We start from the raw sequence: 53,077 nt of genomic DNA, 5'->3' as shown, positions 1-53,077 counted from the left end.
CCCTCCCCCCCCCGCCCCCCCACCACCCCCCCCCCACCCCCCCCCACCCCCCCCCCCGACCCCGCCCCCCCGCCCCCCCCCCACCCCCCCCCCCGGGGGGGGGCCCCCCCCCCCCCCCCCCCCCGCTTTTCCTGGAATTGCAGTCAGATCTTCTGCTTCACGCCGTCCTTCGAAGGCATCAGGTCGACGCCGTTGAGCTTGCCGATATGGGTGGCGAGCATCGGCACATATTGCTCTGCGGGACCGGCGGCATGGGCCGTCGCGAACGAATTCTTGGTGGCGTTGCCGAGCGGGTTGGCGATGCCGGCGGCGCCCGCCATCGATTCCAGATAGGTCAGGTCCTTGAAGGCATTGGCAATGGTGAATTTATGCGCGGCGCGGTCGCCGTCCAAAGTCCAGCGCATGAAGGTCTGGTAGAAGCCGCAGTCCATGCGGCCGTTGCGGATGACGCTGTCGAAGCGCGCCGGCGAGATGCCGACCTTCTGCGCCAGCGCCAGGGCCTCCGAATAGATCGCCGCATAGCCCAGCGAGACGAAGTTGTTGAGCAGCTTCATGCGATGGCCGTCGCCGGTGTCGCCGATATGGACGATGCGGCCGGCCCAGGTCTCGATCACAGGCTTCAGCCTGGCGAACACCGCGTCCGGCGCGCCGACCATGGCGTCAAGCGTGCCTTCCCAGGCTTCCTTCGGCGTGCGGCTGAGCGGCGCGTCGACATAGTCGACGCCGAGGGCCTTGAGTTCGGCGGCCAGGGCCACGGTCGAGACAGGGTCGGAGGTCGAGCAGTCGACGACCACCGAACCCTTCCTGAGACCTTCCTTCAGTCCGCCCGGACCGCGGACGATCGCCTCCACCTCACGCGAGCCGGTGACGCAGATGAAGACGATGTCGGAAGCCGCCGCCACCTCCCGTGACGTACCCGCTTCCCTGGCGCCGCGTCCCAAGAGGTCTTCCGCTGGCTTGCGGTTCTTGCGGCCAAGAAAGGTCAGCCGATAGCCCTTGTCGACGATGTTCTTGGCGATGCCGTGCCCCATCAGGCCTAGGCCGATGAAACCGATGTTCTCGCGGGCAGCGGTGGTGCTCATGTCGTCTCTTCCCTGTTTCGTGGTGACGGGCGCCCGCGCGGCGGGCATTTGAGAAGGTTTCCGCGGATCGCGGTTGGCAAGCGATTGCGGAATACCCTATTGTCTGACAATACACATAATCCCTGAGCCTTGTGGAGAGCAAAATGACGAAGCGGATCATGTTCACCGGCGGCAGCGGCAAGGCCGGCCGGCATGTCGTTCAGTATCTGGTCGAACATGGCTGCCAGGTGCTCAACATCGACAACAGGCCGCTCGACAATCCGAAGGTACGCACGCTGATCACCGACATCACCGACAGCGGGCAGGTGTTCAACGCACTGTCGAGCTATATGGGCCTGCACGAATTCGATCCGTCGCTGAGAGCCCAACCGGTCGATGCGGTGGTGCATTTCGCGGCGATCCCGCGCATCATGATCACGCCGGACAACGAGGTGTTCCGCATCAACGCGATGGGCACCTACAATGTCATCGAAGCGGCGGTGAAGCTCGGCATCCGCAAGGTCATCATCGCCTCTTCGGAGACGACCTACGGGCTGGTCTTCGCCAACGAGCCGCGCAATCCCACGCATTTTCCGCTTGACGAGGACTACGACGTCGACCCGATGGACTCTTACGCGCTGTCCAAGATCGTCAACGAGAAGACGGCGCGCGCCTTCGCGCTGCGCAGCGGCGCCGATATCTATGCGCTGCGGATCGGCAACGTCATCGAGCCGCACGAATACACTCTGTTCCCGAAATGGTTCGCCGATCCCGGCTTCCGCAAGCGTATCGCCTGGAGCTACATCGATGCGCGCGATCTCGGCCAGATCACCTTGCGCGCCATCGAGAAGGATGGCCTGGGCTACCAGGTGTTCAACGCGGCCAACGACGATACCTCGTCGGACCTGCCGACGGCGGAACTGTTGAAGCGTTTCTATCCGGGCGTGCCGGTCAAGGCCGAACTCGGCGAATATGAGACGCTGCTTTCGAACCGCAAGGCGCGCGGCGTGCTCGGCTTCCGGCCTGAGCACAGCTGGCGCAAATACGTTAAAACCGCCTGAGGCGAGGCCAAATGCCGGCTGATCTGTGCACATCTGCGCAGGTTGCGGCAAAGCGGGCCTGCCATGCTTGACAGGCTCTGAAAACGGGATTTGGTGGACCTATGCGGTACGCGAAGCCGAATAATGAAAAAAAGCTGATGAAGACGGCGGCCGCGGAGCGTACGGCCGGCTTCCGTCGGGCCGACGCGCCACGCATCCCCGGCGCCAGCGTGCACACGTCGCTGGCCAGCGAAATCGGGCTTCGCATCGTGCGCGGCGATTATCCGCCGGGCACCATCCTGCCCAATGAAGCAAAATGGTCGGAGACCTTCGACGTCAGCCGCTCGGCGGTGCGCGAGGCGATCAAGATGCTGATGGCGAAGAGCCTCCTGGCGTCGCGGCCGAAGATCGGCAGCTGGGTCGAACCGAAGGAACGCTGGAACCTTCTCGACCGCGACGTGCTGTCCTGGTACGCGACGTCGCCGGATCGCGAGGTTTTCCTGAAGACGGTGCAGGAATTCCGCCACATCATCGAGCCGGAGGCGGCGGCCTTCGCCGCGATGCGACGCACCGACGAGCAGATGGCCGAGATCAGCCAGGCCTGCCGCGAGATGGGCGAGGCCACTAACCTGCAGGAGCGCACCCGCGCCGACACGCGCTTCCATCTCGCGATCCTCAGGGCTTCGGGGAACGACCTCTTGGTGCCGTTGGGCGTGCTGATCGAATCCGCTTTCGACCACCTCTTCACATACACGACGCGCGAGCTGGACGATCTGCAGCATGTCCAGAAGCTGCATGAGGCGATCGAAAGAAATATCCGCCTGAAAAGGCCGGATGCGGCGCGCAACGCGGTCCGCAAGTTGTTGGCCAACACCGACGAAGTCATTCAATCGCGTTAGGGTCGGTCAAGGCCTGGCAGATCTAATGCTGATTCTGCTTCTCGCGGCCGAAGGCGACGCGCAGCTCGTCCTTTGCCTTTTCCAGCACTTTTCTGCGCTCTTCGGGCAGGTTCTTGCCGGCACGATTGATGTAGAAATTCAGCATCGACATGGCGGATTGAAACGGCTCGGCCTTGCGACGATCGCTGTGCTCGGCCGAGCGTTTCAGAGAGGCGGCGATCTTCCTGGCGTCGTCGAATTCGAAGACATGCTCCTCGAGATCCAGCGCATCGCTGTGCTCGGTCACGTCAGCCGACCATTTCTTCTTTGCTGTCATGGCGAGACTCCTTTCTTGAGGCAAAACTCCAGGAAATGCGGCGGGTTCCCGGTTCTGGTGCCACGGATTCGCCGGTCGTGGCGCTGCTCGGCCCGGCAAATGCGCCGATAGTTGAGGCCGAACAGCCGACTTCGAGAACAGCGGACAGGAACGCCTTGACGACGATCGCCAGCAATGCAGCGCCCCCGGGCATAGACAGCGCTTATGCCTGGACGAGGCTGGCCATTTCGGTGTTGCTGGCGACCATAGGGGGCGTCGGCATGTGGGCGGTGGTCGTCGTTCTTCCGGCGGTCCAGGCCGAGTTCGGCGTCGATCGCGCCGCAGCCTCCATGCCTTACACCGCGACCATGGTTGGTTTTGCGGCCGGCAATGTGCTGGTCGGGCGCGCCATCGATCGTATCGGTTACTGGATCCCGGCGCTTTTTTCCTCAACGGCGCTGGCTGCCGGCTTCCTGCTGGCGTCGCTCTCCAGTTCGATCCTGCAGTTCACCTTCGCTCAAGGCTTTCTGATAGGGTTGGGGACATCGGCGATTTTCGGACCGCTGATCGCCGACATCTCGCACTGGTTCAATCGTCGGCGCGGAGTTGCGGTGGCTGCGGCTGCGTCCGGCAGCTATCTCGCCGGAACGGTCTGGCCGGCGATCATACCGCCGCTGATGAGGGCGGAGGGCTGGCGCTTCACCTATCTGGCAATCGGCATCGCGTGCCTGGTGACGATGGTGCCGCTGGTTCTGATGCTGCGCCGGCGTGCTCCGGTGGTTGTGGCAGGCTCGCCAGGCACGCGCCTGGTCCAGCCGATTGCATTGTCGCCGGCGGCACTTCAGGTGCTGCTGGTGATAGCTGGTCTGGGCTGCTGTGTGGCGATGTCGATGCCGCAGGTGCATATCGTCGCCTATTGCATGGACCTCGGCTATGGCGTCGCGCATGGCGCCGACATGCTTTCGATCATGATGGCAGCCGGCGTCGTCAGCCGCCTCGCTTCCGGTTTCGTCGCCGATCGGATCGGCGGGGTGAAGACCTTGCTGATCGGTTCGGTTCTGCAATGCCTGTCGCTGTTCTTCTACATTCCCTTCGACGGGCTCGCCTCGCTCTACGTCGTCTCGCTGGTGTTTGGCCTGTCGCAAGGCGGCATCGTGCCTTGCTATGCGATCATCGTGCGTGAATACATGCCCGCCAAGGAAGCTGGCCAACGGGTGGGCATCGTCATCATGGCGACCATTTTCGGCATGGCTATCGGTGGCTGGATGTCGGGTTGGATCTACGACCTCACCGGTTCCTATTCGGCCGCCTTTCTGAACGGGATTGCCTGGAACCTGCTCAACATCCTGGTGATGCTTCTGGTGTTCTGGAAGGCAAGACGCAGCGTCGTCGTCGTGGCCTGACGGGCTCGTGCCGGCGCTTTTCCAGGAAGACGCTTCGGCTTGACAACAAATCGCGGCTGCGCGACGCCAAGGCCGATGAACGCGGTACAGGCCTGCGAGATGACGACACCAGGGTCAATGGCATTGCAAGCGCGCAGCGGGCGGGATTTGCTGCGCGAGGCTCGCCCTTGACCAAGCCGCGCTCCCGTCGCGGCGGCGGCCGTCCGACGATTGCCGATGTGGCGCGCAAGGCAGGCGTCGGCGCGATCACCGTCTCGCGTGCGCTGCGCGAGCCCGGACGGGTGTCGGAAGACCTTCGCCGGCAGATACAGGCCGCGGTCGACGAACTCGGCTACGTGCCCGACCCGAACGCCCGCGCGCTCGCCTCGGCGCGGGCCGAAGTGTTCGGCGTGCTGGTGCCTTCGCTCACCAACAACGTCTTCGCCGAGGTGGTGCGCGGCATCTACGACAGTCTTTCCGATAGCCCGTTCCGCATCCAGATCGGCAACACGCATTATTCGGGACTGGAGGAAGAGCGGCTGCTACAGGTCTTCGGATCGCAACGCCCGGCAGCGCTGATCGTGGCCGGCATCGACCAGACGCCCGGCGCGCGACGACTGCTGGAGAATGCCGGCTGCCCGGTCGTGCAGGTGATGGAGACCGGGCCCGATCCGGTCGACATGATGGTCGGCTTCTCGCATCTCGACGGCGGCAGGACGGCCACCGAGCACCTTCTGCAGGCCGGCTACCGCAAGATCGGCTTCATCGGCGCCAGGATGGATCCGCGTTCGCAGCGGCGCCTTGCCGGCTACCGCGCCGCCATGGAGGCTGCCGGGCTGTTCGATCCGCGGCTCATCACCACGACGCCGGTGCCGTCGAGCGTGAGCCTTGGGCGCCAGCTGTTCCGTGACGCGCTGGCCAAGATGCCGGTGCTGGACGGCGTGTTCTGCAACAATGACGATATCGCGCTCGGGGTTCTGTTCGAATGCCATCGCGCTTCCCTGGACGTGCCGAAGCAGATCGGCATTGTCGGCTTCAACGACCTCGACATGATGCAGGTGTCGTTTCCCTCGATCACCAGCGTGCGCACGCACCGCTATGAGATCGGCACCCGATCCGTCGGCATGGCGCTTGCGGCGATTGCCGGTAACCCACCGGAACAGCGCATCGTCGATCTCGGTTTCGAGCTCGTGCGGCGGGAGAGCACAGCGCGTTGAAAAGTCCGGAAAAATGTCGAGGGCGGCGCTTTACACATAGTGATGGTAGCGCTACCATTTGTCTGTAAAATCAACATTCGGCAAGATCGTGAGGCTGTTTATTATACATAAGCAACAGTCTGAGCTTGTTTATTATGTATAATATGATAGTTTTCTAAATTGCCAGGAACGCTGAGGGGGGAGAGGAGGATCAGGGCGACGTGGTCGTCCCTGTGGGCGTGTTCGGAGGGCAGAGGGTGCCGACCGTGAGCGCCAGGATTCATCACAAGCAGAACTGCAACTGGGAGGAATATCGATGATCAAGTCACTCGTTGGCGGCGTCATTGCCGCCACTGCATTCGTCATGCTGGGTTCGTCGGCGATCGCCGGACCCGAAGTGGTCAAGGGACCCGCGGCAGAGCCGGACTGTTTTGCCCCCTGGGCAGCCGACACGCAGTTTTTCAAATATCCGAACAAGGAGGGTCCCTACCGCATCGCGCTTGCCAACGGCTATATCGCCAACACCTGGCGCATCCAGATGATCCAGACGGCCAAGGCCTATGCGGCACAGCCGGATGTCGCCAAGAAGCTCAAGGAATTCAAGGTCGTGTCGACCGGCGAGGATGTGCCGGCGCAGATTTCGGCGATCAACAACTTCATCGATTCCGGCTTTGACGCCATTGTCGTCAACGCACAGAATCCGACCGCCTTCGGGCCAGTCATCAAGCGTGCCAAGGAGGCCGGCGTCGTGCTCGTCGCCTTCGACAACATCCTCGACACCAAGGATGCCATCAACGTCAATGTCGACCAGAAGGGCCTTGGCGAGCTCTGGGGCAAGTGGCTGGTCTCACATGTCCCGAACGGCGGCAAGGTGCTCGAAGTGCGCGGCGTTGCCGGCACCTCGGTCGACACCGATCGACACAACGGCATCCACGAGGTGCTGGATGCTTCCGGCAAGAAGTGGAATGTCACCGAGGTCGTCGGCAAGTGGGATGACGGTGTGGCGCAAAAGGCCACGGCCGACGCGATCGCCACCAGCGGGCCGTTCGACGGCGTTACCGGGCAAGGCGGCGACACCGGCATCGTGCAGGCGATGATCGACGCCAAGCATCCCTTCGTGCCCTTCGGTGGCGAGACGGAGAACGGCTTCCGCAAGTTCTGCGCCGCGCACGCCGCTGATGGACTGAAATGCTCGTCCGCCGGCACCGGCCCCGCACAGGTGGCGGTTGCCATCAAGACCGCGATCTCCGCGCTCGAAGGCAATGTCGTGCCGCAGTCGGTCAAGCTTCCCCTGGCCATTGTCGAGGATCCGAATTTCAAGGCTGGTCAGGACTTCTTCCCGGACCAGTCCGACAATTTCTTCGTCGGCAATTCCTTCCCGACCTGCGGCATCAATTTCACCGCGCAGGAAATCATGGGCCAGACCAAGGAAAACAAATAGTCTGACCGGACAGTGCCGCGGCGAGCCCGCGGCACTGTCCTCCTGTTCTCAACTCGAAACGGCCAGGGAGGGCTGATGGACGGCGCGGCTCCGCTCTTCCGCATGGAAGGCATCTCCAAGCGCTATGGCGGCGTGCGGGCCTTGGAGAAGGCCGACCTGACGGTCACCGCCGGCGGCATCCACGCCATTCTGGGCGAGAACGGCGCTGGCAAATCGACGCTGATCAAGATCATGGCGGGCGTCGTGGCGCCCGACGAAGGCACGATGACGCTCGACGGCCACGAGGTGAGCTTCGCCTCACCGGCGGCCGCCAACCAGGCTGGCATCGTCTGCATCTTCCAGGAACTGTCGCTCATCCCGGAACTGAGCGTCGCCGACAACATCGTCATTTCCGATCCGCCGAAACGCTTTGGCATGATCGACCGCAAGGCGCAGCGGCGCATCGCGGAGGAAGCGCTGGCGCGTGCAGGGGCTTCAGATATTCATCCCCGTGCCCTGGTCAAGGATCTGCCGCTGTCGCGCCGGCAGATGGTGGAGATCGCCAAGGCATTGGCTCGCAAGCCGCGGATCCTGATCCTCGACGAGGCAACCTCGGCGCTGACGGCGGCGGATGTCGCCAAGGTCTTCGAAGTGTTGAAGCGGCTGCGCTCGGAAGGGCTGGCGTTGCTCTACATCTCGCACCGCATGAACGAGATCGCCGAGCTCGCCGACCACTGCACGGTGTTCCGCAATGGTCGCAATGTCGCCAGCTACCCCGCGGGCTCGAAGAGCGACAATGAAGTGGTCGAGCTGATGATCGGCCGCGAATACAGCCATATCTTCCCGCCGAAACCCGGTCCAACCGCTGCCGCGACGACGGTTCTCGAAGCGCGCAACCTCTCCTGGGCCGACCGGCTGGACAATATATCGTTGAGCGTCAGGGCAGGGGAAGTCGTGGGCCTCGGAGGTCTCGACGGGCAGGGGCAGCGCGAATTGCTGCTTGCCTTTTTTGGCGTGCTGCGCGGTCTTTCAGGCGAGATCCTGATCGACGGGAAGCCCGTTTCGATCGCCAGCCCGACCGAAGCCAGCCACGGCCGCATCGGGATGGCGCTGATCCCCGAGGATCGCAAGACCGAGGGGCTGATGCTGCCGATGACGGTGCGCGAGAACCTGTCCTTCGCGGCGCTCGACAGGCTGTCGAAAGCCGGCATCATCGATCGCGTCGCCGAGCAGCGGCTGATCGACGACATGGTCGGGCTCTTGGCCATCAAGACGGCGGGTCTCGACATTCCTGTCGGCGCGCTCTCCGGCGGCAACCAGCAGAAGGTGGTGATCGCCAAATGGCTGATGCGGCAGCCGCGCATCATCCTGCTCAACGATCCCACGCGCGGCATCGACGTCGGCACGAAACAGGAGATCTATCAGTTGATGCGCAAGCTGGCCGATGCGGGCGCCGCGATCCTGTTCTATTCGACCGACTATGACGAGCTGATCGGCTGCTGCGACCGCGTTCTGGTGCTCTATGACGGCGCGGTCAAGCGCGAGCTGGTCGGCGACGGGATCACCGAGCACGCGCTGATCGCCAGCGCGCTCAACATCCATGGCGATGCTTCGCGCATCGAGCTAGGAGGGAAGGCGTGAAGGACTGGCGCTACTGGCTGGCCGAGCAGCGCGGGACGCTTCTGGCCCTCGGCATCTTCATCGTCATGTTCGCCATCTACAGCGCGAACCATCCTGCCGGCTTCACCGCCAATGTCGTGCAGACGGCCGCCAACAAGGGCGTGCTGCTGGCCTTCGTCGCCATGGCGCAGACATTGGTGGTGATCACCGCCGGCATCGACCTGTCGGTCGGCATGATCTTTACGCTCACCAACTGCATGGCTTCATGGCTGGTGATCGGCACCGGCCTGGAGACGGCGTTTGGCGTGCTGGTGGTGCTCGGCACAGGGCTCCTCTGCGGTGCGGTCAACGGCGCCATAGTCATCTACGGTCGGCTGCAGCCGATCGTCGCCACCATAGCCACGGGCGCCGTCTTCTTCGGCCTGGCGCTGCTTTTGCGACCGGTTCCCGGCGGTTCGGTCAATGAGGACCTTGCGGATTTCCTGACCGGGCGTTTCTTCGGCGTGGTGCCGGCGAGCTTTGTGGCGCTGCTCGTCATCGTGCTCGTCGTGTGGGTGCCGTTCAGTCGCTCCGAATTCGGGCGCGCCGCTTATGCGGCCGGTTCATCCGAGACGGCGGCTTACATGTCGGGCGTGCCGATCCGCAGGGGTAAGTTCCTGGCATATACGCTTGCCGGCCTGCTTGCGGCCATCGGTGGCCTGTTCGTGACCTTTTTCACCTATACGGGCGAGGCGGCCTATGCGAGCGGCAACGCCTACACGTTGTTTTCGATCGCCGCCGTCGTGCTTGGCGGCGTTTCGCTGTTCGGCGGCAAGGGCAGCGCCATCGGCGCGATCTTCGGCGCGCTCGCCTTCCGCACCATCGGCGACCTGCTGTTCGTCTTCGACTTCGATCCGCTCTGGCAGCCGCTGTTCCAGGGCGTTATCCTGTTGATCGCGGTCAGCCTCGGCGCTTTCGCGCTGTTTCGGGTCCGCAACCGGCTGGAGTGGTTCCTGTGAGCGAGACGACACTTGGCGGCATCGCAGGCCGCATGCCCAAGTTTCTGCGACGCGCCGATCCGGCTGTTATCACTGCCTTTGCCTGCATCGTGATCCTGCTTCTGCTCGGCAGCCTCTATTCGCGCAGCTTCCTGTCGCCGGAATATCTGTTGCAGCAATTGAAGGTCGCGTCCTTCCTCGGCGTCATCGCCACTGGCATGATGCTGGTCATCCTGCTCGGCCAGATCGATTTGTCAGTGCCGTGGTCCGTGGCTACAGGCGCGATGATGGCCTGCGCGGCCGCGGCCTATGGATCGGTCGGCGTCGCTTTGGCCATTCCTTTCGGGGTCTTGTGCGGTGTCGCGATCGGCCTCGTCAACGGCATCGGCGTCGCCTATCTGCGCATTCCCTCGATGATCATCACTTTGGCCACCAATGCCGTGGCGCAAGGGCTGATGGTGGTCTATACGGGCGGTTTCTCGCCACAGGATTCAGCGACGTCGGCGATGCGCTATCTGGCAACCGGGTTCACCATTCCGGGCGTTCCCAACGCCGTCATCATCTGGGCGCTGATCGGCGCCGCGACGGTGTTCGTGCTCACCCGCACCAGCTTCGGCCGCGCCGTCTACGGCATCGGCAATCGTGAGCGCGCCGCCTATCTTTCCGGCATCGACACGCGCCGCATCGTGCTGATCGCCTTCGCCGTCTCCGGCGGCCTGTCGGCTTTTGGCGGCGTGCTTTTGGCTGGCTATGCGTCCAAGGCGGCGCAGTCGATGGGTGACGCCTATCTGCTGCCGTCGATCGCCGCCGTCGTGCTGGGCGGCACGTCGATCCTCGGCGGGCGCGGCTCCTATCTCGGCACGGTTGCGGGCGTGATCCTGATCACGCTCCTGCAATCCATCCTCTCGGTCATGCAGATGCCCGAGGCGGGGCGGCAGATCATCTATGGCGTCGTCATCGTCGCCATGCTTCTGCTCTACGGGCGCGCGCCGGCAAGCCGCTGACCGTGGATAGTGCAGGTGCAAGACCGCAGCTTCGCATGACCGATCTTCGGACAGCGCAGGCCATCGTCGTGATGGGCGTTGCCGGCTGCGGCAAGACGGCTGTCGGCGAGGCGGTTGCCGAGGCCCTCGGCGCCGACTTCATCGAAGGAGACCGGCTGCATCCGCCGGAGAATGTGGCGCGCATGGCGCGCGGCGAGCCGCTGACGGATGCGCTGCGCGCGGGCTGGCTCGACGCCATAGGCGAGTGTATCGCGGCCTCGGTCGCCGATGGACGAAAGGTGGTGGCGGCGTGCTCGGCGCTGAAGCGCAGCTACCGTGACCGGCTGAGCCGCTTCTGTCCCGGCACGGTCTTCCTCTATCTGAAGATCGATCGCGAGACCGCCTGGCGGCGGGTCGCCAACCGCAAAGGCCACTTCATGCCCGCAAGCCTGGTCGACAGCCAGTTCGCTACGCTGGAAGAGCCTGCCGCGGACGAACGGGCGGTGACGGTCGATGGAACGCGAAGCGTTGCCGGGACGCTGAAAGAGATCATCCGCTAGAGCGTTTCACCGTTTCACGGAACCAGAGTACACGACTCATAGGTTTTTGATGCGTTTTGGGAATTCGTCTTGCCAGGCGCGGATGGCGTTTTGGGGTGCGAAGGTGATCCATGCCCTGATCGCGTCGAGGCCGGTGCGGAACCATGACTCTCGCGTCGGCCTGGCTGGGAGGATCCTTTTGGCGAAGAATCCTCTATTCAATCACTTCAAGCCGTCCTCGCCCTTGCGTCGTGTACTATGGTCACGGAACGGCGAAACGCATCTATCTCCTTGTTTTTGGCGCAATTCCTGACGGAAACCCGCTCACACTTTTCCTGGAACTGCACTGGTAGATCAGTTGGTATTCATGCACCGTCGTTGCCGATCCCGGCCTCGGTTTGCCGCTCGGTCAGCCGCGTGGCGCTCGACCAGGCCATCATCTGCTCCGGACAGAGTATGAGCGTTTCCAGCATATGGTCGCGCTTCGACAGAATGTATCCCGCCTGGACGGCAAGGTTCTTCGCCGCTTTGTCCCCCGCCGGCAACATGGGGACTTGCGGGCCTGCGCTTAGCTGGGTGACGATAGCCCGGTACTGGCGGAAAGGGATTGTCTCGATGGTCGCCATGTGAAACAGCGCAGTACCCGCGCGCGCGGCGAAGTTTGCCGGCGCCGAGGCGAGGTGGGTCCAGCCACGTTCGCCCATGGCGGCCTCGGCGAAGGCGGAGCCGGCATAGATTGTGTTGGTCATCAGCACCACGCCATTTGCCCGCAGGGTCTTCTGGATGCGCGTTGTGACTTGATAGGCGTCGGTGCGCTCGAAGACGATCCGGCTTTTCAGGAAACGGTTCTCGATCTTGACCAGCGGCGGATTGATGACGCGGAAGCCGAATTTGCTTGGCGAAAAACCATGATGTTGCGCGCTCACCTGATGCGCTTGGACGCCTGCCTCATGCAGGGCGCGCTTGCCCATGATCGTCTGCGCCGTGAACTGGTCGCACCATATGATGACGCCGCACCCGTTGCGCATGGCTTGCTGCAGTCCTTCGAGGCCCTCCAGCCGGATCGCCGGCGACCAGCGCCACCCGGCGGCGAGATGCGCCGCAAGCGTCAGTCGTCGGCGGTGGACGGCGGCAAGCTGCGCTTCGAACATGCCGCGTGTGTCGGCGGCATCGCCGAGCACCGCTTTCACCGCGACCTCGTAACGGTCGAACTCCTTGCGAAAGTGGCGCTTGCGCCTGAGTCCGGCCACCCAGCCGCAGATGGGTTCCCACCGAGAGACCGGCAGAACCGCCGCGACGCCGAGATAGAAACAGGACAGCAGGCTCTCGCGCAGGTCCTGATTGGTGAAGCGGCGCAGTTTTCCGGGCCGGATTACCGTGCGGCTGAAGAAGCGAACCGACTCATCGCGGCTTGGCACCGGCACATCGGCAATGATTTCGGTGTGGTAGATGTCACTCGACGTTGGCTGCCGGCTGGCCTTGCGGGAATTGCCAAGCCAAGGAAGCCTCATGCGTCAGCCCCGTTTCATCTTCAGCCGCTTTACTGCGTCGAAAGCAGACAAGCAACAAGGGGCCTCCGTCGAGGGCGACCCGCTTTAGATTTGCGAAGTGAGTTCTGCCGGGAAATCGTCGTTGTCGGCGTCGCGCATGGCGGCGAGGCTGCGGTTGTCCAGCACCTCGGCGATCGCCTGGCGCACTTCCAGCATCATGTGACGGACCTGGCATGTTGCCTCGTCGCAATCCTCGCAGCGCTGGTATTGCGTGCGGCTGGCGCAAGGGATCGGCGCCAGCGGGCCGTCGAGCACGCGCACGACGTGGCCGATCTTGATCTCGGAGGCGGGCCGGGCGAGGCGGTAACCGCCTTCCTTGCCCTTGCGGCTCTGGACGAAGCCCGCATTGCGCAGTTCGCCCAGAATGGCATCCAGGAATTTCTTCGGGATGTTGTTGGCGACCGCAATGTCGTTGACGAATGCAAGCTGGCCAGCCGGCAGGCTGGCAAGATGCACGAGGGCCTTGAGGCCGTATTTGCCTTTTTTTGTCAGCATGCCCGATTCAGTTCATCAAACCCCAATGCGCCTGCATCTGGCGGTTGTTTGTGTGCAAATCATGACAGTTTGACCGTCGAACGCCCTCTGGCCAACAATTTGCCGGTGCAGCTTAGGCACAAACGCGTTGATTCTTCGTAACGTTTTTCACGTTGGGGCCGGGATCTCCCCTGCGAACTCATGCAGCCCCGCTTACAAGAAGAAAGCCGGCAAGGCCGGCCTCCTTGCGCTTCCTGATTGTGGCGCCCTTTCAGCGGGTGCCATAGGCCTGATCGAGCAGCCCGCCCGCGGCGAAATGCTCTTTTTGAACCTTGTCCCAACCACCGAATACCTCCTCCACCGTAAGCAGGCGGACGTCCGGGAAGTCGGCCTTGTGCTTGGCGACGGCCGCCGCGTCGCGAACCCGCAAGCCGTTCTCGGCGGCAATCTCCTGGCCATCCGGCGTGTAGAGGAAGTCGAGATAGGACTTGGCGAGATCGCGGCTGCCATGTTCGCCAGCAACCTTGTCGACGATCGCCACCGGGAATTCGGCCAGCAGGCTGACCGAAGGGGTGACTTGCTCGAACTTGTCGTCGCCATATTCCTTGCGGATGCCGCGCGTCTCAGACTCGAAGGTGATCAGCACGTCGCCGATCTCACGCTGGACGAAGGTGGTGGTGGCGGCGCGGCCGCCGGTGTCGAAGATCGGAACGTTGTTGAAGAGCTTGGTGATGAACTCCTTCACCTTGGCATCGTCGCCCTTGAAGGCCTCGTTGGCGTAGGCGGTGGCGGCGAGATAGGTGTAGCGCGCATTGCCCGATGTCTTCGGGTTCGGGAAGATCACCTGCACGTCGTCACGCACCAAATCGTTCCAGTCCTTGATGTGCTTGGGATTTCCCGCGCGCACCAGGAAGGACGGCAGGGAATAGAAGGGCGAGGCGTTGTCCGGAAAATCCTTTTGCCAATCGGTGGAGACGAGGCCCTTCTTGACCAGGAAGTCGACGTCCGTGACCTGGTTGAAGGTGACGACATCGGCGGCGAGACCTTCGGCGATGGCGCGCGCCTGCGCCGAGGTGCCGGCATGCGACTGATCGATCGTGACGCCGGGATGCTTGGCGATAAAGGCCTTGTTGATGTCGACGAACAACTCGCGACCGACGTCATAGGATGCGTTCAACAGCCTGTCGGCCGACCAGGCTTGGGAGGACGCGAGGACGAGACCGGCAACAGCCGCGATGCCGAGCAATAGACGCTTCATGAAAACAGGCTCCCTGGGAAAATGGATCGAAGCTATAGCGCGACCATAGTCGGGAATGCCTGAAGCGACGAGGCACGCACTCCGAGAGGCGGGCGAGGGTCGGGAAAATATCTCGCCGAAGCACCTCTTTGCTAGGATTTTCTTCCAAGCTGATTCATGAATGACGCCAAGCTGCGGCGCTGGCGGATGTGAAGGTAATTCAGGACTGGGGAAACAGCTTCCAGCGCCGCGGCCTGAAGGCCACCCGGCTTTTCTGCGCCGCAGGATGGTCGACCGGTAGCTCGATCTCGACGCGCCGGCGCTCGCCGCCGATCTCGAGCTCGACGCGCCTGGTGCCGGCGACGCGGCGGCTGGCGGCGACCGTGCCGGCGATGCAGCCGCTGCAGCCGTCGAGCAGGTCGACGTCATGAGGGCGGAAGTGGAGAACCGCTTCGCCGGGCGGCGCATGCGGCGCCTGCAGGCCGATCGGCCGGTCAGCGATCCAGACCTCGCCATTCTCGACCTTGACCGGCAGCGAGCTCGACTCGCCGATGAAGGAGTAGACGAAGGGCGAGTTCGGCGTGTCATAGATATCGTCGGCGGTGCCGACCTGCTCAATGCGGCCTTGGCTCATGACGACGACGCGGTCGGCCAGCTCCAGCGCTTCCTCCTGGTCATGCGTGACGAAGACGGTCGTGTGGCCGGTCCGGTCGTGGATCTCGCGCAGCCAGCGGCGCAATTCGCGGCGCACCTGGGCATCGAGCGCCCCGAAGGGTTCATCGAGCAGAAGCACCTTGGGCTCGATCGCCATGGCGCGGGCCAACGCCACGCGCTGGCGCTGGCCGCCGGAGAGCTGCGCGGGATAGCGCTTTTCCAGGCCTGACAGTTGGACAAGGTCGAGCAGTTCCAGCGCCCGGCGGCGGATTTCTTGGCCCGACGGCCTGGCGGCGCCGTGCCGAACCTTCAGGCCGAAGCCGATATTGTCGGCAACCGTCATGTGGCGGAACAGCGCGTAATGCTGGAAGACGAAGCCGACATTGCGCTCCTGGATCGACTTTTGCGAGGCGTCCTCGTCGCCGAAGAAGATCGCCCCCTTGGTCGGCCGCTCCAGGCCGGCGATCAGCCGCAGCAGCGTCGTCTTGCCGGAGCCCGACGGGCCGAGCAGGGCTATGAGCTCGCCCGACTTGATGTCGAGCGACACGTCATGGAGCGCCGGAAACCGCTCAAACTCCTTGCGCACGTTGACGACGCGAACTTCCATATATCGACCTCTGTCAGTGTCCGCGTGTCGCGGCGATCTCGGCGCCGTAGCGCATCTCGAGAAGTGTTTTCAAGACCAGCGTCACCAGCGCCAGACCGGCGAGCAGCGAAGCGACTGCAAAGGCGCCGACGGCATTGTACTCATTGTAGAGGATCTCGACATGCAACGGCATGGTGTTGGTGAGGCCGCGTATGTGGCCGGACACCACCGAGACCGCGCCGAACTCGCCCATGGCGCGCGCATTGCAGAGCAGAACGCCATAGAGCAGCCCCCATTTGACGTTGGGCAGCGTCACATACCAGAAGGCCTGCCAACCGCTGGCGCCGAGCGAGAGCGCTGCCTCCTCGTCGCCATTGCCCTGTTCCTGCATCAGCGGGATGAGCTCGCGCGCGACGAAGGGAAAGGTCACGAAGACGGTCGCCAGAACAATGCCTGGCACGGCGAACAGGATCTGGATGCCATGCGCCTTCAGCCATTCGCCGAGCAAACCTTGAGCGCCGAAGAGTAGCACATAGACCAGGCCGGAAATGACCGGCGACACCGAGAAGGGCAAGTCGATGAGCGTGGTCAGGAACGCCTTCCCCTTGAACTCGAACTTGGCGATGGCCCAGGCGGCCGAAAGGCCGAAGACGAGATTGAGCGGCACCGAGATCGCCGCCACCAGCAATGTCAGCCGGATGGCGGAGCGGGTGTCGGCATCGCCCAAGGATTGGAAATAGGCGCCGACGCCCTTGGCGAAAGCCTCCTTGAACACGATGATCAGCGGCAACAGCAGGAAGATGCCGAGAAAGACCAGCGTGACGGTCGTCAGCGTAATGCGGACCGGGCGGCTTTCCGTGACCGCGGCCGAGCGGCTCTCGTGGAGCGGCTCGTAGGATTTGATCTCGGGATCAGCCATAGCGCTTGCGGCTCCACGTCTGCACGAGGTTGATGACGAGCAACATCGCGAAGGACAGCGCCAGCATGATCGCGGCTATCGCGGTTGCGGCGGGATAATTGTACTCCTCCAGCCGGATGACGATCAGAAGCGGGGCGATCTCGGATTTGTAGGGCAGGTTGCCGGCGATGAAGATGACCGAGCCGTATTCGCCGACGCCACGCGCGAAGGCGAGCGAGAAGCCGGTGATGATGGCCGGCGCCAGGCTGGGCAGAAGCACACGCGTGATGATCTGGAAGCGGCTGGCGCCGAGCGTGGCGGCGGCCTCCTCGACCTCCTTGTCGAGCTCTTCCATGATCGGCTGGACGGTGCGCACGACGAAGGGAAGGCCGATGAAGACCAGCGCCACGATGATGCCGAGCGGGGTATAGGCGACCCTCAGGCCGAGCGGCATCAGCAATTTGCCGAGCCAGCCGGTCGGGGCATAGAGCGTGGTCAGCGCAATGCCGGCGACCGCGGTGGGCAGCGCGAAAGGCAGGTCGACCATCGCGTCGACGACGCGGCGGCCGGGGAAGCGATAGCGGACCAGCACCCAGGCGACGAGCGTGCCGAAGACGACGTTGACTGCCGCAGCGATGAAGGCCGTGCCGAAGCTGATTTCGAGCGCCTTGAGGGTGCGCCGGTCGGTCGCCAAGACCCAAAAATCGGTCCAGCCGAGAGCGGCCGAACGCCAGATTAGCCCCGAGAGCGGGATGAGGATTACGAGCGTGAGGTAGGCAAGCGAGAAGCCGAGCGTCAGTCCGAAACCCGGAATGACACTCGGCTGTCTGAATCGCCACCCCGCATGAGCGGGTGCTGTGGTCATGCTGTTCTGGATCGTCCCTTCTTACTCAACCAGATTGCAGTCGCCAGTTTTTGAGGCTCGGCCTCTCACTGGGCCGGCTTGTAGATCTGGTCGAATATACCACCGTCGCCGAAATGGTAAGGCTGCGCCTTCTTCCAGCCGCCGAATTGCGGGTCGTCGATGGTGACCAGCTTGATCTGCGGCAGCTTGGCGAGATCCTCGGCCGGAACCAGTTCGGGCTTGGCCGGGCGATAATGGTTCTTGGCGATAATGGTCTGGCCTTCCTTCGAATAGAGATAGGAAAGATAGGCTTCGGCCACCTTGCGCGTGCCCTTGGCGTCGACATTGGCGTCGACGACGGCGACCGGCGGCTCGGCCAGGATCGAGGTCGGCGGATATACGATATCGAAATTGTCCGCGCCAAATTCGTCGAGCGCCAGATAAGCGTCGTTCTCCCAACCGATCAGGACGTCACCCAGGCCCTTCTGCGCAAAGGTGACGGTCGAACCGCGCGCGCCACTGTCGAGCACTGGCGCGTTGGCATAGAGCTTGGCGACGAATTCCTTGGTCTTGGCTTCGTCATTGCCGTCATGCGCATTGGCATAGGCCCAGGCCGCCAGGTAGTTCCAGCGCGCGCCGCCGGAGGTCTTCGGATTCGGCGTGATCACCTGCACGCCGTCCTTCACCAGATCGCTCCAGTCATGGATGCCCTTGGGGTTGCCCTTGCGCACCAGGAAGATGATGGTCGAGGTGTAAGGCGCTGAATTGTTTTCGAATTTCTTGCGCCAGTCCGGATTGATCTTCTTCGACTTGGAGACGATGGCGTTGATGTCGCCTTCGAGCGCCAGGGTGACGACATCGGCGTCGAGACCGTCGATCACCGCACGGGCCTGGGCGCCCGATCCGCCATGAGACTGCCGGATGGTGACCGTCTCGCCGGTGTCGGCTTTCCAGTGTGCCGCGAAGGCTTCGTCATAGGCCTTGTAGAGCTCACGTGTCGGGTCATAGGAAACGTTGAGGATGGTCGTTTCGGCAAACGCGAAACCGAGCGTGCCGAACTGGACAGATGTGGCGACCAGCGCGCCGAGCAGTTTCCTGAAATGAGGTTTGGTCATTCCCGCCTCCGTTGAACTGCTACGAACTCTATCAAGTTTATAGAAATTAGATGCATTGATTGTTGCCTTTTTCTTCTCCCCGAAGCAATTTTTCGCCGTGATTGGGCTCTTTGAAGAAATATCTTCCTCTTCCGCTTTGGCTCGGCTCGGCATCAGTCGGCCGAATTAGAATTGGTCAAGGTTAGGGCAATCCCGGCGTACTAATTGGCCGTGACCGGAAAATCGAAACGCTGTTTTGGAAAAGGCTCTTTGGCGAGGGTGAAGTGCCACCATTCGCGCGCATAGTTGCGGAAGCCGGCGGCACGCATGGCGGCAAGCAGCATCTTGCGGTTCGCCGCCGCTTCGGCGGGAAGAGGGCGGTGCGCGCTCTCACTCATTGGATCGAAGCAATCAAAACCGGTGCCGAAGTCGAGTGTCCCGACGTCAGGAGCGCCGCAGGCCGGATGAATATCGCTTCGCTTGCCCAGGTCGGCGATAGCGAGGTCGACGGTCGAGCCGCGCGAATGACCGGACAACTCGCCGACATAGCCCTTGGCGATAAGATCGCCGCGTTCGACCGTCGGATACCATTGCGGATCCGACGGGCCGCCTTCTCGCGTCCATTTGCTCATGTCGGCGACGGCCCGGGCGGGTCGGTAGCAGTCGAAGACGACGAGCGTCAGGCCTTTGTCCGTCATGATTTTCTGGAGGCTGGACAATGCCTTCGCCGCCTGCGCGGTCAGGATGCAGGCCGGAGCGCCATAGCCGTCGACCTTGCGGCGCAGGAAGTTTTCGTGGCCGGCATAGCGGATGTCCTGGCGGATGGTCGGATCGACATCGGTGAGCCTGACGAAGCCGGCGGGCAGGGGGTCGGCAAGGGCTGCAAGGGTGCCGGCGATCGAAAGCAATGCGCAAAACGCAATCTTCTGAATCGCTGGCCGTGTTCTACTCAACGAAAACCTTCACGCTCGCCGCGCGGCCGGCGGCGTCGATCACGGTTAGCGTCGAATAGCCGGTGCCGTCGGGTTGCCAGGTCGCCGTGCGGCGGCGGTCGATGCCGGCGAGCGGCTTGCCGTTGGCGAGCCAGCGGAACGGCGCGCGGCCTCCCTGCAGCTTCAGCACCAGTGGGGTGGCGTCGGCGGAATTGGTGCCGAGGTCGACACGGGCGCCATTGGGCGGGAAGATGATGGTAGGCGCCGGCTCGGTGGCGGTGGCCTGCACCAGCCCGTCGGGCCCGGCGCCGAAGCGAGCAAGCGTCACCGGCAGCTCCTCGCGTTTGGGGTTGAAGACGCCCGGCGGCCGGCCGGGCAGCGGCACGCTGCCAAGGCCGGAACGGACAAAACCCTCGAACAGGATCGGAGCGGCGGAAACATAGCCGGACAGGCCGGGGACAGGGCTCGCGTCGGCGCGGCCGACCCAGACACCCAGCACATAGCGGCCGTCGAAGCCGACGGACCATGCATCGCGATAGCCGTAGGAGGTGCCGGTCTTGTAGGCGATGCCGCGCTGCACGGCGCCTTCCGGCGGCTTCACGCCGGACAGGATATCGTTGATCTGCCAAGCCGCCTGGTCGTCGAGGATGGTGGCTGTTGTGCGTTCGGCATTGGCCGGCTCGGTGCCATCATGCAGCGTATGCATCTTGCCGCCATTGGCGAGCCCCGTATAGAGCTGCACCAGATCGCGCAAGGTCACGCCGACGCCGCCAAGCCCGATCGCAAGGCCCGGCGCTTCGTTGATCGGCAGGATCGGGTTGACGCCGGCCTGGCGGAAGCGAGCCGTCAGCCGCGCCGGACCGACGGCGTCAAGCACGCGGATCGCCGGCACGTTGAGTGACAATTGGAGTGCCTGGCGAATCGAGACGTCGCCCTGGTAGCCCATGTCGAAATTCTTCGGCCGGTAGCCGCCGAAATCGGCCGGACTGTCCTGAATGATCGTTTCCTGCGCCACCAGCCCCTGCTCGAAGGCAAGCCCGTAGATGAACGGCTTCAGCGTCGAGCCAGGCGAGCGAACCACCTTGGTCATGTCGATCCAGCCGGAGCGGCTGGCGTCGAAGAAGTCGGCCGAGCCCACCTCGCCGAGAATATCGCCGGTGCGCGCGTCGGCCATCACCATGGCGATGGAAAGTTTCGGACCCAGGTTCCTGGCGGCATCTCTCGCCACCTGTTCCAGCCCCTGCTGCACGCTCTTGCGGATGGTGAGCTGAAGCGGCTTGCCGGGCGCGGCCTTTGGCAGCATGGCGTAGGAAGTGTGCGCGGCCAGCGCCGGCAGCTTTCTGCGCAGGCCGGAGACGTCGTCCAGTGCCGCGCGCTGCGCTTCGCGCTCGCCGAGCAGGCCGGCCGAAACCATGCGGGTCAGCACGCGGTCGCGAGCAGCGTGCGCGATGTCGAGATTGCGGTCTGGCCGGCGCTTTTCCGGCAATTGCGGCAGGGCCACGAGAAGGGCGGCTTCCGAAACGGTCAGCCGCTTCGGCTCCTTGCCGAAATAGGCGAGAGATGCGGCGCGCACGCCTTCGAGATTGCCGCCATAGGGCGCCAGTGTCAGGTAGCGTTCGAGGATTTCCTGCTTGGTGAGCCGCCGCTCGATTTGGATGGCGCGCAGCATCTGCTTGAGCTTGGAGCCGAGGCCGCGGCTGTCGCGCGGCTCGATCAGCCGGGCAAGCTGCATCGAGAGCGTCGAGCCCCCCGACACGATGTGGCCGCGGGTGACGAGCTGGCCGGCGGCGCGGCAAAGCGCCAGGATGTCGACGCCGCGGTGGTCCCAGAAGCGCTTGTCTTCATAAGTCACCAGCATGTCGACGAATTGCTTGTCGACCTGGTCGAGCCTGGTCTCAAGCCGCCAGTAGCCGTCCGGCGTCGCGAAGGCGCGCAGCAACTGGCCGTCGCGGTCCTGCACTTCGGTCGAGACCGTCAGTTTTGCCGGCAGCGGCGGCGGGAAGGCGCGGTCAAGTTCCCAGAGCGCGGCTAAAGATGCGGCTGCGAAGCCGGCGAGGCATGCGCCCGCGATCGCGGTGCACCTGAAGAATTTCTTGGAGAGCATCGTGCTGCCCCTCATCCACCTGCCGGCACCTTCTCCCCGTACAATGACGGGGAGAAGGGCGACTTTGCTATTCCGCCTTCACCTCCATGACGCCGGTGGCGGTGCGGGCCGAATATTGCGGCCGATACATATCCTCCACCGTCGCCGCCGGATGGGCGTAGGTGCCCGGCGTCACGGCACGCACGACATAGGCCAGCGTGATGTTACGGTCGCCCTCGCCTTCGGTCGGGTTGAAGGCGGCAACGAAACGGTCGTCGCGGAACTCCAGATGCGCGGCGTCGGTCTGCGCCAGCCAGGAGAAGTTGGACAATTGCGCGCTGGACACCAGGCTCGGATTGTCGATCTCGAAGCCGGCCGGCAACAGATCGGTGATCAGGAGCCGCGACGGCCATTTGTTCTGCTCATAGATCTTGAGCACCACGACATAGCGCTCGTTCTGCCTGGCCTCGGTGACGTTGGCCTCAGTACCGTCGAGCTTGTAGTAGGTGCGATCGATGGTGAAGCCGTCGCCGCCGGCGGGCAGCGGATCGACTGGCGCGGCGACCGCCGTGACCACCGCCTGCAGCGGCGTCGCGCCGGTGTTGGCGATGGTGAGCGGGCTATCGACGAGATCGCTCCCGGCGACCTGGTCGGAGTAGCCGCCCGAATGCGGCGCGCCATTGACGGAAAGCGTGATGGAATCATTGCCTTCCTTCAGCGCCCGTGCGGCCAGCAGCATCCAGGATTCGTCCTGCGTGCTCGTCCAGCGGGCATCGGCGCGCGCAACGCCGACCAGCTTGATCAACTGCGGCATGATGCTCGGCACCGGCTTCGATTCCGCCGCCAGCGCCAGCATCGCCGCGCCGTCACGCAACCGCGAACCGTAGTCCGAGCGATACCAGTCGTAGTCGGTTTCCGATTGCGCCAGCCGGAGCGCCGTCTGGAAGGTCGATTCCGAGCGTTGCGTGTCGCCATAGAGCGCTAGGCTTGCCGCCAGTTGTGCGACCGCCATCGGGCTGGAGAAGGCTTCGAGCTGCGTGTCGGCGTAGTAGCGCAGATCGCCAATCGAGGCCTTTTTGTTGCGAGCAAGCACGTAGAGCGCATAGGCGATCTCGCTGCCCTTGTCCTGGACGTCCTGGTCGTAGCCGAGCGAGTTCTGCAGGTTGTTCAGCGCCTGGTTCATCGCCAACGCGGGAACATCATACTTCTCCTCGCGAGCACGTGTCAGGAACTCGCTGACATAGGCGTCGAGCCACAGATCGCCGGAGCCCGGCCCCCACAGACCGAAGCTGCCGCTTGACGACTGGTAGGAGAGCACCTTGTAGATGGCGTCCTGGATGCGTTGATGCAGGTCAGGGTCGCTCTCCATGCCGATGCTCTTGGCCATGTCGTTGACATAGAGCAACGGCATCGCGCGGCTGGTAGTCTGCTCGGCGCAACCGTAGGGATATCGGTCGAGCGACATCAGAAGTGACGGCACGTCGAGCGCGGACGATTGCGACACGCCGACACTGACCGAAGCGCCGTCGAGCACGCTGGCGGAAAGGAGTTCCTTGTCGACCCGCAGCGAGCCGCCATGAGGCTTCAGGTCGACAACCATGCGGTTGGTGACCGGAAGCTGCGCCGGTCGCACCGGCAGATAGAGCGTCTGCTCGACCTGGGTGCCATCAGCATGCGCCAGCTTGACGGTGATGGAGGCATCGCCCGCGATCTTGGCGACCAGCGGGAAAGTGAGCGACTGGCGTTTGCCCTGAGCGAGCGTCAGCTTCTCGGGCAAAGGCTTGTCGCCTGTCGAAAGATCGCCGGTGGTGGTGACCGACAGCGCATAGTCGCCGGCCGGACCGTCAGTGTCTGCGATATCGAGGCGCATGGTCGCCGCATCGCCCGGTGCCAGGAAGCGCGGCAGGCCGGCGGTGATCACCACCGGATCGCGCACGATGACGTCGGTCAGGGCATGGCCGACGGCGTCCTTGGTCCAGGCGACCGCCATGACGCGAACGGTGCCGTTGAACTGCGGGATGTCGAAATCGACGCGCGCCTTGCCGTTGGCGTCGAGCTCGACCGGGCCGGAGAAGAAGGCGATCAGCTTTTCGGTCGGCGGGCTGCCTTGCGCCTGCATGTTCGCCCCGTCGCCGCCGGTCCGTATCTTGCCCATGGTGCCGAGCGAGCCATCGATCAGGCGTCCGTAGAGATCGCGGATCTCAAGCCCCAGCATGCGTTGGCCGAAGAACCAGTCCTCCGGATCGGGCGCCTTGTAATTGGTGAGGTTGAGGATGCCGACATCGACGGCCGCCACCATCACATAGGCGTTGGCGCCGGCCTGGGCGCCGTTCACAGCAACGGGGATCGACAGTTGCTGGCGCGGCATCGTCTTTTCGGGCGGCGTCAGCGTGACCGCCAGCTTCTTCGAGCCCGGATCCACAGCTAGCCATTTGACGCCGATGGCGCGGGCCGGCATCCGCGATTCCTGCGCATCGCCGGGCCGGAACAGGGTCGCCGTGACATAGGCGCCGGCGCCCCAGTCGTCGCCGACCGGGATGTCGACCGTGCTGCCGCCGGCCGGCACCGAAGCGGTGACGGTCTTCAACAGCTTCTCGGCACCGATGGTGACCAGAAGTTCGCCGGCAAAATGCGGCGAGACCTTCAGCTTGGCGACATCGCCGGCGGCGTAAGTATCCTTGTCGAGGGCGATCTCCAGGCCGTCGGGGGTCTCGGTCGTGGTCGAGGCGACATACCAGCCGGCATCGAACTCATAGCTGGTCGCCGGCCCGTTCGGGTCGGCCGTCTCGACCTCGAGCCGGTAGCGGCCCCAGTCGACGGGCAGGGACACGGTCGCCTCGCCATCGGCCTTGAGATCGAGCGCGCCATTGGCGACAGCCTTGGTGAGGTTCACTGCCTCGTAGTTCCAGGAATTGTTGGAGCGGTACCACTGATAGTTGCGCTCGACCTTGACCAGCGACCACTGGGCACCTTTCAGGTCCTCGCGCTTGCCGTTCGGATCGACGGCGATGATGCTAAACTTGGCCGTGCCGCCCTGCGGCACCTCATCGCCTTCGAAATCCGGGCGGATGCCGATGACGTCGCGCTGCGGGCGAACGCCGATGTCGAGCGAGCGCTCGACGGCACGACCGCCGGCCTCGCGCATGCGCACCGTGACCTTGGCGTTGACCAGCTTGGTGGTCGACGGCAGCTTGTCGATGGTGATCGGGAAGGTCGCCTTGCCATCGTTGCCGACGACGGGAAGATTGGCGAGGGGCGTCACGGTCGGCTCGCTCGACTGCTCGTCGGCGAGGCCGAAGGTGAAGTCCTTGAAGTTGTCCCAGCTGCTCGTGGTCGACAAAGTCATCTCGCCTTCGAGCGCCAGGCCCGCGGCCGGCGCGCCGTAGAGGAAGCGGCCGTCCACCGTGGCGTTGGCGGTTTCGCCCTGGGCGATCTCCTTCTTGTCGGCGGTCAGGTCGAACTCGATGCGATCCGGCACGAAGTCTTCCACCAGGAACATCTGCCTGGCGACCGGCGACTGCTTGGGATCGGTGTAGATCGACACCGTCCAGGTGCCGCGCATGGCGTTGGTCTCGAGCGGCAGGTCTACGGCATAGCCGCCGGCGGACTCGCCGTTGCTGACGATGCGGCGGTTCTCGACGCCGTCGGGCCGGGTGAAGATGAAGGTCAGCGGCAGCTTCTCGACCGCCTTGGCGGCGCCGTCACGGGCGAGAGCCGCGACGTGAACATCCTCGCCGGCGCGGTAGATGCCGCGCTCCGTCCAGGCATAGACGTCGAGCGCGCCCGGCGAGGCACGTCCCTCGACGCCGCGATCCGACAGGTCGAAGCCGGCTTTGCCCATATCGAGGAAGACGAAATCGTTGTCGCCCTGCCTGGCCATCAGCACGGCCGGTACCATGCCGTTTTCGCCTCGGGTGAGGCCCGGATTGAAGACAGCGTGGCCCTCGGCATCGGTGGTCGCCGTGCCAAGGATTTCGTTGTTCCTGGCAAGCAATGTCAGTTCGGCGCCGGAAATCGGCTTGGCGGAGCCCAGCGAACGGGCAAAGACGTTGAGGCCATCCTGGCCGGTATAGGTGGAGAGGCCGATATCGGAGACCACGAACCACTGCGTGGCGCGTGAACCATAGTCGTCGCTCTTGTCGTTGACAGGCTGCGCGGTTAGCACATAGACGCCCGGCTTGCGCTCCGGGATCGCCTCATCCACCGGGAACGAAGTGGTAACCTCCTTATTGAGATCATTGGCGATATCGAGCGTGCCCGACCAGACGGGGGCGCCCATCTGGTCCGAAATGGTGGAGATGTCGTAGCCGTCGAGCTGATGCAGGAACTGATAGCCGGACAAAAGCTGCGCCAGCGAACGGTCGCCAATGCGATAGAGCGTCATCTTGGCGGCATTCATGTTGACGGTGACGACCGGAATGCCGCGACGGGCGCCTGCCGGCAGCACGAAGCTGTCGCCGGTGAACCGGGCGGACGGAGCACGGTCCTGGACGTAGATCGACAGCACGACGGGCGCGGCGATCGTTTCGCCGATCGCCGCCGGCAAGCCGGCGCGGAAGGTCACGTCATAATGCTGGCCGTGTTCCAGGCCCTCGACGCAAATCTGCTTGTCCTTGGCCTCGACGGCCTTGGGCGCGGCGTTGTCGACGGTCACGAACTGCGCATAGTCGATGCCGGTCTTGACCAGTTCCTCGGAAAATTGGGCGCAGATGCGCGGCGAGGAGGAATCGGCATCGACAGTGTGCTCGACGACCCGGAAACCTTTGCGCGCCTTGAGATCGGCATAGTCGGCCTGGACCGCCGGCGAGCTCACCAGCGCAAGGCTCGCATCATAGGCCTGAAGCGACGGCCGGTAGAGGTCGCGCTTGTCGAGGCCGGCGGCAAGCAGCGCCAGCGCCTGGGCGCGGGTCTTTGCCGTGCGCACCAGCTTGTAGGCGTTGTAGGCCGCCGATGTGGCGTTCATCGGGAACGTCGCGGGTTCGGTGGTGTTCGACGCCGGCTCCACGGCGAGTACCTCGCGCGCCAGGGCCAGCCAGAGCGCACCGTCATCGGGCAGGACCGAGATTGCGGCCTGGTATTTCTGCATGGCAAGGCGATGGTCGCCGGTGAGCGAGGCCTGCTCGGCGGCAGCCTGCAGCGCAGCAAAGCCTTCGGTCGGCTTGTCATAGGCCGGGTCGGTCAGCTTGTTGCGGAACTGCTGGGCCTGGTCGGCCATCCAGTTCGGGAAAAACGCCAGGGCCGGCGGAGCGCCGATATCGGGGTCGCCATCGACATTGGCGACCTTGCCGGCGACAGCGCCGGTGAAGGATTTCAACTGGTTATAGTCGGATTTGAGAAAGCACCATTTGGCCTTGGTGTTGTAGGTGAAGGCGCGGCAGGCGGTGTCGCCAAGGCATGCGGTCTTGCATTGGTCGAGGCTGACATTCTGCTCCGACCTGAGGTCGAAACCGAAATAGTCGGAATTGTCGGTTGTGACGATTCGCCGGGCTTCGGCCGCAAATGCCGCCCCGCCCAGGGCGAAGAAGATGAGAAGAAGGAAAGAGAGACCACGAGCCGCGCGCATTGCCATACCACCCTCCAGACATCGCCAGCGTCCGGGCATGATCAAGCTTCATGCAGGCTTGTCAACGCCGGAGCGCCGCAGGTTATTCACCCGCGAACGGTTTCCATGCCGGCCAAAGGCCGGTATTCCGACAGAACCTCTGTGAGACGGATCACACTTTCTTGCGAAAATGCAAAAGGTGTGAATTCCAAGCCCGGTCCATTTCAGACAATTGGATTGTGGCCCCTTTACGAACGTTGCGGAACTTCATTCCAATTTTAGTTTTGTCGACTAGGTTGTCTTAATGCCGGCGCATGAAACGCAGATGTCAGGAGGGGTCGTCGCGCCAGGGCGCGGGCTTCCGCGCGCCCTGCTTTTCGCGCTTTTTTGCGCCACAATGCTGGCCGGGGAGGTACGGCAGGCGGCGGCTTTCGAGATTTTCGGCATCAAGCTTTGGGGCTCGTCCAAGGACGAGGACGCCGACATTGTCGACCCGCTGCGCTATTCGGTGACGATAAATGCGCCTGACGCCGACAAGGATCTCGTCAAGAGGCTCGAAAACGCCTCGGCGCTGAAGAGTGACGAGGACCATCCGGTGTCGGGATCGCTCGGCCTGATGGCCAAGGCGCGCGGCGACCGCGAACAGCTTGTCGCAGCCCTTTATGCCGATGCCCGCTACGAGGGCGTGGTCACCATCACGATCGAGGGCAAGTCGATCGACGAGTTGCCGCCAGATGCCGAATTCAAGGGGCCGCAGCCCATTCCTGTGGTCATTACGGTTGCTCCCGGGGCGAAATTCACACTTGGCAACATCCGGCTGAAGGGCGATGCGGCGGGGTTGGCGGCGGCCGATTTCGGCCTGATCGCCGGCGGAGATGCCGGATCCGGCGCGGTGCTCAAGGCCGAAGCGCTGGTCGTGCGGGCACTGAAGGAAGAGGGCAGGCCGCTCGCCAAGGTCACGGACCGAGAGATCGTCGCCGAGCACTCCAGCTCGACGCTGGACGTGACGCTGACGGTTGCGGCCGGTCCAATCGCCGGTTATGGCGACACGACGGTCGAGGGCACGGAAAAGGTCGATCGCGACTTCACCGAATACATGACAGGTCTGAAGCGGGGCCAGCAATATTCGCCGCAGGAAATCGACGATGCCCGCGACCGGCTGCTCGGCCTCGAGGTCTTCAACAGCGTGACCATCAAGGAAGGCGACAGCCTCGACGCCAACGGCAATATCCCGATCGATGTCCAGGTCAGCGAGCGCAAGCCGCGCTTCTTTGGCCTCGGCGGCACGTTTTCGAATACCGAAGGCCTGGGGCTCGAAGGCTATTGGGGACACCGCAACCTGTTCGGCCAGGCCGAGAAGCTGCGTATCGACGGGTCGATCAGCGGCATCGGCAGCAACAGCATTTCGGCGCTCAATTACAATGCCGGCGTCATGTTCGAGAAGCCGGGCGTGCTCGGGCCGACGTCGAAATTCTTCACCGGCGTCAAGACGGTGTTCGAACATCCGGACGCCTACGACCATTTCTCTGTAAAGGGCGACGTGGGCGTTTCCTACGACCTCGACAAGAAGCAGAGGGTCTCGGCCGAATTCGACCTTGATTATTCGAGGATCACCGACGCCTTCGGCAAGCATTCCTATCTGATCGCCAGCGTGCCGCTGCAATATGTCTATGACAGCCGCGACAACAAGCTCAACCCGACCAGGGGGTTCCGCTTCCTCGCCTATGCTGAACCGAGCTATGACATATTGAACGGCGCGACATTCCTGAAGCTGAAGGGCGAGGGGTACACCTACCAGTCGCTCGACACAGCGAGCCGGTTCGTGCTCGCCGAACGCGCGACGCTTGGCTCGATCGTCGGCACCGGGTTGCAGAACGTGCCCGCCGACCGGCGCTTCTATTCCGGCGGCGGCGGCTCGGTGCGCGGCTATTCCTATCAGGGCATCGGCCCGAAGGACATCAACGGCCAGCCGATCGGCGGTCTTTCATTCTTCGAAACCTCGGTGGAGATGCGCATCGGCGTCACCGACACGATCGGCATAGTTCCGTTCGTCGATGCTGGCACCGTCTCGACCAAATCCTTCCCGGATTTCTCGAATGTGAAGGTCGGCGCCGGCGTCGGCCTGCGCTACATCACGCCGTTCGGGCCGCTGCGCATCGACGCAGCCGTACCGCTCAACCGCGATCCGGGCGATCCGCATTTCGGGATCTATGCCGGCATCGGCCAGGCGTTCTGACGATGAAGATCTTTTGGCGCATCCTCCGCATCTTTATCTACACGCTGTTTCTGCTGCTGGTGGTGGCGATCGGCGCTCTCGTCGTCCTGACCGGCACCGAAGGGGGACGCCAGAACCTCGCCGGCCTGATTTCCAAGATGGCTTCGAACGAGGATCGTAAGGTCACCGTCGCCGGTATCGAAGGCATCTGGTCGGGCGCGCTCAGGGTCGATCATGTCGTGCTCGAAGATCGTGCGGGCCCCTGGATGGTGGCACGTAAGGTGGCGCTGGACTGGTCGCCGACGGCGCTGCTCTCCTGGAATTTCAACGCCGACCGCTTCGCCGCCGAGCGGATCGAACTGGCGCGGCTGCCGCAGCCGAGCCAGCAGCCATCGCAAGGCGGCTCGTCCAGCCTGCCGGTTTCGATCGACGTGAGGCAGATAGACCTGCCGGAGATCGCGCTTGGACAGGAGCTTGCCGGCAGTGGCATCGCCGAGCTGGCCGCGAAAGGCTCGCTCAAGGCCGATCCGTCGCCTCTGGCGATCGAAAGCGTGCTGAACGTCTCCCGCCATGACGGCAAGCAAGGCAATGTCGACGCCAAGATCCACTTCGCGCCGACCGACAACAAGCTCGACCTCGATCTCAAGGCGTCCGAGCCGGCTGGCGGCATCATCGCCAATCTGCTCAAGCTGCCGGATGCGCCGCCGGTCAACGTCGTGGTTTCCGGAAGCGGGCCTTTGGCCAACTGGAGCGGCGTCGGCACTTTCATGGTCGACGGCCGGATCATCAGCCAACTGACCGGCCGGCATCAACTCACCGACAAGGGCCACCGCATCGAGGCCCAGGGCGACGGCCAGTTCGAAGGGTTCCTCCCGGACAAGATAAAGTCGCTCTTTGCCGGCAAGACGAGCTTCGACGTCGCCGGGACGGCGACCACAGCGGGCGGGGTCGATATCGAGCGCGCCACCATAGAGAGCGATACGGTGCACGGCACCGCAACCGGCAATGTCGATCCGAAGGGCGCCAGCGACCTGGCCGTCGAGCTTGCCGCCAAGGACAAGCCGGTCACCGTCGATGTCGGCAACAGCGCGGTGCCCATCCTGGTCGCCGTGCAGAAGGCCACGGTGCGCGCCTTCGGCGACGGCAAGGCGCCGACGGTCGATATCGGCGCGTCGCTCACCTCGGTCGCCGTTGGCGGCACGCAGCTCAACAATATTACAGGCGCGATCCATTCCGACGGCTTCGACATCGAAAACCGCAGCGGACCGGTGAGCATCCAGCTCGCCGCCGCCGGGCTGAAGACCGATGTAGCGACGCTGGCGCCGCTGGTGACCGGCAAGCTCTCCGCGGATCTTTCCGGCACGATCAGTCGCGATACCGTGACCATCGACAAAGGCAGCTTGCGCAGCGATGCGCTCAATGCCGGGCTGACGGCAAATGTGGCGCTGGCCGACCTGTCGATGACGCTGAAGATGAATGCCGACGCCGCCTCGAAGGCCCTACCGCCGCAGATCAGCTCGCTGCTCGGCGAGCGGGTGAAATTCTCGGCCACCGCCACGCGCGATCCGCAAGGCGCGTTTGCCGCCAACTCGCTGGAGATCAGCTCCGGCTCGCTCAGCGCCAGCGGCACCGGCAGCATGCAGGGATCGGACCTCCAGGCCAGCGTCAAGGGCACGCTGGGCGATGTCTCGCCGCTGTCGTCGCTCGCCGGCACGCCGCTCGCGGGCGGGGTCAATTTCGCGCTGAGCGCAAGCGGTCCGCGCCTTGCGCCGGATTTCACGGTGTCCGCCGACAGCGCCAGCCTGACGGCGGCCGGCCGTACGGTGAAGGACATCAAGCTCTCGGCCAAGGGCAAGGCCGATGTCGCCAATCCGACCGCCGACGTCTCGCTGACCGGCAACGTCGAGGGGCAGGCGCTCGACATAGAGGCTTCGCTGGTGACCGCCGACGGCAAGCGCTCGATCAAAGGGCTCAGCCTGGCGCTCGGCGACAACAAGGTTTCAGGCGATCTCGCGCTCGACGACAAGTTCCTGCCGCTCGGCACGCTGACGCTTGCCGTACCCGACATCGGACCGCTCGCGGCGCTCGCAAACCAGGCCGCAACCGGCGACATCAACGGCACGATCGCCTTCGCCAAGGAGGGCGATGCGCCGACCGTCACCATCAAGGCGGCCAGCGCCTCGATCGCGCGCGGCGAACTGGCGGCAAAGGCCATCACCGTCAACGCGCTGATCGCAAACTATCTCAAGGGGCCGGCGATCTCGGGCACGATCAAGGCGGACAATGTGACCTCGGGCAGCACGGTAATCAGCGACATCGGTATCGATCTGAAGCGCGACGGTGACTGGACCAACTTTGCCGGCGGCGCCACCGCGTCCGGGATTCCGGCCACTGCCACGGGGCGGGTAAAGATCGCCAACGGCACGACAAGCGTGGAGATCGCTTCCGGCGAAGCGACGGTGCGCGGCATCAAGGCGGCCATCGCCGAGCCCTCCAGCCTCTCCATTGCCGATGGCGTGACGACAATCGAGAAGCTCGCGCTCAACCTCGGCGGCGGCTCGGCGACGGTTTCCGGCAGCGCCGGCCAGACGCTGGACCTGACGACGAATCTCGCCAACCTGCCGCTGGCGCTCGGCAATGACTTCGTGCCCGGCCTCGACGGGGCCGGAACGCTTGAGGGCACCGCACACGTCACGGGTCCATCGTCCAACCCCGACATTCAGTTCAACGCCAAGGTGGCGGGCGCCGAGACCAGTCAGACCCGGCAGGCAGGGCTCGGGCCGCTCGATCTCGATGCCGCCGGCCGCTATACGCTGGCGGGCGGCGTCGCGCTGGACCACGCCACGCTTTCGGGCGACAAGATTTCAGGCAAGGCCGCCGGCACCCTCAATCCCAATGGCGCCAGCGACTTCTCCCTCGACCTTTTATCATCGGGGCCCAGCTTGCCGTTGACGGTCGGCAGCGCGGAAAGCCCGGTCAAGGTCGAAGTCCAGTCGTTGTCGGCGAAGATGGCGGGCGAAAGCGCGCAAGCGCGGCTGGATGTGTCCGCGATCCTGCCGTCCATCGTTGCCAGCCAGGCGAAGGTGGACGGTCTCACCCTGGCGCTGCATTCGGATGCCTTCGACCTCAAGGGACGGGCAGGCCCGGTTTCCGGCACGGTCTCGGTGGACAGGATCGGCCTCGACAATCCGTTGATCGCGCCGCTGATCGCCGGCAAGGTGATCGCCAAGGTCCACGGCCGGCTGGCACCCGATTCGGTCTCCGTCAACAGCAGCTCCTTGACGAGCGATGCGCTCAACAGCCAGGTCGCCGGCCGGATATCGCTGGGCGACGGCGCCATCGACCTCAATATGAAGGCCGATGTCGCGTCTTCGGCCTTGCCGGCGGCGGTGCGCGGCATGCTTGGCGAGACCGCGCAGTTGAGCGGTGCGCTGAAGCGCGATGCCAATGGCAATGTCAATATCGACGGCCTGAAGCTCAATTCTGGCGCGCTCAGCGCCGATGGGCAGGCGAGCCTTGCCGACGGCAAGCTGGCCGCCGGCATCAGGGGCGCGTTGAGCGATGTTTCGGGGCTCTCGAAGGACGCCAAGGGCGCCATCGCTTTCGCCCTCAACGCGCAAGGCCCGGTCACCGCGCCCGACCTGTCGATGACGGTGGACAGCGACCGGCTCCTCGTGGCGTCGCGCGAGATCACCGGACTGAAGCTGACGGCCACCGGCAAGGCCGATGCCGCCAATCCGGCAGCCAATGTGCAGCTCACCGGCATTGTCGCCGGGCAGAATTTGCAAGGCAGCGCCGTGCTCGCCACGACCAATGGCAGCCGCGCGATCAACGGGCTTCTGCTGTCGCTCGGAGCGAACAAGATTTCCGGCGATCTCCTGCTCGACGATGCTTTCGTGCCGGTCGGCACCGTTTCGCTCGACCTGCCAGATATCGGGCCGCTCGCCGCGCTGGCCTTGGAAAAGGCCGAAGGCAATGTGCGCGGCACGATCGCCTTTACCAAGGCGGCCAACGGGCCGAATGTCGCGGTCAAAGCGGACAGCTCGGAGATCAAGCGCGGCGATCTTTCCGCCAGGAATGTCGCAATCGACGCGCAGATCGCGAACTATACGGCAGCACCGGTGATCGCCGGCACGGTGCGGGCGGAGAGCGTGACTTCCGGCGGCACCGCCATTACAGGCATCGATGTCGATCTCAAGCGCGACGGCGACTGGACCGGTTTTTCGGGCGGGGCCACCGTCAAGAACATCCCGGCCAAGGCGGCCGGCCGGGTGAAAGTGGCGAACGGCACGACGACAATCGAGCTCGCCTCCGGCCAGGCGACGGTGCAGGGCGTCAAGGCGGCGATCGCGCAGGCCTCGACGGTGACCATCGCCAATGGCGTGACGACGCTCGACCGGCTGGTGCTCAACCTCGGCGGCGGCACGGCGACGGTGACGGGCAAAGTCGCGCAGGCGCTCGACATCAACGCCAACCTGGCTCGGGTGCCGATCTCGCTCGCCAACAGTTTCTCGCCGGGTCTCGACGCGGCCGGCTCGATCTCGGGCACGGTCAAGGTGACCGGCCAGCCTTCGACCCCCTCGGTCGCCTTCAAGATCGATGCCGCCGGCGTGCAGACCTCGCAGACGCGTGGCGCCGGGCTCGGCGGCATGAATGTGTCGTCGTCGGGCACTTTTGCCGGCAACAAGCTTGCTTTCGACGCCAACATCAGCGACGGCGCCGGCCTCGGCCTCAAGGGCGGCGGCTCGGTGACGACGGCCGGCACGCCGACCTTGGCGCTCGACTTCAACGGCAAGGTGCCGTTCTCCTTCCTGGCCGCAAAGCTTGCCGCGCAAGGGCTGGCGCTCAACGGCACCGCCAATGTCGATGTGCAGGTGCGTGGTCCTGCGTCTGCGCCTGTTATCAGCGGCAAAGTCACGACATCCGGCGCGCGCCTTATCGATGCGCGCTCCGGCCTGGCGGTGAACGACATCGCCGCCGACGTCTCGATCGGCGGCGGGGTGGCCAGGATCAACAGCCTGACCGGCACGCTGTCGACGCGCGGCAAGCTGTCGGCGAGCGGCACCGTGGGCATCACGCCGGCGCAGGGCTTCCCGGCCGACCTGTCGATCAAGCTCACCGACGGCCGCTATACCGACGGCCGGGTGGTGACCGCCAATCTCGGCGGCGACCTGACCGTCAAAGGGCCGCTCGTCTCGGCGCCGGTGATTGCCGGCACGATCAGCCTGGCGAGGACGGTCATCACCGTGCCGGAACGGCTGCCGGGGTCGCTTTCGGCGTTGGATGTGAAACACAAGAACGCGCCGGCGTCCGTGCGGGCGCAGGACAAGGCGCTGCGCCCGGCGACGTCCAGCGGCAGCAGCAAGGGCGGCAGCGGCCTGACGCTCGACGTGACGGTCAATGCGCCGAACCAGATTTTCATCCAGGGCCGGGGCGTCGATGCCGAACTGGGCGGATCGCTCAAGCTGACCGGCCCGGCGTCGTCGCCGCAGGCCGTAGGCACGTTCACCTTGCAGCGTGGGCGGCTAACGATTCTCGCCAAGCGGCTGACATTCACAGAGGGTACGGTCGGGTTCCAGGGATCGCTGGTGCCTTACCTCAATCTCACAGCGACGACGACGACAAGCAGCGCCACCGTGACAATCGTGGTGTCCGGCGAGGCGACCAATCCGAAATTCAACTTCTCCTCTGTTCCGGCGCTGCCGGAGGATGAGGTGCTGGCACAGCTTATCTTCGGCCGCTCGATGTCTAACCTTTCGCCGCTGCAGATTGCCCAGCTCGCCGATGCTGCCGCGCAATTGGCAGGCGCTGGCGGCACGACCTCGCTGCTTGACAATTTGCGCAACGCCATTGGCATCGATGATCTCGACGTGACGACGGATGAGAAGGGCGGCACCGCTGTTTCTGCCGGCAAGTACCTCAATGACCGCACCTATGTGACCATACAGAAGGGCGACAAACCAGGTTCCGGCAAGGCGACGATCGACCTCAATGTCGGTCGCGGCGTTAAGCTGCGCGGAGAAGCCAACGACGCCGGCGAAGCCAAGGGCGGCGTCTTTTACGAACGCGAATATTGAGGTTGTGCCGCGCCGCATGGGCCAGGCGAACCAGGAGTCGACCGCCGGCACGGGACTCCTATCCTTATAAAATGTATTGATTTAATCGCCCCCGGCGATTTTTTTGGAAATGCGTGTCGCGCTAACAAATTTGCGTCAAGACTGTCGCTATCGCGCGAACCGGGTTGCACTCAAAGATGCACATTCCCTAACATGTTCCCACTCCACACCGTGTTTTGACATCACGGTCTGGATGCGGAATGTTACAAGGCGGAAAGCCAACAATGGGAGTAAGTCATGGCAATCTATACAAGCAACGGTGATCGCGTTCCGGATCACATCCTGAAAATGGCCGAAGAAGCCAAAACGGGCGGCGTCGACCGCCGCGAATTCCTGGCCTTGGCCAGCGTCTTCGGCGCATCGACGGCAATGGCCTACGGTATGCTTGGCCTCGCCGATCCGACCCCGGCCAGAGCCGAGGACGTGCAGGGCAAGAAGGGCGGCGTGATCAAGGTCGCGATGTCGATTAAGGATCCGAAGGATCCGCGCACCGCCGACTGGTCCGAAATCTCCAACGCGGAGCGCCAGGCGCTCGAGCCGCTGGTGAAGTACACGAAGGAATATACCTTCGCGCCTTACCTCTTGGCGAGCTGGGACATCAATGACGACGCCACCGAATACACGCTGCATGTGCGGCCGGGCGTCGAATGGAACAATGGCGACAAGTTCACCGCCGACGACGTAATCCACAATTTCACCCGCTGGGCCGACAAGTCGGTGGAAGGCAACTCGATGCCTGGCCGTCTCGGCAGCCTCGTCGACGACACGACCAAGAAGCTGCGCGAAGGCTCGGTCGTCAAGGTCGACGACATGACCGTCAAGCTCAAGCTGACCAAGCCCGACATCGCGATCATCCCGAACCTGTGTGACTATCCGGCGCTGGTCGTGCACAAGACGTTCGACGAGAAGGGCGCCAACTTCAAGAACTGCCCGATCGGCACCGGTCCGTTCGAACTCGTCTCCTACGATGTCGGCCAGAAGGTGGTCTACAAGCGCCGCACGACCGGCAAGTGGTGGCAGGGCGAGGCCTTCCTCGACGGAGTCGAGTTCATCGACTACGGCACCGACCCGGCCGCGACCGTCTCGGCTTTCGAGTCCGGCGAAGTCCAGACCAACCACGAAACGACCGCCGACTACATCAAGATCATTGCCGATGTCGGCGCTCCGGCATCGGAAGTGGTGACGGCGGCCACCGTGGTGTCGCGCTTCAACGTCACCAAGAAGCCCTATGACAACCAGAAGGTTCGTCAGGCGATGTTGCTGGCCGTCGACAACGCCACCGTGCTGCAGCTGGGCTACGGCAATGCCGGCACGCCGGCGGAAAACCACCATGTCGCGCCGATCCATCCGGAATACGTCAAGCTGCCCGAGATCAAGCGCGACATCGCCAAGGCCAAGCAGATGCTGACGGAAGCCGGCGTGATCGATTTCGAGCATGAGCTAATCAGCAACGACGAGGACTACCACAAGAACACCACGGACGCGATCGCGGCCCAGCTGCGCGAAGCCGGCATCAAGGTGAAGCGCACCGTGCTGCCGAGCTCGACCTTCTGGAACGACTGGACCAAGTACCCGTTCTCGGAAACCAACTGGAACATGCGTCCGCTTGGCATCCAGGTGATCGCCATCGCATACCGCACCGGCGAGGCCTGGAACGAGACGGCTTACTCCAACCCGGACTTCGACAAGAAGGTGAACGAGGCGCTCGGCATCGCCGATGCGGAGAAGCGCAAGGTCGTGATGAAGGATATCGAGCAGACGCTGCAGGATTCCGGCATCATCATCCAGCCTTACTGGCGCAAGCTCTACATCAACATCAAGCCCGAGGTGAAGAACCACTCGATGCACCCCACCTACGAGCACGACTTCGGCAAGGTCTGGCTCGATAAGGCGTGACCCATGGTGCGATGAATGCGAGGGGCGACAGCCCCTCGTATTTGCAGCTTCGTCGCCGTTGCATATTCTGCAACGGTGGCGGGGCGTCATCGGCTTTTCGAAACAGGGTTGAACGTATCTGACCCCAACCCGGCCGGCAGGGGGGCATAAGTGTTCTCATTCATTGCCAGACGCATCGGCACGATACTTCTCACGATGCTGTGCTTGACGCTGGTCGTCTTCTTCCTCGTCAATCTCGAGCCCAATCTGAAGAAGCTCGCGATCAGTCAGACCGAGATGCACACGCCCGCCGACCAACTGGAAAGCTGGCTGGTCAATCACGGCTACCGCCAGAACTTCTTCCTGCGCTATGGCCAGTGGCTGGGCGTCCTCCCCAAGCATCCGATCACCGATCCGGCGACCGGCAAGACGACGCAGCGCTTTTCCTTCTGCAACGATCCGACGGAGCCGAAATTCTCCGGCGTGTTGCAGGGGGACTTCGGCTGCTCGACCAAATTCAAGACGACCGTCGCGGCGAAGCTCTTTCCAGCGCTCGGCGCCACAGGCTTGTTGATGTTCTGGGTTCTGGCGGTGATGGTGCCGATCTCGCTGCTCATCGGCATTCTTGCCGGCATGCGCGAAGGGTCGCGCACGGACCGGACATTGTCCGTCGCCTCGATCGCCTCGACGGCAACACCCGAATATGTCTCGGGCGTCATCTTCACCGTCATCTTCGCATCCTGGCTCGGCTGGCTGAACGGTTCGGCCGCGTCCGCTAGCCAGGGCATCACCTTCTACAATTTCACGCTGCCGGTGATCACGCTGGCGATCTACGGCATAGGCTATATCGCGCGCATGACACGCGCCTCGATGGTCGAGGTGATGACGCAGCAATATATCCGCACCGCCCGGCTGAAGGGTCTGTCCTTCAGCAGCGTGGTCATCAAACATGCCTTGCGCAACGCGCTGATCGCGCCCTTCACCGTCATCATGCTGCAGTTCCCGTGGTTGCTCACCGGGGTCGTCATCGTAGAGGTGATGTTCCGCTACCAGGGGTTTGGCTACACGCTGGTCGAAGCCGCCGGCAACAACGACATCGATCTGCTGCTAGGCTGCTCGCTGGTCTCGGTGTTCATCGTGCTGATCACGCAACTCATTTCCGATGTCGGCTACGCGTTTCTCAATCCGCGTATCAGGGTTCAGTAGGGGCAGGGCCGATGCAAACGGAATATATCAGCGCCTTCGACGTCGTCATTGGCGTGCTCTGGCGGTTCTGGCCGGTGTGGGTGGCACTCATCCTGGTGATGGGGACCAGCTTTACCTACAAGAAGCGGCTCGGCCTCTATGGCCAGCTCTTCGACAGCGGCGTCGGCATTGCCGGCGTCTTCATCTGCCTGTTCTGGCTGTTCACGGCGATCTTCGCCTCGACCATCTCGCCCTTCGACCCACTGGCGCAGGTTTCGGTGATGAAGGACACGCTGCCCGGCGCAGTCGAGCCAGCCTCGAAGCTCGTCTATTATTTCGGTGGCGACAAGCTCGCCCGCGACGTGTTCTCGCGCATGGTTTATGGCAGCCAAATCGTGCTGATCATCGCGCCGGCCGCCACCGGCTTCGCGCTGATGGTCGGCATCACGCTTGGCCTGCCGGCCGGCTACTATGGCGGAAAGATCGACACGCTCTTGTCCTTCCTCGCCAATCTGGTGCTGGCCTTCCCGGTGATCCTTCTGTTCTATCTGCTGGTGACGCCGGGCATCATGGACACGCCGATCCCCTATGCGATGGCGGGATTGTTCTTTCTGTTCCCGATCATCTTCTTCTGCGTGCTGTTCTGGACCCGCTACAAGAACCGTCCGGACCGGCTCTATATCCTGCTCGGCATCACTCTGGTGGTCGGTGGCTGGATCTATGCAGGCCTGGTCTTCGACAGGGATCCGCTGCATATCGTCCATATTGATCCAAACCAGCTCAACATCTTCGTGGCGGTGGTGTTCGCCTCCAGCCCCGGCGTGTTCCGCATCGTGCGCGGCCTGACCATGGACATCAAGACGCGCGACTATGTGGCGGCAGCCCAGACACGCGGTGAATCGCCCTGGTACATCATGCTGTGGGAGATCCTGCCCAATGCGCGCGGTCCGCTGATCGTCGATGCCTGCCTGCGCATCGGCTACACGACGATCCTGCTCGGAACGCTCGGCTATTTCGGCCTGGGCCTGGCGCCGGAAAGCCCCGACTGGGGCACCGCGATCAAGGACGCCAGCCGGCTCTTGCGTTCCTTCATCCATCCGGCGCTGCCGCCGACGATCGCCCTGATGTCGTTCGTGCTGGGGCTGAACCTTCTGGCGGACTCGCTGCGCGAACAGTCGATGAAGGATTGATGGCGAGGGCTCAGGCCCTACCTGCTGGAACAATTTAGGATTGGAGCGACCCATGAACGAGGCAGTTCGAGATCCGGCTCAACCTATCATCGAGATCGAGAACCTCTCGATCTCCTTCTTCACCCGCAAGGGCGAGATACCGGCGGTGATGGATTTCTCCTGCACGGTCATGCCCGGCGAGGCGATGGGCATCGTCGGCGAGTCCGGCTGCGGCAAGTCGACCGTGTCGCTCGGTATCATGCGCGACCTCTCCAACATCGGGAAGATCGTAGGTGGGCGTATCAAGTTCCAGGGCAGGGACATGGGCGAGATGTCCAACGAGGAGCTTCGCGCCATCCGCGGCAACAAGGTCGCCATGATCTATCAGGAGCCGATGGCGAGCCTCAATCCGGCGATGAAGATCGGACAGCAGCTGATGGAAGTGCCGCTGATCCACGACAAGGTGTCGAAGGAAGAGGCGCATAGCCGCGCATTGGAGATGGTGCGGGCGGTGAAGCTGCCCGATCCGGAGCGCATGATGCGCTCCTATCCGCACCAGCTTTCCGGCGGCCAGCAGCAGCGCATCGTGATTGCCATGGCGCTGCTGTCGAGACCGGCGCTGCTTCTGCTCGACGAGCCGACCACCGCGCTCGACGTCACCGTCGAGGCCGGCATCGTCGAGCTGGTCAAGGGGCTCGGCGAGAAGTTCGGCACCTCCATGATCTTCGTGTCGCACAATCTCGGCCTGATCCTGGAGACCTGCGACCGCATCACGGTGATGTATTCCGGCGAGGCGGTCGAGACCGGCAAGATCGAGGACGTGTTCGACCGGATGCGCCATCCCTATACGCAAGGGCTGTTCCGCTCGATCCCGCTGCCCGGCGCCGATAAGAATTCGCGGCCGCTGATCTCCATTCCCGGACAGTTGCCGCTGCCGCATGAACGTCCGAAGGGCTGCAATTTCGGGCCCCGCTGCCACCATTTCGTCGAGGGCGTCTGCAACGCGGCGGAAATCCCGATGGTCCCGGTCGAGGGCCATGAGGGGCATTTCTCGCGCTGCGTGCGCTTCAACGAGATCGACTGGGAGGCGCTGCCGCCCGGTGCCAAGAAGGTCAACGAGAAGGTCGAGCCCGGCGCGCCGGTGCTGAAGATCCAGGATCTCAAGAAATACTACAAGGTCGGCGGCAGCGAAGTGTTCGGCTCGAGCGAAGGCCGCGTCGTCAAGGCCAATGAGACGATCTCGTTCACAGCGCGCGAATCCGAGACGGTGGCGATCGTCGGCGAGTCCGGCTGCGGGAAGTCGACGCTGGCCAAGGTGCTGCTGGGCCTCGAGACCGCCAGCTCCGGCACCGTGACTTTGGCCAACAAGGAAATCCAGTCGACGGGCATCGAGAGCCGCGGCGTCGACACCGTGTCGTCGATCCAGATGGTGTTCCAGAACCCGTTCGACACGCTGAACCCGAGCCACACGGTCGGCTCGCAGATCATCCGCACGCTGGAAAAGTTCAAAGTCGGCAAGAATGTCGCCGAGCGGCGCCAGCGCATGCTGGAGCTGCTCGACCTGGTGAAGCTGCCCAGAGCCTTCGAAACCCGCAAGCCGCGCCAGCTTTCGGGCGGCCAGAAGCAGCGCATCGGCGTGGCCCGCGCTTTCGCCGGCGACGCCAAGGTGGTGGTGGCCGACGAGCCGGTCTCGGCGCTCGACGTCTCGGTGCAGGCGGCGGTGACCGAGCTGTTGATGGACATCCAGCGCAAGAACAAGACGACGATGCTGTTCATCAGCCACGATTTGTCGGTGGTGCGCTACATCGCCGACCGCGTCGTCGTGATGTATCTCGGCTATATCGTCGAGCAGGGCACGACCGACCAGATATTCTCGCCGCCTTACCATCCCTATACCGAGGCGCTGCTGTCGGCGATCCCGATCGCTGACACCAGCGTGGTCAAGAAGCACATCGTGCTGGAAGGCGACATCCCGTCGGCGATGAACCCGCCGACCGGCTGCCCGTTCCAGACTCGTTGCGGCTACAAGAAGCTGGTGCCGGACAATCTGTGCGAGACGAAAGTGCCACCGGTGAAGAATCTCGGCGGCGGCCATACGAGCCTGTGCTGGCTTTCGGACGACGTGCTGGCCAAGATGGAGCCGGTCATCAAGTTCGACAAAGAGCATGCGGCGCGTGAGGGCGTGCCGGACGATGCGTCGCATGGCGAGGGGCCGGGCTTTGCCGGTTCGCCGCCGCAGCGACCGGATGGCAAAAACGCCAGTGCGGAAGCCGACGCGACCGGAGAGGGCGTCGAGGATAACGACGCCGTGCTCAAGGCCCGCCGCCACGAAGTGCGCGACGAGGATTCGGAAACCGGTGTCGCAAGACCGAAGGACACGACAAGGCGGCACTAGACAAGGCGAAGGATCAGGTGCCGCACTGCCGTAGCTGCGCTGCGTAGTCGCGGGCCATCTGGTCGGTGGCGCGTGCGTAGCTTTGGACGCCGGCATCACCGCGATTACCGCGGCCATAGGCGGTCCAGCCGAGATAATAGGCCAGATAGAGATTGTAGGTGTCGTTGCGCGCGACACCGAAAGTGTCGGCGGTCTTGGAGTGGTACCAGCCGACGAAATCGATGGCGTCGGCAAAGCGCGTTCGGCGCGCCGCCCAGTTGCCGGTCTCACTTTGATATTGCGACCAGGTGCCGTCGAGCGCCTGCGAGTAGCCGGTGGCGCTCGAGACGTGTGTCCACGGGATGAAGCCGAGCAGCTTGGTGCGCGGCGGGCGGGCATTGCTCTTGAACCCGGATTCCTTGCGAACCGTGGCCATCAGCACGGGAACGGGAATGCCGTATTTCTGCTCGGTCCGCTCGGCGGCGGACTGCCAGTTGTCGAACCAGCCGTCATTCTGGTCGAAGACGGCGCAGACATTGTTGATATGGCTGGGGGCCGTCGCGCAGGCCGAAAGCGCCAGCAGCACGGAAACAGCGACAATTTTACTAAAACTCGACCTACGCATTGGAAGACGAATAGGCCGAAATCATAAAAGGAGTCTTGCGCGGTTCCTTAACGAGGACGCGGGCAGCGCGAAGAGTCGAGTATCGATATTCCGACTATGTACGTCGCTATCCTTTCCATCGATTTTCAAAAATGCCGCCTAGGCTAAAATCACGCCGGCAAATGGCGAATTCATGATAGCTCATGCGATAAGCCGGCGCTCTGATGCGCGCATGAGCGAACCAAGACGCAAGCGCGGCGCCGAGCGCACCAGCAACCGCGGGCCGGCCGCCATCCCGCAACTGCCGCCGCGGCGGGTGGAGAATCCCTATCCGCCGATGGCGATGCTCTCGGCCGACCAGATCGAGGCGATCCACCACGCATCGATGCATATCCTGGAGAATTTCGGCATCGAGGTGATGAGCCCTCGAGCGCTGTCGCTGTTCCAGCGCGCCGGCGCCAGGGTCGACCACGGGTCGATGAATGTGCGCATCGACCGAGGCATGGTCGAAGAGGCGTTGACGTCGACGCGCAGCAGCTACACGCTTATCCCGCGCAATCCGGCTCGAGCCATCCATCTCGGCGGCAGCACGATCAACTTTACGCTGGTGGCCGGACCGCCCAATGTTCATGACATGGAGCGAGGCCGCCGCGCCGGCAACATGCCGGACTATCAGGATCTCGTGCGGCTGGCGCAGCATTTCAACTGTATCCACATGCTCGGAAATCAGGTCTGCGCGCCGATCGAGCTGCCGGCGAACACTAGGCACATGGACACCTATTTCGCCAATCTGACGCTGACCGACAAATGCTTCCATGTCTCGGCGATCGGGCGGGGCAGGGCGCTGGACGGCATCGAGATGATGGCGATCGCGCGCGGACTGACGCTGGATGAGATGGCGCGGGACCCTGGCGTCACCACCATCATTTCGGTCAACTCGCCGCGCCGCTTCGACGAGATGATGGCGGAGGGGCTGATGACCATGGCCGAATACGGCCAGTCGGTGGCGGTGACGCCGTTCACGCTGATGGGCGCGATGAGTCCGGTAACGCTCGCAGGTGCTTTGGCGCAGCAGAACGCCGAGGCGCTGTTTGGCATCGTGCTGACGCAACTGGTGCGTCCCGGCGCGCCGGTGATGTATGGCGCCTTCACCTCCAATGTCGACATGAAGTCGGGCGCGCCGGCCTTCGGCACGCCGGAGAACACCAAGGCCAACATCGCTTCCGGGCAGTTGGCGCGGCGCTATAATCTACCCTATCGCACCACGCCGGGCTCGGCCTCCAATGCCGCCGATGCGCAGGGCGCCTATGAGACGATGATGGCGCTGTGGGGCGCGGTGCTCGGCCACGGCAATCTCATCTACCATGCCGCCGGCTGGCAGGAGGGCGGACTGACGGCCTCGTTCGAAAAGCTCATCATCGATGTCGAGATGATCCAGCACATGATGGAATTCCTGCGGCCGATCGTCGTCGACGAGGCGGAGCTTGCGGTCGAGGCGCTGGGCGCGGTGCCGACAGGGGGCCATTTCTTCGGCGAGCCGCACACGCTGGAGCGCTACGCCACCGCCTTCTACCAGCCGATGCTTTCCAACTGGCAGAATTACGAGGCCTGGCAGGAAGCCGGTGCGCTCGACACGACGGCGCGCGCGACCAGGCTTTGGAAGAAGGCGCTGGAGGAATATGTCCAGCCGGCCATGGACCCTGCCGTGCGCGAGGCGCTCGAAGCCTATATGGCCCGCCGCAAGGAAGCGATCGGGCAAGGCGAGCCGTGAGGGAACAGCTTACCAACCTCAATCATTTCAATCTCTCAACTCACTGAACCAACGAGAAAACCCATGAAGTCGCATGCAAAGGTCGTGGTCATCGGCGGCGGTGTCGTCGGATGCTCCGTGCTGTTTCATCTTGCACGCCACGGCTGGACCGATGTCGTGCTTCTGGAGCGCGACGAGCTGACTTCCGGTTCGACATGGCATGCGGCCGGCGGCATGCACACGATCAATGGCGATCCCAACGTCGCCAAGCTGCAGAAATACACGATTTCGCTCTACAAGGAGATCGAGGAACTCTCAGGACAGGCGACCGGCGTGCATCTGACCGGCGGCGTGCTTCTGGCGGCCACCGAGGCACGAATGGACTGGCTGCGCGGCGTGGTGTCGAAGGGCCGCTATCTCGGCATCGACCTCGAGGTGATCTCGGCCAAGGAAGCGGCGGAATTGATGCCGCTCATCGATCCGAAGCAATTCGTCGGCGCGGTGCGCAACAAGGAGGACGGCCATCTCGATCCGTCCGGCGTGACGCATGCCTATGCCAAGGCCGCGCGGAAACTGGGTGCGGAACTGGAACGCTTCACCAAGGTCGAGGACATCGTGCGCCGGCCGGACGGACTGTGGCGCGTCATCACCAACAAGGGCGATGTCATTGCCGAGCATGTCGTCAATGCCGGCGGGCTCTGGGCGCGCGAGGTCGGCCGCATGGTCGGGCTTGAACTGCCGGTGCTGGCCATGGAGCACATGTACCTGATCACCGAGGATATGCCGGAGGTCGCCGAGTGGAACAAGAAGACCGGCACCGAGATCATCCACGCGGTCGACTTCGACGGCGAGCTCTATCTGCGCCAGGAGCGCGGGGGCATGCTGATGGGCACCTACGAGAAGGCCAACAAGGTCTGGTCGGAATTCCAGACGCCGTGGAATTTCGGCCACGAATTGCTGGAACCGGACATCGACCGCATCGCGCCGTCGCTGGAAGTCGGCTTCCGCCATTTCCCGGCCTTCCAGAAGACCGGCATCAAGCAGATCATCAACGGTCCCTTCACCTTCGCGCCGGACGGCAATCCGCTGGTCGGGCCGGTGCGCGGCCTGCCGGGCTTCTGGGTCGCCTGCGGCGTCATGGCCGGATTCAGCCAGGGCGGCGGCGTCGGTCTGGCGCTCTCCAACTGGATGATCGAGGGGGACCCCGGCGCCGACATCTGGGCCATGGACGTGGCTCGCTATGGCGACTGGGCGACGATGGCCTATACCAACGCCAAGGTGCGGGAGAATTATTCGCGCCGCTTCTCGATCCGCTTTCCCAATGAGGAACTGCCGGCGGGGCGTCCACTCAAGACGACGCCTCTCTACGACGTGCTTGCCGTCAGGGGCGCGCAATGGGGCGTGTCCTACGGGCTCGAGGTACCGCTCTGGTATGCACCGGACGGCGTCAGGGACGAGTTTTCCTGGCGGCGTTCGACTGACTTCGAGCATGTCGGCCGGGAAGTCGCGGCGGTGCGCAGCGGCGTCGGTCTTTCTGAAATTTCGAACTTCGCCAAATACAAGGTGGCGGGCGCAGGCGCGGCTCGATGGCTCGACCGCATATTCGCCTGCAAGTTGCCCAAGCGCGACCGCATGACGCTTGCGCCTATGCTGAAGGACGACGGCAAGCTGATCGGCGATTTCACTTTGGCCAATGTCGATGACCGTGAGTGGTTCATCGCCGGATCCGGCATTGCCGAGCAATATCACATGCGCTGGTTCGAGGCGCATCTGCCCAAGGATGGCTCGGTACGGATCGAGGCGCTAGGGCAGAGGCTCACCGGCCTTGCGATTGCCGGTCCTAAGGCGAGGGAGGTGCTGGCCAAGGTGACCCGCGCCGATGTTTCCAACGCGGCGTTCCCCTTCATGGCGGTTGCGCGCATGGATATCGGCATGGCGCCATGTCTTGTCGGCCGCGTCAGCTACACCGGCGATCTTGGCTACGAGATCTGGGTGGCGCCGGAATACCAGCGCGCCGCCTACCAGGCGCTGGTCCAAGCGGGCGAAGAGTTCGGCATCAGCCTGTTCGGCTCACGCGCGCTCAACGCGCTGAGGCTCGAGAAGAACTACGGCTCATGGGCGCGCGAGTACCGGCCGATTTACGGACCGGTCGAGGCCGGGCTCGACCGCTTCGTCGCCTATGGCAAGGATGCCGATTTCATCGGCAAGCAGGCAGCACTTGCGGAGCGCAGCGAGGGCGGCAAGCTTCGGCTGCGCAGCTTCATTGTCGATGCCACCGATGCCGACGTGATCGGCGACGAGGCGATCTGGCATGGCGGCGTCGTGCGCGGCTGGGTCACGTCGGGCGGCTATGCGCATCATGCGAAGAAATCGGTCGCGATGGGCTATGTGCCGAAGGAGATCGCCGACAGGCCGGACGGTTTCGAGATCGAGATCCTCGGGAAGCGCCATGGGGCACGCATCCAGGCGGCGCCGCTATTCGACGCCAATTTCGAGCGGATGCGCGGCTAGAGCAATTCCAGGAAAAGTGCGAAGCGGTTTTCCGTCCGGAATTGCGTCAGAACAAAAAAGCCTCCTGGCGCTCAGCCTGCCATCAGGCCTCGGCGCTGTCGCGATTGTCCAGGGCGAAGGCGCCCGAACCGGCAAAGAACAGATAGAGGAAGACGAAGCAGAACAGGATGGCTGCGTCGCCGCCGTTGTTGGACGGGAAGAAGTCGCGCGGGAAGTGCGCCATGAAATAGGCGATCGCCATTTCGCCGGCGAGCAGGAAGGCGACCGGGCGGGTGAACAGACCGAGCGCCAAAAGGATGCCGCCTGCGAATTCGAGGATACCTGCAGCCGTCGTCAGGCCGGTGAGGGCGTGCGGCTGGGCGCTTACCGGGAAGTTGAACAGCTTCTGCGAACCATGTTCGACGAACTGCAGGGCGGTCATGATGCGCAACACGCCCAGCGCTTGGGGGCGGTACTGAGCAAGGGTTTCGAAAAGCTTCATCTAAAACTCCATTCCACCTGCCCAGGCCGGCCATAGATCATCGCCCGCCGATGAGCCACTCACTTCCCCTTGGCTGTCTTTCAACAATCTGTGAGTGCAAATGGTTTCAGCTCTCAGAAAGATTCCCGTCATGGTTGAATTGTTATTCTTATGGTTGTATTAGTTGGCGGACGTTATCAACCCACGCGAGCTTCATTGCCATGAGAAAAGTCGTCATCAGCCTGGTCGCAATCCTTGCAGGGAACAGCTTCGCCGTAGCCGCGGACGGAGGCTGCGAAGCCTTCAGATGGCCGGTTGCTCGCGAGCAGGCCTTGTTCCCAGAGGCGCCGGCAGCCCAATCCGGCGTTGAGCTGACTATCGGACAAGCCGTGGATTTCTCGCTTGAAGCTGCCGACATGGTCAGCTTTGAAGTTCCGCCGCAACGCGCACCGGCAGCCGGCACCTTCGGCGCGACGGCCAGTGTGACCGTGCCGCAAGATGCGGAGCTCCAGGTCACCGTATCCGACGAGGCTTGGATCGATGTCGTGCAGGACGGCCGTTCCGTGAAATCGGCGGGCGTGAGCGGCGTCAAAACCTGCCCAGGCATCCGCAAAAGCGTGCGCTTCAAGCTGACCGCCGGTCCGGCCACGTTGCAGTTCAGCGGCGCGAAGAAGCCTGACCTGAAGGTGGCGGTGCTGACGCCGGAATGATCCGGCGCCAGCCAGCCGGTAACTGATGCTACCGCACCGGCGCCAGCAGGGCGAAATACGCGCCTTGCGGGTCCTGGCACTGGATGATCCACTGGCCGCTCGGCACGTCCATCGGCCCCATGATGATCTTGCCCCCATTGTCGGTGACGCGCGTGGCCGCGGCATCTATGGCGTCGACGTTGAAATAGAACTGCCAGACGGGAACCGGGATCTGCGGCGGCTTGTTCATGATGCCGCCGCCGGATTCGGCGCCGGCGCTGAAGGTTTTGTAGGTACCCATCTCGCCCATGTCGAACTCGCCGGCGCTCTCCCAGCCGAACTGGCTGGAATAGAAATCGAAGGCGGCTTTCCAGTCCGACGTATAGAGCTCATGCCAGCCGACATGGCCTAGCGTGGTCGCCGGCACCGGCGGCTGTTCAGGCTGGTTGGGCTGCAAGAACATGAAGGCAGCCCCCTGCGGGTCGGCAACGACGGCGAAGCGACCGACGCCCGGAATATCGTCGGGCGCTCGGTGCACATTACCGCCGGCGTCCTTGAGCGCCTGCGTCGAGGCGTCGACATCCTTGGTGTAGATGTAGCCCATCCAGGCCGGCGGCATGCCCATCTTGGCGGGTTCTTCCGGCATCGTCATCAGTCCCCCGACGCCGCGCACGGCGGAGTTCACGACGATGTAGCGGGGCACGCCAGGCGCCTTGTCGAAGGGCTCGGCCTTCCAGCCGACCACGGCCGCGTAAAAAGCCTCGGCGGCGTCGAGGTCGGTGGTCATCAGTTCGTACCAGAAGAAAGGTTGTGGGATTTCGGCATGGTCGGTCTCCTCACCGGTTCAGGCAGCGATCGCGGTTCGATCCGTCGTAGGACGATCCTCGCGACAGAAATCCGACATGGGCCGAAAATCCCGGTCGGCAAGGCGCTTCGCTCCTGATCTTGCATAGCCCACTGTTTTCGACTTTGCTGCCGTCAAAGAGGGGTTCGCGTTTTCCATGCGCCAGATGTCGCTCACGCCCGAGCTTGTCGCTCTTTGCCATCGCGAGGAGATCGATCCCGGTCCGAGCGGGGAGTGGACGCAGCTCGGCGACGATGATTTCGGCGCGCTCGCCACGCGTCTTGCCGGCGAAGCCGATGAGGGGCCACTCTAGGTGTTCGCCTATGGCTCGCTGATCTGGAAACCGGCCTTCGAGTCCGTCGAGCAGCAGCGCGCTTCGGCGCATGGCTGGCATCGGTCGTTCTGCCTGGATATCGTGCGCTGGAGAGGCAGCGCCGCGCAGCCGGGGCTGATGATGGCTCTAGAACGCGGCGGGCGTTGCGACGGCGTCATCTACCGCCTACCGGAGGGCGAAAAGCCGGCCCAGATCGAGAGACTGCTGCGACGCGAGATCGACGATCACGAAGCCGTTGTCTCCGTCAGGTGGGTTCCGGTGCGCGCGGCGCAGGGCCGGCTGCGGGCGCTGGGCTTCTGGGTCGGCGTGACAGGCAGGGGGACGTCGCTAGGACAGCCGCTGGAGAAGGTGGCTTGGGTGCTGGCGCGCGCGTGCGGCCATGTCGGCTCGGGCGCGGAATATCTCTACAACACCGTCAGCCACCTCGAGACCTTCGGCATCCATGACCGCAACCTGTGGCGCCTGCAGCAACTGGTGGCGGACGAGATCCGGTCGATCCATACCACAGGATCGCAAATCGTGACGCAGCAGAGAATATCGAGGCGGTTATAATATGACTACATTTGTCATGTTTTTGCGCAATCATTACAGTGGCTTGGCCGAAAATTGACCAATTGATAAAAAAATAAAACGTGCTAGCCTTCCCCAAAACGACAACAAGGGGAACTGGAATGGCGAATGGTCATTTCATCGAAGGCATTGCCGGCGGCCGGCTGTCCTCCGAGCAATATGCCGACAATTTTTCCGACCTGCACCCGCCGCTCGATCACCACGAGGCGCTGGTCGAATCCGACCGCTGCTATTTCTGCTATGACGCGCCGTGCATGAACGCGTGCCCGACGTCGATCGACATCCCGCTGTTCATCCGTCAGATTGCCACCGGCAATCCGCTGGGCTCGGCCAAGACGATCTTCGACCAGAACATCCTTGGCGGCATGTGCGCCCGCGTCTGCCCGACCGAGACGCTGTGCGAAGAGGTCTGCGTGCGCGAGGTGGCGGAAGGCAAGCCGGTGCAGATCGGACGGCTGCAGCGATACGCCACCGATGTCGCCATGAGCGAGGGCAAGCAGTTCTACAAGCGCGCCGAGGCGACCGGGAAGACAGTCGCCGTGGTCGGCGCCGGGCCGGCGGGGCTTGCGGCAGCGCATCGTCTTGCCCGCCATGGCCATGACGTGACGATCCTGGAGGCGCGGCCGAAGGCCGGCGGCCTCAATGAATATGGCATCGCCGCCTATAAGAGCGTCGATGATTTCGCCCAGGCTGAAGTGGACTACGTGACTTCGATCGGCGGCATCGACATCCAGAACGGCAAGGCGCTCGGCCGCGACTTCCAGCTTGGCGATCTGATGCGCAACTATGACGCGGTGTTCCTCGGCATGGGGCTTGGCGGCGTCAATGCGTTGCGCGCCGAGGGCGAGGACGCCGACGGCGTTGCCAATGCGGTCGAGTTCATCGCCGAGCTTCGCCAGGCAAGCGACCTCTCCAGCCTGCCGGTCGGCCGGCGCGTCGTTGTCATCGGCGGTGGCATGACGGCGATCGATGCCGCCGTGCAATCGAAGCTGCTCGGCGCCGAAGAGGTGACAATCTGCTACCGGCGCGGCCAAGAGCACATGAATGCTTCGGAGTTCGAGCAGGATCTGGCCGCCGCCAACGGCGTCACCATCCGCCACTGGCTGCAGCCGAAGCGCGTCATTGCCGAGAACGGCAAGGTCTCGGCAATCGAACTCGAATACACGGCGATGAATGGCGACAAGCTTGCCGGCACCGGAGAAACGCTGCGGCTCAATGCCGATCAGGTGTTCAAGGCGATCGGCCAGAGCTTCGTGCCGGCGCATCTCAACGGCAGCGCGGAGGCGATCGAACTCGAAGGCGGCCGTATCAAGGTCGATGCGGAAGGGCGCACCTCGCTGGCAAAAGTCTGGGCAGGCGGCGACTGTATCTTCGGCGGCGACGATTTGACCGTATCGGCGGTGGCGCAAGGGCGCGATGCTGCCGAGAGCATCCACCGGGCACTGGCCTCTAACGGGAGGGCATGAGCATGGCAGACATCCGCAACAATTTCATAGGCATCAAGTCGCCCAATCCGTTCTGGCTGGCGTCTGCGCCGCCGACGGACAAGGCCTATAATGTCGAGCGCGCCTTCAAGGCGGGCTGGGGCGGCGTGGTGTGGAAGACGCTTGGTGAAGAGGGCCCGCCGGTCGTCAACGTCAACGGTCCGCGCTACGGCGCGATCTGGGGCGCCGATCGCCGCCTGCTCGGTCTGAATAACATCGAGCTGATCACCGACCGCGACCTGCAGACCAACCTGCGCGAGATGAAGCAGGTCAAGATGAACTGGCCGGACCGGGCGCTCATCGCTTCGATCATGGTGCCTTGCGTGGAGGAGAGCTGGAAGGCGATCCTGCCGCTGGTGGAGGAGACTGGCGCCGACGGCATCGAGCTCAATTTCGGCTGCCCGCACGGAATGAGCGAACGCGGCATGGGCTCGGCGGTCGGCCAGGTGCCAGAATATATCGAGATGGTGGTGCGCTGGTGCAAGCAGTACACGCGCATGCCCGTCATCACCAAGCTGACGCCCAACATCACCGACATCCGCAAGCCCGCGCGAGCCGCGCATGCCGGCGGCACCGACGCGGTATCGCTGATCAACACGATCAACTCGATCACTGGCGTCGATCTCGACAGTTTCGCGCCGCAGCCGACCATCGACGGCAAGGGCTCGCATGGCGGCTATTGCGGCCCGGCGGTGAAGCCGATCGCGATGAACATGGTGGCTGAGATCGCGCGCGATCCGGAGACGCATGGCCTGCCGATCTCGGGCATCGGCGGCATTACCACCTCGCGCGACGCCGCCGAATTCATGGCGCTCGGCGCCGGTAATGTCCAGGTCTGCACCGCGGCCATGACCTATGGCTTCAAGATCGTGCAGGAGATGATCGCAGGCTTGGAGAATTGGATGGACGAGAAAGGCCACGCGTCGCTCTCCGACATCATCGGCCGCGCCACGCCCAACGTCACCGACTGGCAGTATCTCAACCTCAACTACGTCGCCAAGGCGCATATCGACCAGGATGCCTGCATCAAATGCGGCCGCTGCCACATCGCCTGCGAGGACACTTCGCACCAGGCGATCACCAGCATGGTCAATGGCGTCAGGCATTTCGAGGTGATCGAGGCCGAATGCGTCGGCTGCAATCTGTGCGTCAATGTCTGCCCGGTCGAAGGCTGCATCACCATGGAGCCGCTGGCCGCCGGCGTGCTGGACCAGCGCACCGGCAAGCCGGTATCGCCGATCTACGCCAACTGGACGACGCACCCCAACAATCCGATGGCCAAGGTGGCTGCGGAATAAGCTTGGGTTCCTCGCCCCACGAGAGTGGGGAGAGGTGGCCCGGGGAAGCCGGGGTGGAAAGGGGACTCGCGGCGGTTGGACACCGCTGAGGCCCCGGACTGTCTTTATCTTTCTTGCGCCTAGTCCCCGGCCGGTTTTGGCTTCGCAGAGGGCCTCCCCTCTCCGTGGCGGCGGGGGCGGGGCGCCGCCCCCCCCCCCGGGGGGGGGGGGGGGGGGAAAAAAAAAACGCCGGGCGCCAATATAAAAAAAAACCCCCCCAAGCAAAGGCCCACCCCCAACCAAAAAAACCCAAA

36 protein-coding genes and 1 pseudogene are annotated in these 53,077 nt (G+C 63.7%); 21 read left to right on the top strand and 16 right to left on the bottom strand.

The window, feature by feature from the left end; translation table 11 throughout:
* Window positions 1-143 precede the first annotated feature (143 nt).
* Window positions 144-1,082, bottom strand: coding sequence for an NAD(P)-dependent oxidoreductase (locus P9272_RS11345; protein WP_128256446.1), 939 nt, complete (start codon window positions 1,080-1,082; stop codon window positions 144-146).
* Between the two features lie 143 nt (window positions 1,083-1,225).
* Between P9272_RS11345 and P9272_RS11340 the strand changes: the two genes are divergently transcribed.
* Entirely contained in the window at window positions 1,226-2,122 is an 897-nt protein-coding gene (locus tag P9272_RS11340) for an NAD(P)-dependent oxidoreductase (protein WP_128256445.1), read from the top strand.
* 137 nt (window positions 2,123-2,259) lie between these two features.
* On the top strand, window positions 2,260-3,000 hold the full coding sequence (locus P9272_RS11335; RefSeq protein ID WP_278160606.1) for a FadR/GntR family transcriptional regulator: 741 nt from the start codon (window positions 2,260-2,262) through the stop codon (window positions 2,998-3,000).
* A 22-nt stretch (window positions 3,001-3,022) separates the two neighbouring features.
* On the opposite strand, the gene P9272_RS11330 is transcribed toward P9272_RS11335, so the two are convergent.
* Together P9272_RS11330 and P9272_RS11325 are read right to left on the bottom strand one after the other, a co-directional pair.
* Window positions 3,023-3,316 carry a DUF3175 domain-containing protein gene (locus tag P9272_RS11330; RefSeq protein WP_278160605.1) on the bottom strand — a complete coding sequence of 98 codons (294 nt, stop codon included), beginning with the start codon at window positions 3,314-3,316 and terminating at the stop codon, window positions 3,023-3,025.
* A complete protein-coding gene (locus P9272_RS11325) occupies window positions 3,288-3,491 on the bottom strand; it encodes a hypothetical protein (protein ID WP_278160604.1) in 204 nt (67 codons plus the stop codon). The genes P9272_RS11330 and P9272_RS11325 overlap by 29 nt, the downstream gene beginning before the upstream one ends.
* On the opposite strand from P9272_RS11325, the gene P9272_RS11320 reads away from it, so the two are divergent.
* The 7 genes from P9272_RS11320 (at window position 3,472) to P9272_RS11290 (ending at window position 11,433) form a co-directional block, all read left to right on the top strand.
* Window positions 3,472-4,698 (top strand): MFS transporter, encoded by a 1,227-nt coding sequence (locus P9272_RS11320; RefSeq protein ID WP_278160603.1) that lies wholly within the window; start codon window positions 3,472-3,474, stop codon window positions 4,696-4,698. The two genes, P9272_RS11325 and P9272_RS11320, sit on opposite strands and share 20 nt — an antisense overlap.
* 167 nt (window positions 4,699-4,865) lie before the next feature.
* On the top strand, window positions 4,866-5,894 hold the full coding sequence (locus tag P9272_RS11315) for a LacI family DNA-binding transcriptional regulator (protein ID WP_278160601.1): 1,029 nt from the start codon (window positions 4,866-4,868) through the stop codon (window positions 5,892-5,894).
* A 295-nt stretch (window positions 5,895-6,189) separates the two neighbouring features.
* Entirely contained in the window at window positions 6,190-7,314 is a 1,125-nt protein-coding gene (locus P9272_RS11310; protein WP_278160599.1) for a sugar ABC transporter substrate-binding protein, read from the top strand.
* Between the two features lie 75 nt (window positions 7,315-7,389).
* Window positions 7,390-8,934, top strand: coding sequence for a sugar ABC transporter ATP-binding protein (locus P9272_RS11305; RefSeq protein ID WP_128256439.1), 1,545 nt, complete (start codon window positions 7,390-7,392; stop codon window positions 8,932-8,934).
* A complete protein-coding gene (locus P9272_RS11300; protein WP_278160598.1) occupies window positions 8,931-9,911 on the top strand; it encodes an ABC transporter permease in 981 nt (326 codons plus the stop codon). The genes P9272_RS11305 and P9272_RS11300 overlap by 4 nt, the downstream gene beginning before the upstream one ends.
* Window positions 9,908-10,894, top strand: coding sequence for an ABC transporter permease (locus P9272_RS11295; protein WP_128256437.1), 987 nt, complete (start codon window positions 9,908-9,910; stop codon window positions 10,892-10,894). The genes P9272_RS11300 and P9272_RS11295 overlap by 4 nt, the downstream gene beginning before the upstream one ends.
* A gap of 35 nt (window positions 10,895-10,929) precedes the next feature.
* Window positions 10,930-11,433 (top strand): gluconokinase, encoded by a 504-nt coding sequence (locus P9272_RS11290; protein WP_278160597.1) that lies wholly within the window; start codon window positions 10,930-10,932, stop codon window positions 11,431-11,433.
* Between the two features lie 344 nt (window positions 11,434-11,777).
* Here the strand turns inward: P9272_RS11290 and P9272_RS11285 are convergent, their stop codons facing one another.
* The 10 genes from P9272_RS11285 to P9272_RS11240 form a co-directional block, all read right to left on the bottom strand.
* Window positions 11,778-12,923, bottom strand: coding sequence for a hypothetical protein (locus P9272_RS11285; protein ID WP_278160596.1), 1,146 nt, complete (start codon window positions 12,921-12,923; stop codon window positions 11,778-11,780).
* 84 nt (window positions 12,924-13,007) lie between these two features.
* Window positions 13,008-13,457 (bottom strand): Rrf2 family transcriptional regulator, encoded by a 450-nt coding sequence (locus P9272_RS11280; RefSeq protein ID WP_040970141.1) that lies wholly within the window; start codon window positions 13,455-13,457, stop codon window positions 13,008-13,010.
* Between the two features lie 250 nt (window positions 13,458-13,707).
* Window positions 13,708-14,694 carry a sulfate ABC transporter substrate-binding protein gene (locus P9272_RS11275; RefSeq protein ID WP_278160594.1) on the bottom strand — a complete coding sequence of 329 codons (987 nt, stop codon included), beginning with the start codon at window positions 14,692-14,694 and terminating at the stop codon, window positions 13,708-13,710.
* Window positions 14,695-14,893: 199 nt separating this feature from the next.
* Window positions 14,894-15,934: a sulfate/molybdate ABC transporter ATP-binding protein gene (locus tag P9272_RS11270; RefSeq protein WP_278160593.1), complete on the bottom strand. Its 1,041-nt coding sequence runs from the start codon at window positions 15,932-15,934 to the stop codon at window positions 14,894-14,896.
* Between the two features lie 13 nt (window positions 15,935-15,947).
* Window positions 15,948-16,832: a sulfate ABC transporter permease subunit CysW gene (gene cysW, locus P9272_RS11265; RefSeq protein ID WP_127876700.1), complete on the bottom strand. Its 885-nt coding sequence runs from the start codon at window positions 16,830-16,832 to the stop codon at window positions 15,948-15,950.
* On the bottom strand, window positions 16,825-17,676 hold the full coding sequence (gene cysT, locus P9272_RS11260; RefSeq protein ID WP_278160592.1) for a sulfate ABC transporter permease subunit CysT: 852 nt from the start codon (window positions 17,674-17,676) through the stop codon (window positions 16,825-16,827). Before cysT ends, cysW begins: the two co-directional genes overlap by 8 nt.
* Before the next feature lie 65 nt (window positions 17,677-17,741).
* On the bottom strand, window positions 17,742-18,770 hold the full coding sequence (locus tag P9272_RS11255; RefSeq protein ID WP_278160591.1) for a sulfate ABC transporter substrate-binding protein: 1,029 nt from the start codon (window positions 18,768-18,770) through the stop codon (window positions 17,742-17,744).
* 200 nt (window positions 18,771-18,970) lie between these two features.
* Window positions 18,971-19,657 carry a M15 family metallopeptidase gene (locus P9272_RS11250; RefSeq protein ID WP_278160590.1) on the bottom strand — a complete coding sequence of 229 codons (687 nt, stop codon included), beginning with the start codon at window positions 19,655-19,657 and terminating at the stop codon, window positions 18,971-18,973.
* Between the two features lie 37 nt (window positions 19,658-19,694).
* Window positions 19,695-21,785 carry a penicillin-binding protein 1C gene (gene pbpC, locus P9272_RS11245; protein WP_278160589.1) on the bottom strand — a complete coding sequence of 697 codons (2,091 nt, stop codon included), beginning with the start codon at window positions 21,783-21,785 and terminating at the stop codon, window positions 19,695-19,697.
* Window positions 21,786-21,852: 67 nt separating this feature from the next.
* On the bottom strand, window positions 21,853-27,333 hold the full coding sequence (locus P9272_RS11240; RefSeq protein ID WP_278160588.1) for an alpha-2-macroglobulin family protein: 5,481 nt from the start codon (window positions 27,331-27,333) through the stop codon (window positions 21,853-21,855).
* 277 nt (window positions 27,334-27,610) lie between these two features.
* Between P9272_RS11240 and P9272_RS11235 the strand changes: the two genes are divergently transcribed.
* From P9272_RS11235 to P9272_RS11210, 6 genes are all read left to right on the top strand, one after another.
* Complete coding sequence (locus P9272_RS11235) at window positions 27,611-29,542, top strand: autotransporter assembly complex family protein (RefSeq protein WP_128256428.1); 1,932 nt, start codon at window positions 27,611-27,613, stop codon at window positions 29,540-29,542.
* 2 nt (window positions 29,543-29,544) lie between these two features.
* Window positions 29,545-35,598, top strand: a complete 6,054-nt coding sequence (locus tag P9272_RS11230; protein WP_278160587.1) for a translocation/assembly module TamB domain-containing protein — start codon at window positions 29,545-29,547, stop codon at window positions 35,596-35,598.
* A gap of 276 nt (window positions 35,599-35,874) precedes the next feature.
* On the top strand, window positions 35,875-37,533 hold the full coding sequence (locus tag P9272_RS11225) for an ABC transporter substrate-binding protein (protein WP_128256426.1): 1,659 nt from the start codon (window positions 35,875-35,877) through the stop codon (window positions 37,531-37,533).
* 150 nt (window positions 37,534-37,683) lie between these two features.
* Window positions 37,684-38,718: an ABC transporter permease gene (locus P9272_RS11220; RefSeq protein ID WP_042637250.1), complete on the top strand. Its 1,035-nt coding sequence runs from the start codon at window positions 37,684-37,686 to the stop codon at window positions 38,716-38,718.
* A gap of 11 nt (window positions 38,719-38,729) precedes the next feature.
* Entirely contained in the window at window positions 38,730-39,887 is a 1,158-nt protein-coding gene (locus tag P9272_RS11215) for an ABC transporter permease (protein WP_128256425.1), read from the top strand.
* Window positions 39,888-39,939: 52 nt separating this feature from the next.
* Window positions 39,940-42,261: an ABC transporter ATP-binding protein gene (locus tag P9272_RS11210; protein WP_278160586.1), complete on the top strand. Its 2,322-nt coding sequence runs from the start codon at window positions 39,940-39,942 to the stop codon at window positions 42,259-42,261.
* Window positions 42,262-42,274: 13 nt separating this feature from the next.
* Here P9272_RS11210 and P9272_RS11205 read toward each other — a convergent pair whose 3' ends face one another.
* A complete protein-coding gene (locus P9272_RS11205; protein ID WP_128256423.1) occupies window positions 42,275-42,865 on the bottom strand; it encodes a transglycosylase SLT domain-containing protein in 591 nt (196 codons plus the stop codon).
* Between the two features lie 211 nt (window positions 42,866-43,076).
* On the opposite strand from P9272_RS11205, the gene P9272_RS11200 reads away from it, so the two are divergent.
* Both P9272_RS11200 and P9272_RS11195 read left to right on the top strand, forming a co-directional pair.
* Window positions 43,077-44,615, top strand: a complete 1,539-nt coding sequence (locus tag P9272_RS11200) for a trimethylamine methyltransferase family protein (RefSeq protein WP_278160585.1) — start codon at window positions 43,077-43,079, stop codon at window positions 44,613-44,615.
* A 63-nt stretch (window positions 44,616-44,678) separates the two neighbouring features.
* The gene (locus P9272_RS11195) at window positions 44,679-47,105 is read left to right on the top strand and encodes an FAD-dependent oxidoreductase (RefSeq protein WP_278160584.1); all 2,427 of its coding nucleotides are present in this window, start codon (window positions 44,679-44,681) and stop codon (window positions 47,103-47,105) included.
* 82 nt (window positions 47,106-47,187) lie between these two features.
* On the opposite strand, the gene P9272_RS11190 is transcribed toward P9272_RS11195, so the two are convergent.
* On the bottom strand, window positions 47,188-47,586 hold the full coding sequence (locus tag P9272_RS11190) for a DoxX family protein (RefSeq protein WP_278160583.1): 399 nt from the start codon (window positions 47,584-47,586) through the stop codon (window positions 47,188-47,190).
* A gap of 368 nt (window positions 47,587-47,954) precedes the next feature.
* On the opposite strand from P9272_RS11190, the gene P9272_RS11185 reads away from it, so the two are divergent.
* Window positions 47,955-48,275: a hypothetical protein gene (locus P9272_RS11185; protein ID WP_347404048.1), complete on the top strand. Its 321-nt coding sequence runs from the start codon at window positions 47,955-47,957 to the stop codon at window positions 48,273-48,275.
* Between the two features lie 28 nt (window positions 48,276-48,303).
* Here P9272_RS11185 and P9272_RS11180 read toward each other — a convergent pair whose 3' ends face one another.
* Window positions 48,304-49,041 (bottom strand): VOC family protein, encoded by a 738-nt coding sequence (locus P9272_RS11180; protein ID WP_278160582.1) that lies wholly within the window; start codon window positions 49,039-49,041, stop codon window positions 48,304-48,306.
* 214 nt (window positions 49,042-49,255) lie between these two features.
* On the opposite strand from P9272_RS11180, the pseudogene P9272_RS11175 reads away from it, so the two are divergent.
* The 3 genes and pseudogenes from P9272_RS11175 to preA all read left to right on the top strand — a co-directional run bounded on the left by P9272_RS11175 (window position 49,256) and on the right by preA (window position 52,784).
* A pseudogene (locus tag P9272_RS11175) lies at window positions 49,256-49,984 on the top strand (gamma-glutamylcyclotransferase).
* A gap of 119 nt (window positions 49,985-50,103) precedes the next feature.
* Window positions 50,104-51,468, top strand: coding sequence for an NAD(P)-dependent oxidoreductase (locus P9272_RS11170; RefSeq protein ID WP_278160581.1), 1,365 nt, complete (start codon window positions 50,104-50,106; stop codon window positions 51,466-51,468).
* Between the two features lie 2 nt (window positions 51,469-51,470).
* Complete coding sequence (gene preA, locus P9272_RS11165; RefSeq protein WP_278160580.1) at window positions 51,471-52,784, top strand: NAD-dependent dihydropyrimidine dehydrogenase subunit PreA; 1,314 nt, start codon at window positions 51,471-51,473, stop codon at window positions 52,782-52,784.
* The last annotated feature ends 293 nt before the right edge of the window (window positions 52,785-53,077 follow it).

It is taken from the genome of Mesorhizobium sp. WSM4976, from assembly GCF_029625685.1.
Lineage (GTDB): Bacteria > Pseudomonadota > Alphaproteobacteria > Rhizobiales > Rhizobiaceae > Mesorhizobium.
The sequence above is the reverse complement of the archived record's forward strand: the minus strand, read 5'-3'. Positions and strand labels throughout refer to the sequence as shown.

Excerpts from the sequence above, each read along its gene's own strand:
- P9272_RS11205 (WP_128256423.1), bottom strand. The coding sequence starts at position 42,865 with ATGCGTAGGTCGAGTTTTAGTAAAATTGTCGCTGTTTCCGTGCTGCTG.
- P9272_RS11195 (WP_278160584.1), top strand. The coding sequence starts at position 44,679 with ATGAAGTCGCATGCAAAGGTCGTGGTCATCGGCGGCGGTGTCGTCGGA.
- P9272_RS11255 (WP_278160591.1), bottom strand. The coding sequence starts at position 18,770 with ATGACCAAACCTCATTTCAGGAAACTGCTCGGCGCGCTGGTCGCCACA.
- P9272_RS11345 (WP_128256446.1), bottom strand. The coding sequence starts at position 1,082 with ATGAGCACCACCGCTGCCCGCGAGAACATCGGTTTCATCGGCCTAGGC.
- P9272_RS11280 (WP_040970141.1), bottom strand. The coding sequence starts at position 13,457 with ATGCTGACAAAAAAAGGCAAATACGGCCTCAAGGCCCTCGTGCATCTT.
- P9272_RS11200 (WP_278160585.1), top strand. The coding sequence starts at position 43,077 with ATGAGCGAACCAAGACGCAAGCGCGGCGCCGAGCGCACCAGCAACCGC.
- P9272_RS11305 (WP_128256439.1), top strand. The coding sequence starts at position 7,390 with ATGGACGGCGCGGCTCCGCTCTTCCGCATGGAAGGCATCTCCAAGCGC.
- cysT (WP_278160592.1), bottom strand. The coding sequence starts at position 17,676 with ATGACCACAGCACCCGCTCATGCGGGGTGGCGATTCAGACAGCCGAGT.
- P9272_RS11180 (WP_278160582.1), bottom strand. The coding sequence starts at position 49,041 with ATGACCACCGACCTCGACGCCGCCGAGGCTTTTTACGCGGCCGTGGTC.
- P9272_RS11240 (WP_278160588.1), bottom strand. The coding sequence starts at position 27,333 with ATGGCAATGCGCGCGGCTCGTGGTCTCTCTTTCCTTCTTCTCATCTTC.
- P9272_RS11275 (WP_278160594.1), bottom strand. The coding sequence starts at position 14,694 with ATGAAGCGTCTATTGCTCGGCATCGCGGCTGTTGCCGGTCTCGTCCTC.
- P9272_RS11335 (WP_278160606.1), top strand. The coding sequence starts at position 2,260 with ATGAAGACGGCGGCCGCGGAGCGTACGGCCGGCTTCCGTCGGGCCGAC.
- P9272_RS11210 (WP_278160586.1), top strand. The coding sequence starts at position 39,940 with ATGAACGAGGCAGTTCGAGATCCGGCTCAACCTATCATCGAGATCGAG.
- P9272_RS11225 (WP_128256426.1), top strand. The coding sequence starts at position 35,875 with ATGGCAATCTATACAAGCAACGGTGATCGCGTTCCGGATCACATCCTG.
- P9272_RS11190 (WP_278160583.1), bottom strand. The coding sequence starts at position 47,586 with ATGAAGCTTTTCGAAACCCTTGCTCAGTACCGCCCCCAAGCGCTGGGC.
- preA (WP_278160580.1), top strand. The coding sequence starts at position 51,471 with ATGGCAGACATCCGCAACAATTTCATAGGCATCAAGTCGCCCAATCCG.
- P9272_RS11230 (WP_278160587.1), top strand. The coding sequence starts at position 29,545 with ATGAAGATCTTTTGGCGCATCCTCCGCATCTTTATCTACACGCTGTTT.
- P9272_RS11285 (WP_278160596.1), bottom strand. The coding sequence starts at position 12,923 with ATGAGGCTTCCTTGGCTTGGCAATTCCCGCAAGGCCAGCCGGCAGCCA.
- P9272_RS11215 (WP_128256425.1), top strand. The coding sequence starts at position 38,730 with ATGCAAACGGAATATATCAGCGCCTTCGACGTCGTCATTGGCGTGCTC.
- P9272_RS11235 (WP_128256428.1), top strand. The coding sequence starts at position 27,611 with ATGCCGGCGCATGAAACGCAGATGTCAGGAGGGGTCGTCGCGCCAGGG.
- P9272_RS11270 (WP_278160593.1), bottom strand. The coding sequence starts at position 15,934 with ATGGAAGTTCGCGTCGTCAACGTGCGCAAGGAGTTTGAGCGGTTTCCG.
- P9272_RS11290 (WP_278160597.1), top strand. The coding sequence starts at position 10,930 with ATGACCGATCTTCGGACAGCGCAGGCCATCGTCGTGATGGGCGTTGCC.
- cysW (WP_127876700.1), bottom strand. The coding sequence starts at position 16,832 with ATGGCTGATCCCGAGATCAAATCCTACGAGCCGCTCCACGAGAGCCGC.
- P9272_RS11310 (WP_278160599.1), top strand. The coding sequence starts at position 6,190 with ATGATCAAGTCACTCGTTGGCGGCGTCATTGCCGCCACTGCATTCGTC.
- P9272_RS11330 (WP_278160605.1), bottom strand. The coding sequence starts at position 3,316 with ATGACAGCAAAGAAGAAATGGTCGGCTGACGTGACCGAGCACAGCGAT.
- P9272_RS11340 (WP_128256445.1), top strand. The coding sequence starts at position 1,226 with ATGACGAAGCGGATCATGTTCACCGGCGGCAGCGGCAAGGCCGGCCGG.
- pbpC (WP_278160589.1), bottom strand. The coding sequence starts at position 21,785 with ATGCTCTCCAAGAAATTCTTCAGGTGCACCGCGATCGCGGGCGCATGC.
- P9272_RS11170 (WP_278160581.1), top strand. The coding sequence starts at position 50,104 with ATGGCGAATGGTCATTTCATCGAAGGCATTGCCGGCGGCCGGCTGTCC.